58 protein-coding genes (2 of these 58 only partly in view) are annotated in these 55,313 nt (G+C 71.4%); 19 read left to right on the top strand and 39 right to left on the bottom strand.

Annotated features, from left to right (window positions below; all coding sequences use genetic code 11):
* The 3 genes from pstS to zupT form a co-directional block, all read right to left on the bottom strand.
* Positions 1-493, bottom strand: partial view of a phosphate ABC transporter substrate-binding protein PstS gene (gene pstS / locus FY030_RS01285; RefSeq protein ID WP_158059936.1) — the 5' end (the start) only. Its footprint begins 740 nt before the window's first position; 493 of the gene's 1,233 nt are visible here — the first part of the coding sequence; the start codon lies at positions 491-493; its stop codon lies beyond the left edge, outside the window.
* Between the two features lie 303 nt (positions 494-796).
* The gene (locus FY030_RS01280; protein WP_158059935.1) at positions 797-3,376 is read right to left on the bottom strand and encodes an ATP-dependent Clp protease ATP-binding subunit; all 2,580 of its coding nucleotides are present in this window, start codon (positions 3,374-3,376) and stop codon (positions 797-799) included.
* 113 nt (positions 3,377-3,489) lie between these two features.
* Positions 3,490-4,299: a zinc transporter ZupT gene (zupT, locus tag FY030_RS01275; RefSeq protein ID WP_158059934.1), complete on the bottom strand. Its 810-nt coding sequence runs from the start codon at positions 4,297-4,299 to the stop codon at positions 3,490-3,492.
* A 131-nt stretch (positions 4,300-4,430) separates the two neighbouring features.
* Between zupT and FY030_RS01270 the strand changes: the two genes are divergently transcribed.
* Positions 4,431-4,961 (top strand): O-acetyl-ADP-ribose deacetylase, encoded by a 531-nt coding sequence (locus FY030_RS01270; protein ID WP_158059933.1) that lies wholly within the window; start codon positions 4,431-4,433, stop codon positions 4,959-4,961.
* Positions 4,962-5,015: 54 nt separating this feature from the next.
* On the opposite strand, the gene FY030_RS01265 is transcribed toward FY030_RS01270, so the two are convergent.
* The 7 genes from FY030_RS01265 to FY030_RS01235 all read right to left on the bottom strand — a co-directional run bounded on the left by FY030_RS01265 (position 5,016) and on the right by FY030_RS01235 (position 12,085).
* Positions 5,016-6,638: a CYTH and CHAD domain-containing protein gene (locus FY030_RS01265; RefSeq protein ID WP_158059932.1), complete on the bottom strand. Its 1,623-nt coding sequence runs from the start codon at positions 6,636-6,638 to the stop codon at positions 5,016-5,018.
* Positions 6,639-6,770: 132 nt separating this feature from the next.
* Complete coding sequence (locus tag FY030_RS01260) at positions 6,771-7,073, bottom strand: ribonuclease E inhibitor RraB (protein ID WP_158062567.1); 303 nt, start codon at positions 7,071-7,073, stop codon at positions 6,771-6,773.
* A gap of 217 nt (positions 7,074-7,290) precedes the next feature.
* The gene (locus FY030_RS01255) at positions 7,291-7,476 is read right to left on the bottom strand and encodes a hypothetical protein (protein ID WP_158059931.1); all 186 of its coding nucleotides are present in this window, start codon (positions 7,474-7,476) and stop codon (positions 7,291-7,293) included.
* Positions 7,477-7,913: 437 nt separating this feature from the next.
* Positions 7,914-9,140 (bottom strand): MFS transporter, encoded by a 1,227-nt coding sequence (locus FY030_RS01250; protein WP_158059930.1) that lies wholly within the window; start codon positions 9,138-9,140, stop codon positions 7,914-7,916.
* Positions 9,137-10,246: an ATP-binding protein gene (locus FY030_RS01245; protein WP_158059929.1), complete on the bottom strand. Its 1,110-nt coding sequence runs from the start codon at positions 10,244-10,246 to the stop codon at positions 9,137-9,139. Before FY030_RS01245 ends, FY030_RS01250 begins: the two co-directional genes overlap by 4 nt.
* Before the next feature lie 269 nt (positions 10,247-10,515).
* Positions 10,516-11,142 carry a DUF998 domain-containing protein gene (locus FY030_RS01240; RefSeq protein WP_202879739.1) on the bottom strand — a complete coding sequence of 209 codons (627 nt, stop codon included), beginning with the start codon at positions 11,140-11,142 and terminating at the stop codon, positions 10,516-10,518.
* Positions 11,143-11,305: 163 nt separating this feature from the next.
* Positions 11,306-12,085: an SIR2 family NAD-dependent protein deacylase gene (locus tag FY030_RS01235; RefSeq protein ID WP_158059928.1), complete on the bottom strand. Its 780-nt coding sequence runs from the start codon at positions 12,083-12,085 to the stop codon at positions 11,306-11,308.
* Positions 12,086-12,611: 526 nt separating this feature from the next.
* Between FY030_RS01235 and FY030_RS01230 the strand changes: the two genes are divergently transcribed.
* Together FY030_RS01230 and FY030_RS01225 are read left to right on the top strand one after the other, a co-directional pair.
* Positions 12,612-12,947: a hypothetical protein gene (locus FY030_RS01230; RefSeq protein WP_158059927.1), complete on the top strand. Its 336-nt coding sequence runs from the start codon at positions 12,612-12,614 to the stop codon at positions 12,945-12,947.
* Between the two features lie 53 nt (positions 12,948-13,000).
* Entirely contained in the window at positions 13,001-13,891 is an 891-nt protein-coding gene (locus FY030_RS01225; RefSeq protein ID WP_158059926.1) for a patatin-like phospholipase family protein, read from the top strand.
* Between the two features lie 41 nt (positions 13,892-13,932).
* On the opposite strand, the gene FY030_RS01220 is transcribed toward FY030_RS01225, so the two are convergent.
* Together FY030_RS01220 and FY030_RS01215 are read right to left on the bottom strand one after the other, a co-directional pair.
* Positions 13,933-14,628 carry a response regulator transcription factor gene (locus FY030_RS01220; RefSeq protein ID WP_158059925.1) on the bottom strand — a complete coding sequence of 232 codons (696 nt, stop codon included), beginning with the start codon at positions 14,626-14,628 and terminating at the stop codon, positions 13,933-13,935.
* Between the two features lie 7 nt (positions 14,629-14,635).
* On the bottom strand, positions 14,636-15,958 hold the full coding sequence (locus FY030_RS01215; RefSeq protein WP_158059924.1) for a sensor histidine kinase: 1,323 nt from the start codon (positions 15,956-15,958) through the stop codon (positions 14,636-14,638).
* Between the two features lie 160 nt (positions 15,959-16,118).
* Between FY030_RS01215 and FY030_RS01210 the strand changes: the two genes are divergently transcribed.
* A complete protein-coding gene (locus tag FY030_RS01210; protein ID WP_158059923.1) occupies positions 16,119-17,030 on the top strand; it encodes an ABC transporter ATP-binding protein in 912 nt (303 codons plus the stop codon).
* 166 nt (positions 17,031-17,196) lie between these two features.
* Complete coding sequence (locus tag FY030_RS01205) at positions 17,197-17,934, top strand: ABC transporter permease (protein ID WP_158059922.1); 738 nt, start codon at positions 17,197-17,199, stop codon at positions 17,932-17,934.
* Between the two features lie 114 nt (positions 17,935-18,048).
* Here FY030_RS01205 and FY030_RS01200 read toward each other — a convergent pair whose 3' ends face one another.
* From FY030_RS01200 to FY030_RS01175, 5 genes are all read right to left on the bottom strand, one after another.
* Positions 18,049-18,489 carry a heat shock protein transcriptional repressor HspR gene (locus FY030_RS01200; protein ID WP_158059921.1) on the bottom strand — a complete coding sequence of 147 codons (441 nt, stop codon included), beginning with the start codon at positions 18,487-18,489 and terminating at the stop codon, positions 18,049-18,051.
* A 5-nt stretch (positions 18,490-18,494) separates the two neighbouring features.
* Entirely contained in the window at positions 18,495-19,526 is a 1,032-nt protein-coding gene (locus tag FY030_RS01195; protein ID WP_158059920.1) for a DnaJ C-terminal domain-containing protein, read from the bottom strand.
* 70 nt (positions 19,527-19,596) lie between these two features.
* Positions 19,597-20,268, bottom strand: a complete 672-nt coding sequence (locus FY030_RS16680; RefSeq protein WP_158059919.1) for a nucleotide exchange factor GrpE — start codon at positions 20,266-20,268, stop codon at positions 19,597-19,599.
* Entirely contained in the window at positions 20,265-22,172 is a 1,908-nt protein-coding gene (gene dnaK, locus FY030_RS01185; protein WP_158059918.1) for a molecular chaperone DnaK, read from the bottom strand. The genes FY030_RS16680 and dnaK overlap by 4 nt, the downstream gene beginning before the upstream one ends.
* Before the next feature lie 693 nt (positions 22,173-22,865).
* Complete coding sequence (locus tag FY030_RS01175; protein ID WP_158059917.1) at positions 22,866-23,648, bottom strand: SDR family NAD(P)-dependent oxidoreductase; 783 nt, start codon at positions 23,646-23,648, stop codon at positions 22,866-22,868.
* 492 nt (positions 23,649-24,140) lie between these two features.
* On the opposite strand from FY030_RS01175, the gene FY030_RS01170 reads away from it, so the two are divergent.
* On the top strand, positions 24,141-24,650 hold the full coding sequence (locus FY030_RS01170) for a putative immunity protein (RefSeq protein WP_158059916.1): 510 nt from the start codon (positions 24,141-24,143) through the stop codon (positions 24,648-24,650).
* Between the two features lie 70 nt (positions 24,651-24,720).
* A complete protein-coding gene (locus tag FY030_RS17390; RefSeq protein WP_475475134.1) occupies positions 24,721-24,957 on the top strand; it encodes a DUF5956 family protein in 237 nt (78 codons plus the stop codon).
* A gap of 100 nt (positions 24,958-25,057) precedes the next feature.
* Here the strand turns inward: FY030_RS17390 and FY030_RS01165 are convergent, their stop codons facing one another.
* The gene (locus FY030_RS01165; protein ID WP_158059915.1) at positions 25,058-25,615 is read right to left on the bottom strand and encodes a P-loop NTPase family protein; all 558 of its coding nucleotides are present in this window, start codon (positions 25,613-25,615) and stop codon (positions 25,058-25,060) included.
* Positions 25,616-26,295: 680 nt separating this feature from the next.
* A complete protein-coding gene (locus FY030_RS01160; RefSeq protein ID WP_158059914.1) occupies positions 26,296-26,712 on the bottom strand; it encodes a hypothetical protein in 417 nt (138 codons plus the stop codon).
* Between the two features lie 596 nt (positions 26,713-27,308).
* Between FY030_RS01160 and FY030_RS01155 the strand changes: the two genes are divergently transcribed.
* Together FY030_RS01155 and FY030_RS01150 are read left to right on the top strand one after the other, a co-directional pair.
* A complete protein-coding gene (locus FY030_RS01155) occupies positions 27,309-27,944 on the top strand; it encodes a nucleotidyltransferase domain-containing protein (RefSeq protein WP_202879738.1) in 636 nt (211 codons plus the stop codon).
* A gap of 31 nt (positions 27,945-27,975) precedes the next feature.
* Entirely contained in the window at positions 27,976-28,341 is a 366-nt protein-coding gene (locus FY030_RS01150; RefSeq protein WP_158059913.1) for a nuclear transport factor 2 family protein, read from the top strand.
* Here the strand turns inward: FY030_RS01150 and FY030_RS01145 are convergent.
* Positions 28,310-28,846: a nuclear transport factor 2 family protein gene (locus tag FY030_RS01145; RefSeq protein ID WP_158059912.1), complete on the bottom strand. Its 537-nt coding sequence runs from the start codon at positions 28,844-28,846 to the stop codon at positions 28,310-28,312. The genes FY030_RS01150 and FY030_RS01145 overlap by 32 nt on opposite strands.
* 214 nt (positions 28,847-29,060) lie before the next feature.
* Here FY030_RS01145 and FY030_RS01140 point away from each other — a divergent pair, with 214 nt between their 5' ends.
* The 3 genes from FY030_RS01140 to FY030_RS01130 are packed head-to-tail and all read left to right on the top strand — an operon-like array spanning position 29,061 to position 31,722.
* On the top strand, positions 29,061-29,873 hold the full coding sequence (locus tag FY030_RS01140; protein ID WP_158059911.1) for a class I SAM-dependent methyltransferase: 813 nt from the start codon (positions 29,061-29,063) through the stop codon (positions 29,871-29,873).
* Positions 29,870-31,087: a sensor histidine kinase gene (locus FY030_RS01135; RefSeq protein ID WP_158059910.1), complete on the top strand. Its 1,218-nt coding sequence runs from the start codon at positions 29,870-29,872 to the stop codon at positions 31,085-31,087. The genes FY030_RS01140 and FY030_RS01135 overlap by 4 nt, the downstream gene beginning before the upstream one ends.
* Positions 31,084-31,722 (top strand): response regulator, encoded by a 639-nt coding sequence (locus FY030_RS01130; RefSeq protein ID WP_158059909.1) that lies wholly within the window; start codon positions 31,084-31,086, stop codon positions 31,720-31,722. The genes FY030_RS01135 and FY030_RS01130 overlap by 4 nt, the downstream gene beginning before the upstream one ends.
* Positions 31,723-31,801: 79 nt before the next feature.
* Here FY030_RS01130 and FY030_RS01125 read toward each other — a convergent pair whose 3' ends face one another.
* From FY030_RS01125 to FY030_RS01070, 13 genes are all read right to left on the bottom strand, one after another.
* Positions 31,802-32,224, bottom strand: coding sequence for a hypothetical protein (locus tag FY030_RS01125; protein ID WP_158059908.1), 423 nt, complete (start codon positions 32,222-32,224; stop codon positions 31,802-31,804).
* Between the two features lie 152 nt (positions 32,225-32,376).
* Complete coding sequence (locus FY030_RS01120) at positions 32,377-33,210, bottom strand: SagB/ThcOx family dehydrogenase (protein WP_158059907.1); 834 nt, start codon at positions 33,208-33,210, stop codon at positions 32,377-32,379.
* Positions 33,211-33,252: 42 nt separating this feature from the next.
* Positions 33,253-34,650: a YcaO-like family protein gene (locus FY030_RS01115; RefSeq protein WP_158059906.1), complete on the bottom strand. Its 1,398-nt coding sequence runs from the start codon at positions 34,648-34,650 to the stop codon at positions 33,253-33,255.
* Entirely contained in the window at positions 34,647-35,606 is a 960-nt protein-coding gene (locus FY030_RS01110) for a TOMM precursor leader peptide-binding protein (protein ID WP_192498670.1), read from the bottom strand. Before FY030_RS01110 ends, FY030_RS01115 begins: the two co-directional genes overlap by 4 nt.
* A gap of 2 nt (positions 35,607-35,608) precedes the next feature.
* Positions 35,609-35,806 (bottom strand): hypothetical protein, encoded by a 198-nt coding sequence (locus FY030_RS16220; RefSeq protein ID WP_192498669.1) that lies wholly within the window; start codon positions 35,804-35,806, stop codon positions 35,609-35,611.
* Positions 35,807-35,840: 34 nt separating this feature from the next.
* Positions 35,841-36,632, bottom strand: coding sequence for an SDR family oxidoreductase (locus tag FY030_RS01105; RefSeq protein WP_158059904.1), 792 nt, complete (start codon positions 36,630-36,632; stop codon positions 35,841-35,843).
* Positions 36,633-36,637: 5 nt separating this feature from the next.
* On the bottom strand, positions 36,638-37,483 hold the full coding sequence (locus tag FY030_RS01100; RefSeq protein WP_158059903.1) for an ABC transporter permease: 846 nt from the start codon (positions 37,481-37,483) through the stop codon (positions 36,638-36,640).
* Entirely contained in the window at positions 37,480-38,394 is a 915-nt protein-coding gene (locus FY030_RS01095) for an ABC transporter ATP-binding protein (protein ID WP_158059902.1), read from the bottom strand. The genes FY030_RS01100 and FY030_RS01095 overlap by 4 nt, the downstream gene beginning before the upstream one ends.
* 172 nt (positions 38,395-38,566) lie before the next feature.
* Complete coding sequence (locus FY030_RS01090; RefSeq protein ID WP_158059901.1) at positions 38,567-38,905, bottom strand: hypothetical protein; 339 nt, start codon at positions 38,903-38,905, stop codon at positions 38,567-38,569.
* Between the two features lie 216 nt (positions 38,906-39,121).
* A complete protein-coding gene (locus FY030_RS01085) occupies positions 39,122-40,558 on the bottom strand; it encodes an AAA family ATPase (RefSeq protein ID WP_238348499.1) in 1,437 nt (478 codons plus the stop codon).
* Positions 40,559-40,590: 32 nt separating this feature from the next.
* Positions 40,591-40,809: a helix-turn-helix domain-containing protein gene (locus FY030_RS01080; protein ID WP_158059899.1), complete on the bottom strand. Its 219-nt coding sequence runs from the start codon at positions 40,807-40,809 to the stop codon at positions 40,591-40,593.
* On the bottom strand, positions 40,809-41,288 hold the full coding sequence (locus tag FY030_RS01075) for a DUF2975 domain-containing protein (protein ID WP_158059898.1): 480 nt from the start codon (positions 41,286-41,288) through the stop codon (positions 40,809-40,811). Before FY030_RS01075 ends, FY030_RS01080 begins: the two co-directional genes overlap by 1 nt.
* Before the next feature lie 31 nt (positions 41,289-41,319).
* Positions 41,320-41,742 carry a YqeB family protein gene (locus FY030_RS01070; RefSeq protein ID WP_158059897.1) on the bottom strand — a complete coding sequence of 141 codons (423 nt, stop codon included), beginning with the start codon at positions 41,740-41,742 and terminating at the stop codon, positions 41,320-41,322.
* Between the two features lie 243 nt (positions 41,743-41,985).
* Here FY030_RS01070 and FY030_RS01065 point away from each other — a divergent pair, with 243 nt between their 5' ends.
* Both FY030_RS01065 and FY030_RS01060 read left to right on the top strand, forming a co-directional pair.
* The gene (locus FY030_RS01065; protein WP_158059896.1) at positions 41,986-42,978 is read left to right on the top strand and encodes an NAD-dependent epimerase/dehydratase family protein; all 993 of its coding nucleotides are present in this window, start codon (positions 41,986-41,988) and stop codon (positions 42,976-42,978) included.
* Between the two features lie 68 nt (positions 42,979-43,046).
* Positions 43,047-43,256 carry a hypothetical protein gene (locus FY030_RS01060; RefSeq protein WP_158059895.1) on the top strand — a complete coding sequence of 70 codons (210 nt, stop codon included), beginning with the start codon at positions 43,047-43,049 and terminating at the stop codon, positions 43,254-43,256.
* Between the two features lie 41 nt (positions 43,257-43,297).
* Here the strand turns inward: FY030_RS01060 and FY030_RS01055 are convergent, their stop codons facing one another.
* A complete protein-coding gene (locus FY030_RS01055) occupies positions 43,298-43,951 on the bottom strand; it encodes an alpha/beta fold hydrolase (RefSeq protein WP_158059894.1) in 654 nt (217 codons plus the stop codon).
* 51 nt (positions 43,952-44,002) lie between these two features.
* Here FY030_RS01055 and FY030_RS01050 point away from each other — a divergent pair, with 51 nt between their 5' ends.
* Positions 44,003-45,274, top strand: coding sequence for a glucose-1-phosphate adenylyltransferase family protein (locus FY030_RS01050; RefSeq protein ID WP_202879737.1), 1,272 nt, complete (start codon positions 44,003-44,005; stop codon positions 45,272-45,274).
* 62 nt (positions 45,275-45,336) lie between these two features.
* On the top strand, positions 45,337-46,155 hold the full coding sequence (locus tag FY030_RS01045; protein ID WP_238348498.1) for a crotonase/enoyl-CoA hydratase family protein: 819 nt from the start codon (positions 45,337-45,339) through the stop codon (positions 46,153-46,155).
* Positions 46,156-46,176: 21 nt separating this feature from the next.
* Here the strand turns inward: FY030_RS01045 and FY030_RS01040 are convergent, their stop codons facing one another.
* Complete coding sequence (locus FY030_RS01040) at positions 46,177-46,713, bottom strand: NADPH-dependent FMN reductase (protein WP_158059892.1); 537 nt, start codon at positions 46,711-46,713, stop codon at positions 46,177-46,179.
* Between the two features lie 75 nt (positions 46,714-46,788).
* Here FY030_RS01040 and FY030_RS01035 point away from each other — a divergent pair, with 75 nt between their 5' ends.
* Complete coding sequence (locus FY030_RS01035) at positions 46,789-47,943, top strand: PQQ-dependent sugar dehydrogenase (protein WP_158059891.1); 1,155 nt, start codon at positions 46,789-46,791, stop codon at positions 47,941-47,943.
* On the opposite strand, the gene FY030_RS01030 is transcribed toward FY030_RS01035, so the two are convergent.
* Both FY030_RS01030 and FY030_RS01025 read right to left on the bottom strand, forming a co-directional pair.
* Entirely contained in the window at positions 47,927-49,144 is a 1,218-nt protein-coding gene (locus tag FY030_RS01030; RefSeq protein ID WP_158059890.1) for a phosphotransferase, read from the bottom strand. The genes FY030_RS01035 and FY030_RS01030 overlap by 17 nt on opposite strands.
* Positions 49,141-51,042 (bottom strand): glycosyltransferase family 2 protein, encoded by a 1,902-nt coding sequence (locus tag FY030_RS01025; RefSeq protein WP_158059889.1) that lies wholly within the window; start codon positions 51,040-51,042, stop codon positions 49,141-49,143. The genes FY030_RS01030 and FY030_RS01025 overlap by 4 nt, the downstream gene beginning before the upstream one ends.
* A gap of 125 nt (positions 51,043-51,167) precedes the next feature.
* Here FY030_RS01025 and deoD point away from each other — a divergent pair, with 125 nt between their 5' ends.
* Entirely contained in the window at positions 51,168-51,887 is a 720-nt protein-coding gene (deoD, locus tag FY030_RS01020) for a purine-nucleoside phosphorylase (protein WP_158059888.1), read from the top strand.
* A 13-nt stretch (positions 51,888-51,900) separates the two neighbouring features.
* On the opposite strand, the gene FY030_RS01015 is transcribed toward deoD, so the two are convergent.
* Both FY030_RS01015 and paaN read right to left on the bottom strand, forming a co-directional pair.
* Entirely contained in the window at positions 51,901-52,680 is a 780-nt protein-coding gene (locus tag FY030_RS01015; RefSeq protein WP_238348497.1) for an NUDIX hydrolase, read from the bottom strand.
* Positions 52,677-54,392 carry a phenylacetic acid degradation protein PaaN gene (paaN, locus tag FY030_RS01010; protein WP_158059887.1) on the bottom strand — a complete coding sequence of 572 codons (1,716 nt, stop codon included), beginning with the start codon at positions 54,390-54,392 and terminating at the stop codon, positions 52,677-52,679. Before paaN ends, FY030_RS01015 begins: the two co-directional genes overlap by 4 nt.
* A 139-nt stretch (positions 54,393-54,531) precedes the next feature.
* Between paaN and FY030_RS01005 the strand changes: the two genes are divergently transcribed.
* Positions 54,532-55,313 carry the 5' portion of a 3-hydroxyacyl-CoA dehydrogenase NAD-binding domain-containing protein gene (locus tag FY030_RS01005; protein ID WP_238348496.1) on the top strand. 475 nt of this gene lie beyond the right edge of the window, so the window shows 782 of its 1,257 coding nt (coding positions 1-782); the start codon lies at positions 54,532-54,534; its stop codon lies off the right edge, out of view.

Below are 55,313 nucleotides of genomic sequence, written 5' to 3'. Positions count from 1 at the left end.
TGATCGCGCCCTCATCCCCGCAGTAGTCCTGGACGGCCTCGCGGCGCTCCTCGTCGAGGTAGGAGTCGGAGCCGGCGAAGTCGACCGCGCCCTGGGCCAGGGAGGTCACACCGGCGCCGGAGCCCACCGAGTCGTAGGTCACCTGGACGTCGGGCTGGACCTCGCCGTAGGCGGAGATCCACGAGGTCATCGCCGCGTTCTGGGCAGAGGCCCCGGCCGCGGCCAGGCTGCCGGACAGCTCGGCACCGGCTGCGTCCGTCCCGCCGGCGTCCTGCGTCTCAGCGCCGCTGTCCTGGGTCTCGGTGTCGGTGTCGGTGTCGGCGCCAGCATCGGTGTCGGCGCCAGCATCGGTGTCGGCGTCAGCGTCGGCGTCGTCCGCCGTGTCGGCGGCGGGGGTCTCCTCCGCAGTGGGGTTGTCGTCGCCACAGGCGGCGAGCGTCAACGACGCGGCCATGGCGATGGCCAGCGTCGGAGCAAAGCGGCGAAGCTTCACGGTGAACCTCTTTCGATGATCTTGGTCAGGGGTCGCACGCCCACCAGGGCCAACCGGCAGGGCTGGGCGTGCTGGCGGCGGTGCCGACGAGAGTGACCGTAGGCAGGTGATGTGTCCCGTAGACGCGGCTCAGGTGAATGAACGGTGAACGAGCAACGAATCTCGGTCTTCCGGCCCACCCTTGTGCATCGCTCACCTCGCGCAGCACGAGCCGCGGCGCATAAAGATGTCCCGTGGAAGCGGCCCACTGTGGCCACTTTCACGGGACACCTTCCCCGCGAGGCGCGCCTCGCGATGACGTGCTCAGCGCAAGACGAGCCCGTCGCCTTCTCCGTCGCGGTCGACCACCACGTGCTGACCGTCGCGGACCTCGCCGGCGAGCAAGGCCCGGGCGAGCCGGTCACCGATCTCGGTCTGTACCAGCCGGCGCAGCGGTCGGGCACCGTAGGCGGGGTCATAACCACGCTCGGCCAGCCACGCTCGGGCCGCGTCGGTGACCTCCAGGCCGATCCTGCGGTCGCTGAGCCTGCGCGCCAACAGCTCGACCTGCAGGCCGACGATAGTGGCCAGCTGCTCCGGGCTCAGCGGGTCGAAGATCACGACCTCGTCCAACCGGTTGAGAAACTCCGGCTTGAACGCCCCGCGCACCGTCGCCATGACCTGTTCCCGCTTGGTCTCCTCGGTGACCATCGGGTCGACGAGGACCTGGCTGCCCAGGTTGGAGGTCATCACCAGCAGCACATTGCGGAAGTCGACCGTGCGGCCCTGCCCGTCGGTGAGTCGACCGTCGTCGAGCACCTGCAGCAGGATGTCGAAGGTCTCGGGGTGAGCCTTCTCCACCTCGTCCAGCAGCACCACCGAGTAGGGCCGGCGGCGCACCGCCTCGGTCAGCTGACCGCCCTCCTCGTAGCCGACATACCCGGGCGGTGAGCCGATGAGGCGAGCGACGGCGTGCCGCTCGGAGTACTCGGACATGTCGATCCGCACGATGGCGCGGTCGTCGTCGAAGAGGAAGTCGGCCAATGCCTTGGCCAGCTCGGTCTTGCCGACGCCGGTCGGGCCCAGGAAGAGGAAGGAACCGGTGGGTCGGTCGGGGTCGGAGATGCCTGCCCGGGCCCGGCGGACGGCGTCGCTGACCGCGCGGACCGCCGGCCCCTGGCCGATCAGGCGCTCCCCGATGACCTCCTCCATCCGCAGCAGCTTGTCGGTCTCTCCCTCCAGCAACCGGCCAGCAGGGATGCCGGTCCACGCGGAGATGACCTCGGCGATGTCGTCGGGGCCAACCTCGTCCTTGACCATCGGGCTGCTGGTGGCCTCGGCGCTCGCGGCCCGCTCCTGCTCGTGGGCGGCGGCCAGCTGCTTCTCGGCGTCGGGGATCTCGCCGTAGAGCAGCCGGGAGGCGGTCTCGTAGTCGCCCTCGCGCTGAGCCTTGTCGGCCTGGGTGCGCAGGTCGTCCAGCCGAGCCTTCAGCTCACCGACCTGGTTCAGGCCAGACTTCTCCGCCTCCCAGCGGCCGGTGAGACCAGCCAGCTCCTCCTGCCGGTCGGCCAGCTCGGCGCGCAGGCGGGCCAGCCGCACCTTCGCGGACTCGTCGCCAGAGTCGCCGCTGGCGGCCTTGGCCAGGTGCAGCTCCTCCATCAACAGGCGGTCGACCTGACGCTGCAGCTGGTCGATCTCCACCGGGCTGGAGTCGATCTCCATCCGCAGCCGGGAGGCCGACTCGTCGACGAGGTCGATCGCCTTGTCGGGCAGGCGCCGGCCGCTGATGTAGCGGTCGGACAGGGCGGCGGCGGCGACCAGCGCAGAGTCGGCGATAGCCACCTTGTGGTGCGCCTCATACCTCTCCTTGAGACCGCGCAGGATCGCGATCGAGTCCTCCACCGAGGGCTCCCCCACAAAGACCTGCTGGAAGCGGCGCTCCAGGGCGGGGTCCTTCTCGATGTTCTCGCGGTACTCATCCAAGGTGGTGGCGCCGACCATCCGCAGCTCGCCGCGGGCCAGCAGCGGCTTGAGCATGTTGCCGGCATCCATCGAGGAGTCGCCGGAGGCACCGGCCCCGACGACGGTGTGCAGCTCATCGATGAAGGTGATGACCCGGCCCTCGCTCGCCTTGATCTCACCGAGCACGGCCTTGAGCCGCTCCTCGAACTCGCCGCGGTACTTCGCGCCCGCCACCATCGCGGACAGGTCCAGGGCGATGAGGGTCTTGTCCTGGAGCGAGGCCGGGACATCCCCGGCGACGATCCGCTGGGCCAGGCCCTCGACGACTGCGGTCTTGCCGACCCCCGGCTCGCCGATGAGCACGGGGTTGTTCTTGGTGCGCCGGGAGAGCACCTGCACCACCCGCCGGATCTCGGAGTCTCGGCCGATCACCGGGTCCAGCCGACCCTCGCGGGCGGCTGCGGTGAGGTCGTGGCCGTACTTGCCGAGGGCGTCAAAGGTCGCCTCGGGGTCGGCCGTGTCGACCTTCTGGCCCCCGCGCAGGGTGGGGATGCGCTGCTCGATCGCGGCGGCGTCAAGCAGCGGGAAGCCGCCGGAGCGAGCCAGCCCCAGCAGCAGGTGGTCGGTGGAGATGAAGCTGTCACCCAGCGCAGACATCGCGTCCTGCGCCTCCTTGATCACGCTGTGCATCGCGCGGGAGAACTGGGGGTTGCCCATCGTCTGGCCTGACGCCCGGGGGATGGCGGCCAGCGCGTTCGCCGCAGCCTGCGCGGCGGAGCGGGCCGAGGCCCCGGTCGCGTCCAGCAGAGGGCCGGTGGTGGTGTCGGGCTGGCCGGCCAGCGCCAGGAGCAGGTGCGCCGGCTCGACCTGCGCGTGGCCGGAGGCTGCGGCGTCGCGGATCGCGGCCTGCAGCGCCTCTTGCGCTTTGGTGGTCAAGTCCATGGGTGTGTCGTTCTCCTTCCGGCGCCGGTCGGCGCCAGCTCACGCAGGTGGTGGTCCCACCTGGTGCAACGCCATCGAAGTTGAGTGCATTCCACTCAACTTTAGCGCGCGGGTCAGAGCGTGAGGAGCAGCAGGGAGAGGACCATGACGACGGCGCCGAGGAACAGGCCGGCCAGGGTCTGGGTGTAGTGGGTCTCGTAGCGGCGGGCCGCTGGCAGCAGCTCCATGAAGCTCACCGCGATCATCATCCCGGCCACCAGGGCCAGGGTGAGACTGAGCCACTCCTCCGGGAGCACGGCCGCCAGGATGAGGTAGCCCAACACCCCGCCGACCGGCTCGGCCAGCCCGGAGACGGTCGCCCAGAGCAGCGCCTGCGCCTTGGAACGGGTGGCGGCGTAGATCGGCGCGGCGACGGCCAGACCCTCAGGAACGTTGTGGATCGCGATCGCGATGGCCAGGGTGATGCCCCCGGCGGGCTCTTTGAGGGTGGAGATGAAGGTGGCCAACCCCTCCGGCAGGTTGTGCAGGGCGACGACCGCGGTCAGGAAGATGCCACTGCGCAGCAGCCGGGCGTCGACCTGTCCGGCCTGGATGCGGTCCAGCTGATCTCCGCCGCCGATCTCGGCGGGGTTGACGTGGTGTGGGATGGCCTTGTCGATGAGCACCACCAGCGCCGCGCCGAGGAGCAGTGCACCCCCGACCCACAGCATCGCCGCGGTCCTGCCGACGATCTCGTCCAGCGAGCTCAGCGCGCTCGGGGCGATCTCCACCACCGAGATCGTGATCATGATCCCGGCGGCGAAGGCCAGGGCGGCGGCGAGGATGTCGCGGCGCAGCACCCGGGGTTGGGTGCCCAGCCAGCCCCCGATCACCGTGGACAGCCCCGCGAGCAGCGTGACCACGAAGGCGAGCAGCACGCCCATACCTCCCTCACGCCCGTGGTCGACTGTGCGACCGATTGTGCACCACGTCGATCCGGGTTCCGTCCCGACGCCCGGGCGATCGACCCGCGCAGCGGCCAGCGGGCCCGCCGGGCCTCTGCCACCCTGGGGGTATGCAGCTCACCTGCCACCTGGGCGACCTCACCGTGCAGGCCGTGGACGCGATCGTCAACGCGGCCAACTCCTCGCTTCTGGGCGGGGGCGGCGTCGACGGCGCGATCCACGCCGCGGCCGGACCGCAGCTGTTGCAGGAGTGCCGCGCGGTCCGGGCCGACCGCTTCCCCGACGGGCTCCCGGTCGGGGAGGCCGTGGCCACCGGCGCGGGGCATCTGCCCGCCCGTTGGGTCATCCACACGGTGGGCCCGAACCGGCACCGCGGCCAGACTGAACCGGGCCTGCTGGCCTCCTGCTTCCGCCGCAGCCTCGAGGTCGCCGAGGAGGTGGGCGCCGAGACGGTGGCCTTCCCGGCGGTGAGCGCCGGGATCTACGGCTGGGACCCCGCGACGGTTGCCGACGTGGCGGTGGCGACCGTGCGGGAGTGGGCCAAGGACAGGCCGGAGGCGGCAGTGAAAGAGGTGCGGTTCGTGCTCTTCAGCCCGCCGATCCTGCGCGACTTCGAGCGCGCCCTGGCGACCGAGGGCTGACGCCCCGCGCGACGCCGTCGGTGCCGACCAGGGCGAGCAGGGTGGGCAGTCAGATCACTCTCCGGCGAGATCCTGCTCGCGCTGCAGCGCCGCCTTGACCGCACCCTCCCCCGCCTTCAGCATCGGCCCGCGCACCCCGAGCTGGCGGCCGACGAGGACGCCATAGGTGAAGTCCGGGTCGCCCGCCTCGCGCGCCGCGAGAGTCAGCCGCCGCAGCCGCTCCTCACCGACCACACTGTCCTGGACCACGCCCAGGGCCTCGGTGGCCTTCTCCCACGCCGCCGCAAGGGCTGCGGCGTCCTGGCCGAAGGACGGCGCCACCGCCTCGTGGGCGTAGCGGGCCGCCTTGGCCCGCTTGCGGATCTCGTGCAGCCGGTGCATCCGGTCGTCCAGATCAAGGCCCGCCGTGTCGCCCGAGGCGGCGGCCTCCTCAGCCTCACGCAGGTCCTGCCACTCTGCTTCGACGCGACCGACGGCCTGGGCGACCAGCGGCAGCAGGATTTTCGCCGCGGGTCGCTCGGCGCGGCCGCGCCACGGCGGGTCTGCCAGGAGGTCGACGAGCTGGTCGACCAGCGCGGCATACCGGGGTCCGTCCAGCACCTCGACCAGGGCGGCGTGCGCCCGGGCGTGCTCCCCGTCCAGCTCCTCTCGCACCCGGTCCGCGACCGGGCCCAGCACCAGGCCGGAGGGTAGCTCGGCGAGGTCGGCCAGGACCGCCGCCCGCATCACCTCGGCGTCCCGCGGGGCGCCCAGCACCTCGGCGTACCACTTGACCTCCTGCCGCAGCGGGTCAGTGACCTCCCGGTCCAGGAGCCGACGAAAGGTGCGCAGGGCGCTGCGGAGCCGGCGGGTGGCGACCCTCGTCTTGTGCACCGAGGCCGGCCCGTCCTCCCGCAGGGTCGCCTCCCGCCCTAGGATCACGGCCACCTGCTCGGCAAGGTGGGCCAGGACCACGTCGGCCGCAGGACCTTCCGCGTCCGGCGGCAGACCCTGCTGGGCCCGTTGCGGCCTGTCGCCCAGCGCGCGGCTCAGTTTGGACGGGAAGTTTGCAGGACGTACGCCCTGGACGGCGAGGTGCTCGGCGATCCTGCCCAGCAGGTCGTCCTGGCTGCCGTGGTCGCCCACCAGCTCCACCTCGAGCTCGCGCCATCGGTGCCCCGCCGGCTCGGCCTGCACCACGTCATCGCAGAGCACCGCGGCGACCCGACCCTCGTCGTCGAGCAGGTCGACCTCGGTGCGATGGGTGCGCAGGATGGCGACCGGGACCAGCCCACGTTCCGCATCGGGCCGGTCGGTCCAGACCTCCCCCAGACGTTCGGCGACGGCCTCGACGTGGCCCGGCGGCACCCGCCAGCGTCCGGGCCCGTCGGTTAGCGGGGCGTGCAGCTCCCAACGGACCGACCCTTCCTCGCCCGACCCTTCCTGGCTCGATCCCTCCTGGGCCGGCAGCTTGAGGTGCCAGCCCTCGTCGCCCCCGCCCTCCCTGCGCCGCAGGGTGATCCGCTGCCTGATCAACAGCAGGTCGGGGGTGTCCAGGTAGACGGCGCGCAGCCGGCGGACGCGGCTGGCCCCAGACCTGAGCAGCCCGTCGAGGTCTGGCAGCGGTGCGTCCGGCTCGAGGTCGAACTTCTGCTCCCGCTCCAGTTGGAGGACGGGGTGGTTATGTGGGTCGGCCATGGACCCATCATGTCCACCTCGAGCAGAACCCACCCGCCGGGACGGACGGGGCAAGGTCGGTGAGCCTGGTCGGTGCGTGGGCCAGGCGGCGGTGTCAGGGGCGGCGGTGTCAGAGGCGGCGGCGGCTGAGCGTCAGCCCTGAGGTGGCCGGGGGTCGCCCGGCTCGTCATACCACCCGCCGTGCTCCTGGGCCAGCTCCACGAACCGCTCGCGCAGGCCCTCGTATGCACCCCCGCCCGCAATGTCCGGTAGCCGGGGGTCGAGCACGTAGACCGCCCACTCAACCTCCAGGTCGTCCTCCCCGTGCTCTTGGTTGCGCGCCGCCTCCCGAACGACCCGCACGTGCTCAAAACCCTCCTCGCGCAGCTCCTCCGCGATCGCCTCGGCGATGTCCCGTTCGGGCAGGATGATGAGGTGCTCGCTGCCCGGGTGCATGGTGCTCACGGTCCGAGGGTATGCCGCGCTACTCCCCGGCCGAAGGTGGGCCGCCCCACGTCCTCTGGCGTGCCGATCAGCCCGTCAGAGCGGCCACCTTGTCACGGGCGAGCGCGCCGACCTCGTGACCGGCCGGCCGGAACCAGCAGCAGGGCCGCGGGCGAGAGTCTCGCCCGCGGCCCATGCGTGGTGGGTAGGTGGTGATGGCCGCGTCAGCTCAGTGCGACAACGCCCAGAGATGCGCCAGGCGCGCGCGCAGCGAGTGCTGCCAGGCGACCGCGACGTGTCGGCCGCGCCGACTGCCGACGGTGTCGCCCCGGCGCTGCCTGAGCGCCGACTGCAGCTCACGCTCGCGGTCGTGAGCGATGCTCTGCGCGATGAGCTGGTCCAGGTGACCGTTCATCAGGATGTCCTCCTCTCCCGCGGTCGGGTGGGAAGTGCGAGCCGACGCCCTGACGGACGTCGCAAGCAGTGAATGGCTGGGTCATGCCGGTGCGCGGACATTCCCCGTCGTGGTGGCAGGCGGCCGCCACGTCCGAGACGGACGTGGCAGAGCCAAACCGTGGTAGAGACCGCCGCTCAGGGGGCTACGCGACGGATGCGTCACACAGCTGAGCTACGCGACGGATGTGGCGTCTCCAGGACGCTTAACGCAGAGCCGGTGCCGCCGGCGGCACGGCCGCTCGCGGTGGACGAGCGGGCTACTGCACTCCGCCGACAGGCACGGACCCCATCACCGTGTTCCTTGTCATGCCGACTACCCTCCCGCAAGGGCGTGCCGGAGCGCAACGGGTTTTACTCCTGGCCGGTCGAGCCCCTCGCCAGCCTTGACGAGCCCGGTCAGCCCTCGTCTGGCTGCACCAGCGGCTCCGGCGCCCGCAGCCACGGCAGCATGGCCAGCAGGCAGACCACCCCGGTCGTCGCGAACGCCGCGCCGAAGCCGAGCGTGTCAGCGACCAGGCCCACCAGGATCGGGCCCACGATGGCCCCCACATCCTGGGCCATCTGGAAGGTCGAGAGCACCCGGCCGCCGCTGCGTTCGTGGCCGATGATGTCGGCGACGGTGGCCTGCTGGGAGGGGTTGACCAGGCCAGCACCCACGCCCGAGACCAGCGACAGAGCCAGCAGCAGAGCCAGACCCGCGGAGGCCGGGACCCCGTCGGAGGTGACGACCCCCATCGAGCCCATCGAGACACCGAGCACCAGGAGGCCGACCAGGATCGGGGGGCGCCGGCCCACCCGGTCGGACAGCCGTCCGGAGAACTGCAGGGTGACCGCGGTCCCCACCGCGCCGACTGCGAGCACCACGCCGGCGACCCAAGGCTCGTCGAGGACCGCCGCCGCCAGCAGCGGCAACAGGGCCATCCGCACCCCGAAGTTGCTCCACCCGTTGGCCACGGCAGAGACGAGCACCGCCCGGTAGGCCTGGTGCTCCCAGGCCTCGCCCAACGTCATCGCCGGCCGGTCCGCGGCATTGGGGGCCGGACGCAGCCGGGCCCCGCCCAGCCCGATGGCCACGACGGCAGCGGCGACCAGCAGAAGGACGGCATACAGGACGAAGGGGGCGCGCATCCCCCACTGGGCGACGAGTCCACCGAGCAACGGGCCGGCCATGCCGCCGATGAGGAAGGCCGAGCCGTACGCCGAGGAGACCCGGCCACGGGCGCTCGGCGGCGCCAGCCGGACCAGCAGGGCCATGGCCGAGATGGTGAACATCGTGGACCCGATGCCGCCGAGCCCGCGGAAGGCAAGCAGCTGCCAGTAGGACTGCGCGAACGCTGCGGCCAGCGAGGACAGGGCGACGACGATCAGCCCGGTGAGGTAGACCGGCCGCTCGCCCAGACGCTCGACCAGGGCGCCTCCGACGGGGGCGAAGACCAGGCGGAAGAAGGCAAAGGCCGAGACGATGACGGAGGCCGCGGTGACCCCGACATCGAAGGACCGGGCGAAGGCCGGGAGCACCGGCGAGACGATGCCAAAGCCGATCGCGATGACGAAGGCGGCCCCGACGAGGATCCAGATCTCGCGCGGGATCGGGATGCGCGTGGCGGCGGTGGTCGCGGTCACGTGGACGTTGCCCGCAGGTGCTCACGCAGGTAGGGCAGGGCGAAGTCGACCAGCCCGTGACCAGCGGGGACGATGAGCTCGCGGTCGATCAGCCGGGTGCGCTGCATGTTCTGGTTGCCCTTGGTCACCCCGAGCCGCTCGGCGATCTGGCCGGTCGAGGACGGTCCGTCGTCCTGCGCCATTGCCTGCAGGTAGGCGCGCTGGCCGGGCGGCACCCCGCGCAGCGCCGGTGCGTGCACCAGCCGGCCCATCCGCTCCACCACCACGGGCAGGGTCCCCCGCACGTCGGCGAGGGTGATCACCTCGTCCCTGCCCGCAGCCCGCCAGGCGTGGTAGCCGACCAGCTGCAGCAGATAGGGGTAGCCGTGGGCGATCCGGACCAGCTCCTGGACCGCCTCCGGGCTGATCACCCGGCCCGCGTCACGCACCGTCGCCACTGCGGCCTCGGCGACCTGGTCATCGGAGAGCGGCTCCAGGTGGATCCGCTCCGCGCGCCGCAAGAAGGTGGTGCCCGGCTGCTCGAGCAGGGCGTCGATGCCGATCGGGAGCCCGGCCGCGGCGAGCGCCACCTCCTCGTCGTCGCGGACCAGGTGCTGGTATGCCGAGGCCAGGCGGGCCAGGTCGTCCGGAGGCGCGGCCTGCACCTCGTCCAGGGTAAGCAGCAAGCCAGCCCCCCGGCGGCCGACGATCCCGGCCAGCCGTGCCAGCATCCGGGTCAGCGACTCGGTGATCGGGAACCGCTCGGTGACCTCGGTGGAGACACTGCCCAGTGGGCTGAGCCCTCCGCCTGTCACCCGGCGCTGCACCGCCTCCGGGTCGTGCTCGGTCAGCAGCGAGGGCAGGACGGTCTCCTCCAGCTCGGTGACCAACCGTGGGCCCTCCGGCAGCCGCAGGACCAGCCACCCGTGGCTACGGGCCCGGTCTTCCAGCTCCCCCAGCACCACCGTCTTGCCGATGCCCCTTGCTCCGCTGACCAGCACCGACCGCATCGGCGAGCCCGGGCCCTCGTCGAGGGCCAGGTCGAAGTCGTCGATCAGCCCGCCGCGGCCGGCCAGGACACGCGGGCTCACCCCGAAGCTGGGGCGAAACGGGTTGCGGGTCGGCACAACCCTCCTCTCGTACTGTTATACCTGTTATACCTTAGGAAGTCGTTATACCTGTTATACCGGCGCAGCTCCCGTGCTGGGTCCCCTCCGAGGTCCCTGGAGGGACACCGCCGACCGCCGAAGGCCGGTGGCCGTCCCGGTTGCACACCAGCACCAGGCGAGCATGGCACCGGCCACCGACACACGCACGAGGCAGTGCCGGCTGGGTCGATCCTGTCTGTTCTGACCCGTGCCCCCGCGGTTGGGGATCCGGCGGCGCACGAGCGCCCTCAGGCGAAGGAGGCGAAGACCGCGGCCACCCAGAGCAGGCCCGGCACGAGGACGGCCCGCTGGGCGGTGCCCGTGGTAGGGGAGTCCTGCTCCCACGCCCGCTGGAAAGCGATCAGCGCCACCATGAGCACGATTAGGACCAGGACAGCACCGACGGTCCACGCAGTCCCGGGCAGCGTGAAGGCAGAGACAACCGCGATGACCGGCAGGGCGAAGAACACCGCCGCCCCGGCCACGTCGTGCACCGCGTGGGCGACGGAGAACTCTGTCGGGTCCCGATCCGGAGTGCCCGGCGGATAGCTACGCATCGGGTCCATGGGGACGACAGAGACGACCAGGCCCAGCCCGAAGATGGTCAGCACCAGGCCCAACATCTGGTGGTCGCCGGAGGTGAGCAGCCGCACGGCGCTGCCAGTGATCGCTGCGCCGCACAGCACGAAGTTGGCGCGCTGCAGCCAACCGCGGGGCCCCAGTGCCAGCGCGCTGACCGTGTGCCGGGTTGGCGAGTAGCCCGGCCGGGTCGCCCCGTCGATGAGGAAGACGAGGACAAAGAGCGCGGCGCCGAGCGCGCCGATCCCGTAGGGCATGGGGTCCTCTTCTCCGGTTGCCGATGTGGTCCACCCCACCAGACCACCGTCCCGGTGCTCGCGGCAGTGCCGGAAGTCAGGCGATGGCCGACCTATGAGGCACGAGTCTGTTGACACGCCGATCCACAGGTCGTGACGGTTCCTCGACGAACGCGGGAGCCGCGGTCGGACCGGCAGACGGGTGTGGCGCCCGGCACCGCGGTCAGACGGGTGCTCCGCCCTCCAGTTGGGCGACCAGGGCCGGCAGGGCGGTCGCCGCGGTGGCCCGCCAGGTCACGTCGGCGGCCTCGCTGACCTCGGTCTCGGCGGGATTGATCTCGACGACCGGCACGCCGCGGGCACCGGCGAGGTGCGGGATCGTGGCGGCCGGGTGCACCAGGCCGGAGGTGCCGACCACCAGCACCAGGTCGGCGGTCTGCGCGGCCTCGACGCCGGCGAAGAACTCCTCCTGCGGCAGCGCCTCGCCGAACCAGACGACGCCCGGCCGCACCAGGCCCTCGCACCGCTCGCACACCGGCGGCTCCAGGTGCCCCACGGGCTCGGGCACCGACGGGTAGTCCGCCTCGCTCGGCCGTCCGCAGCTGCTGCAGCGCAGCGCGAACAGGCTGCCGTGCACGTGGGCGAGCATTTCGCTCCCGGCCCGCTCGTGCAGGTCGTCGACGTTCTGCGTCACGACAGAAAGGGAGACATCGGGACGCTGCTGCCAGTCGGTGAGGGCCCGGTGCCCGGCGTTGGGCTCGGAACGGCGGACCAGGTCGGCCCGCCAGGCGTACCACGCCCACACGTGCCCGGGGTCTTCCGCCCATGCCTCAGCGGTGGCCAGCTCCATCGGGTCGTGGGCCTCCCAGAGACCGACCTGGACGTCTCGGAACGTGGGCAGCCCCGACTCGGCTGACATCCCGGCGCCGGTCAGCACACACACCCGGCGGGCATCCCGGGCCAGGTCGAGGACGCGGGGCGGCACCGCGAGGTCGTCAGTCATCCGGGCTCCTTGTCGGTCTGTCGTGCAGCGCGGCAGGTCGTGCAGCGCGGGCGGGCGAGGGGGCTGATACGAGCACGATCGTCGGACCGCGCTAGCAGCCCTCCGACCCTAACGCGCACGGGCCGATGTCCTGCCCCACCCCAGGGCTGGCTACGGTGCGGGCTGTCCCGACGCCGCGCCGCCACGTGCCGCGCTCGCCCGGGGCTCCGACACGTCGCCGACCGGTCCCACAACCCCCTCGGTCACCGCGGCCCCCGCTCCCGCGGAACCCACTCCCGAGACCTCCTCCCCCGAGCCGGTCCAGCCCACGGACGAACCCTCAGACACGGACCCGGGGCCCGGGAGTCCGGCCGAACCAGACCCGGGCGAGAACCCCGGCGAGGACCCTGGTGAGGACCCCGGTGCGAGCGGCTCTCCGGGCGGCGACCCGACTACTGACCCGCCGGCCGACGGCCTGGCCGTCCCCGAGGGTTCTGGGTGCACCCCCGGGGAAGGGCCGCTGCCGGGCGGGCAGTGGTACGGCGAGGTGAAGGGCGCCGACGCGGCCGGCGTGCAGTTCGACCTCATGTGCTTCTTCCTGGGCGAGGAGGCGGACAAGGCCGCACTGGAGGACGGCGAGGCGATGGTCCCCGTACCTAACGGCTACTACGTGCGCAACGACGACCCGGCGATGCGGACCTTCGATGTCGCCGGTGGCACCCAGGTGCTGCACTACCCCACGGGCGACCCCGGGACGGCGCGGGTGCTCGACTACGCCGAGTGGGCCGGGCTGGTCGCGGACGGCCAGGTCCTCCTGCTCGGGGTCTGGCTGACCGTCGACGACGGCGCGGTCGTGGCGGTCGAGGAGCAGTGGACGCCCTGACTTCGCCGGCGACGCCCCCACCGCCGGACGATGCCACGTCATACCCTGAGTCGATGACCGACCTGAAGCCCACCGTGAGCGGCACGGCGCTGCTCTTCGAGGGCGGGGGGATGCGGGCGTCCTACACCTCGGGGATGGCGGTGGCGCTGCTGGAGGCCGGGTTGCACCTGCCCTGGGTGGGCGGGATCTCGGCGGGCTCGAGCAACACCGCCAACTACGTCTCCCGCGACCCTTGGCGGGCCCGGCACAGCTTCACCGACTTCGCTGCCGACCCGCGCTTCGGCGACTGGCGGACGTTCGTCCGGGGAGAAGGGCTCTTCAACGCGCGCTACATCTACGAGGAGACCTCGCTGCCTGGTCAGGCACTGCCCTTCGACTGGGAGACCTTTACTGGCTCCGGCGCGGCCGTGCGGATCGGCGCCTTCAACGCCACCCGGGGGGAGCAGGTGCACTGGGGCCGGGAGGACCTGCGCACCCTGCGCGACCTCATGGTCCGGGTCCGGGCCTCCTCGACGATGCCGATGGTCATGCCGCCGGTGACGATCGACGGTGAGGTCTTCGTGGACGGGGCCCTCGGCCCGGCAGGCGGCATCCCCCTGGACGCGGCCCGGGCGGACGGCTACGAGAGGTTCTTCGTGGTGCTCACCCAGGAGCGCGGTTACGTCAAACCCGCCCGGCAACGGGGTGACGCCCTCGTCCGGCGCTGGTTCCGCACGATGCCAGCGGTCGCAGAGGCACTGCGGGCACGCCCGGCCCGCTACAACTCCACCCGCGAGGAGCTGTGGGAGCTCGAGCGGGACGGGAAGGCCTACCTCTTCGTGCCCCAACGCATGCCCGTCGGCAACGGCGAGCGCTCCGTGGCCGCGCTTCGGACCAGCCACGAGGCCGGCCTGGCCCAGGCCCGGCAGGAGATCCCGGCGATCCGGGAGTTCCTGCAGGGCTGACCCGGCCGGGACCGCCCCACCCCCGCCGGTCCAGACCTGAGCTACTCCAGCTCCTCCGCGTCGTGCACCAGCAGCGCCACCTGCACCCGGTTGGCCAGCCCCAGCTTGGCCAGGATGCTGGAGACGTGTGCCTTGACCGTCGGCACCCCCATGTAGAGGTCGCGGGCGATCTGGGCGTTGGCCCCGCCGCGGGCCACGGCCCGGGCGACCTCGAGCTCGCGCTCGGTGAGCCGGGCCAGCCTGTCCCGGGCCAGCTGGGCCCGGCGGTCGCGGGCCGACCCGGCGAGCTGGCCCGCCCGTTGCTCGGAGGCCACATGCCGCACCAGCAGGGCCGCCACGGACGGGGATAGGGCGTGGTCCCCGCCGGCCACCTCGTGCACCGCCGCGACGAGCCGGTCCGGCGGGGTGTCCTTGAGGACGAACCCACGGGCGCCGGCGCGCAGAGCCTCCATGACGTAGTCGTCGACGTCGAACGTCGTCAGGATGAGCACCTTGGCCTCTGGGTGGGCCGCGAGCAGGTCCCGTGTCGCGGTGAGCCCGTCCGTGCGCGCCATCCGGATGTCCATGAGGACCACGTCGGGCCGGTGGACCTCGACCAGCCCGAGGACCTGCTCACCGTCCTCGCCCTCGCCGACCACGTCGACCCCGTCGGGGCCCCCGAGCATCATCCGCAGCCCGGCCCGGACCAGCGGATCGTCGTCGACCAGCACCACGCGTGGCCGTGCGCCGCCCGTCATCCTGCCGTCATCCTGTCCTCTTTCCGCTGCCCGACCAGGGCAGCCAGGCCCGCACCACGAAGTCGCTGATCTCGACACCGGCCGAGAAGCGTCCGCCCGCGAGCTCCACCCGCTCGGCCATCCCGGTCAGGCCGCGGCCGCCGGACGGCAGCGTACCCTCCGCCGTGGGCGGCGTCGGGTTGCTCACCTCGATCGTCAGGCCGTCACCGACACGCCCGTCGATACGCACGGTCACCGTCCTACCCGGAGCGTGCCTTCGGGCGTTGGTCAGCGCCTCCTGCACGACGCGGTAGGCGTGCCGGCCGGTGCTGGCCGGGAGCGAGACCGACCGGGGCCACAGGTCCTCGTCCGCGCGGAGCCGCACCTCCTGACCGCTGCTGGTCACCTCCGCCACCAGCGCGGGTATGCCGCTCAGCCCCGGTTGCGGTGCCTCGACCGGGCGCGCCTGCTCGGGCTCCCTCGCGTCGTCCCGCAGCACACCCAGCACCTCGCGCAGCTCCTCCAGCGCCTGGTGCGCTCCGGCCCGGACGACCTCGGCGGCCTCGGTGCGCTCCTGCTGGGACAGGTCGGGACGGTGGGCCAGGACGCCGGCGTGCACGGCCACCAGCGAGAGCCGGTGGGCGAGCACGTCGTGCATCTCGCGGGCGATCCGCGCCCGCTCGGCCAGCTGGGCCTGGGCCACCCGCGCCGCCTGCTCACTCCCCGCCGTCTCGGCCTGCCTGCGCCAGCTGTCGAGCAGCTCGCGGCGGGAGCCGGCGTTCCACCCGATGAGCACCGCCACGCCGTAGATCAGGACGATGAAGGCGACGTAGACGAGACTGTCGAGCAGCCAGCCCTGGCCGGTGAGGCTCGTCCGCAACTGTGGCGGGACGGTCCACGGGGCGATGGTCTCCTCGTGGGCGATCCCGGCCAGGACGTGCACCACCCCGATCCAGATGGTCGGCAGCGGGCGTCGCTGGGTGGCTAGCGAAGCGGCGGCCAGGAAGGCGGCCGGGGCCCCAAAGGCCGAGAAGCCCGAGAGTGCCCCGGTGATCAGGGCGATCGCCACGGGTGCCCTGCGCCGGTAGGCCGCCACCCCCAAGATGACATGGCCGAGCACGAGGTCAAGCAGCAGCAGGGCGAGAGCCGGGCCTACGGCGACGTCGAGCTCATCGGTCTCGGCGGGAAGCACCAGCGGGGCGATGTAGACGAGGTAGACCCCCATCCCCAGCAGCCAGGCCACGAACAGCCGCCAGGCGTTCTTCCACAGCGGGAGCCGTTCGAAGGAGGCAGGGGCCGGCGTCGCGTCAGGAGCCCCCGGCAGGGGGGAGCTGGCGGACGCGGGCGGCATACCCCGATGCTAGGTCGCGCCCGCACCCCCACCCACCGCCCTTCGGCGGCGCCGCCCCCTACTTCGGTATGCACTCGCGGCCTCAATTGCCGACCAAGGTGACCGTGGCGCCGACCCCTGACCGATGTGGAGGACCCCCGGCAGCGGGCAGGCTGGGTCCATGATCCAGATCGAGAACCTCACCAAGCGCTACGGCTCGTTTACCGCCGTGAACGACATCAGCTTCACCGCCCGCTCCGGCCGGGTCACGGGCTTCCTCGGGCCCAACGGCGCGGGCAAGTCCACCGCGATGCGGATGATGGTCGGCCTGACCACCCCCACCTCCGGCACCGCCCGGGTCTTGGGCCGCGACTACCGCTCGCTACCCACCCCCACCCGCCACGTCGGTGTCATGCTCGACGCGACCGCCCAGCACCCTGGCCGCTCCGGCCGCGAGACGCTCGCGCTGGCATCCGCGATGGCGGGGATGCCGCGCGGCAGCGTGGAAGCCGCGCTGGAGCGGGTCGGTCTCACGCCCCGCGAGGCGGACCGCCGGGTGGGCAACTACTCCCTGGGTATGCGGCAGCGCCTCGGCCTGGCCGGCGCCCTCGTCGGTGACCCGCAGGTGCTCATCCTCGACGAGCCGGCCAATGGCCTGGACCCGGCCGGCATCCGCTGGATGCGTGGGCTGCTGCGCGACTACGCCGCCGACGGCGGCACGGTCCTGCTCAGCTCACACCTGCTGCACGAGGTCGAGCAGATCGCCCAGGACCTGGTGATGATCGGCCGGGGCCGGATCGTCGCCCAGGGCACGAAGGAGGAGCTGTTGCGCGGGGGCGGCACCATCGTCGGCTCGCCCGACCGCGTCCGCCTCACGGAGGCGCTGCAGCGCGCCGAGCACCAGGTCACCGCCCGTCCGCAGGGCGACCTGGTCACCTCGGCGACCGCGGAGGAGGTCGCCCGGCTTGCGCTGGCCGAGCAGGTGCTGGTCACCGAGCTGCGCAGCGCCTCCGATGGCGGGCTGGAGGACATCTTCCTGCAGCTGACCGCCGACGACGCGCGCGAGGGCGTCACCGAGGGGGCGGCGGCGTGAGTCTTCCCCGCCCGAGCCCGACGAATACCCACACCGCCACGACCGACCAGGAGAAGCCGATGGCCACCACCGACACCCACCCCGGATCCTCTGCTCCCACGACGACCGCGACAGCGACCACGCGGGGGAGGACGGGGCATACCCGCAGCTCACGGCGGTCAAGAGAGTGGGGTTCACCACTCTGCTGACGGTCGAGCTGCGCAAGCTGGTCGACACCCGCGCAGGGCGCTGGCTGCTGCTCTCCATTCTGATCATCACCGCCCTGGTGATGGGCATCACGCTGTGGAGCAACCGCAATAGCGGCACCGGGCTGGTCCCGCTGCTCGCCGCCGCCAACATTCCCCAGGCCATCCTGATCCCGATCCTGGGCATCATGACCGCGGCTAACGAGTGGGGCCAGCGGACGGCGCTCATCACCTTCACCCAGGAGCCCAGGCGGATGCGGGTCATGCTGGCCAAGACGGTCGCGGCTGTCGTGCTCGGACTGCTCGTGCTGGCGTTGTCGATCGGGCTGGCCATGGCCGCGCACGCCGTCTCGATGCTGGCCGTCGACGGCGGCGAGATCGACCTCGCGATGGGCTGGACCCTGCTCGGCCACCTGGTCGTCATGCAGGTCCTCGGCGTGCTCATGGGCGTCGCCTTCGGCGCGCTGCTGCTCAACGTGCCGCTGGGCATCGTCGCCTACGTGCTGGTGCCGGCCCTGTCGCCCCTCGTCTTCATGGCCACCGCGTGGCTGCGGGAGAACGCCGCCTGGTTCGACCTGAGCATGGCCCAGGGCGGCCTGCTGGGCGACGAGGCGCTGACCGGTGAGCAGTGGGCGCAGATCGGCACCTCGTCCGCCCTGTGGATCTTGCTCCCGCTGGCTGTCGGCTGCTGGCGGGTGGCTCGCAAGGAGGCCAAGTAACCCCCGGTCGAACGTGAGCTCGGCCCACGGTCGGACCCGGTCACACACGGACGCGCGTTGTGCACCTGCAGGGTGGTGCACAACGCGCGTCCGGTGGGTCGTGCTCGTTCAGAGTCAGTCGTCGAAAGGCCAGCCCTGGGGGCGCCACAGGGTCAGTGCGGTGCCGGCAGAGGTGCCCCTCGGGCGGGTGCCGGCGCGCAGCGCCACCACCTCGCCGGTGCGACCGGCAGCGAAGACCCGCTGGGAGCGGCCCACGGCCTCGCGCAGCGCGTGGTTCTCGGCGGTGAGCTCGGCTAGCCGGGTGCGCATCGCCTCGACCTGGGTCTCCAGGTCGAGGATGCGCTGGATGCCGGTCAGGCTCACACCCTCGCTGGACAGGCGCTGCACCTCGCGAAGGCGGTCGACGTCGCGGGCGGAGTAGCGCCGGCCGCCGCCCCGCGTGCGCGAGGGGGTGACCAGGCCGAGCCGGTCATACTGGCGCAGCGTCTGCGCGTGCATCCCGGCCAGCTCCGCCGCCACCGAAATCACGTAGACGGGGGTGTCGCGGTCGATCATCGCCCTCACGTCCCCGCCCGCCGCAGCAGCTCGGCCCGGGGGTCCGCGCCGCCGTCCTCGGCCTGGAGTGCCTCCACGGCTTCCCGTGCCTTGTCGGACAACCGCTGCGGGACCACGACCTGCACCTTGGCGAGCAGGTCGCCGGTGGTGCTCTTGGCGGCGATGCCGCGGCCCTTGACCCGCAGCACGCGCCCAGAGGGGGTGCCCGGCGCGACTCTGACCTTGACGGGCGGGCCGTCGAGCGTGGGCACCTGGACGGTCGCGCCCAGGGCGGCCTCGGCGAAGGTGACCGGCACGTCGACGGTGAGGTTGAGCCCGTCCCGCCCGAAGACCGGGTGGGGAGCCACCGTGACATGCAGGTACATGTCGCCCGGCTCGCCGCCCTGCACGGGCGAGGGCAGGCCCTTGCCGCGCAACCGGATCTTCTGGCCGTCCTTGACGCCGGCGGGGATCCGCGTGCTGACCGTGCCGCCGTCGGGCTTGCTCAGCGTGACGGTGTCGCCGTTGACGGCAGCCTTGAAGTCGATGGTCGTGCGGGCCTCGACGTCCTGGCCCCGCGGCGTACCGCGTCTCCCGTAGCCGCCCTGGCTCCCGCCGGGAAAGCCCCCGGGGAAGCCCTGCTGACCGCCGAACCCGCCGCCGCCGAAGGCGCCGAGCAGGTCCTCGAGGTCTATGCCGCCGCCGCCGGTCTCGAAGCGGACGTTCTGGGCACCGCCACCGCCGCCGAACATTTGGGCGAAGACGTCCTCGAAACCCCCGGCACCGCCGGCGCTGCCGGCGCCGGCGGTGAAGCGGGCACCGCCGCCCATGGCGCGGACGGCGTCGTACTGCTTGCGCTTCTCGGGGTCGGAGAGGACCGCATAGGCCTCACCGATGTCCTTGAAACGTTGCTCCGCCGCCTTGTCACCCGGACGGGAGTCCGGGTGCCACTCCCGCGCAAGCTTGCGGTAGGTCTTCTTCAACGTCTTGTCGTCGACATCCTTCTCGACGCCGAGGATGGCGTAGAAGTCCTTGTCCATCCAGTCCTGGCTCACCATGCGGTCCTCACCTCCCTGTCATCCTCTCCCACTTCGTCAGCGGGTATGTCGTGCCTGCCCCGCATCGGGGTCAGCTGGGGTCGGCGACCGCCACCCGGGCGGCCCGCACGACCTGGTCGCCGATCTTGAAACCGGGCTGCATGACCTGGACGACCGTCATCTCCGTCGCACCCTCGGGGAGCTCGACGCCGGGGCCGTCGGCCGGCAGGTGCATGAGGGCCTCGTGCACCGTCGGGTCGAAGGGCTCACCGACGAATCCGGTGCGCTCGACGCCGAAGCGGCCAAGCGTCGCCTCCAGCTTGTCGGCTATGGCTGCGAACGGCGTGCCCTCCTCCAGGTCGCCGTGCTCCCGGGCGGAGTGGATGTCGTCCAGCAGGGGCAACATCGCCTCCACCACGGCGCCGGTGGCGCGAGTCCGGTCCGTCTCCCGCTCCCGCTGGGTGCGGTTGCGGAAGTTGACGAACTCGGCCTGCATCCGCCGCATCTCCTCCAGCCGCTCAGCGGCCAGTTGGGCGTCGGGGTGCGGGTCGTCCTGGCCGCCGGCCTCACCGGCGTCGCCGGGGCCGGACTGCTCGCCAGGGACCGCGCCGGCGTCCTCCGGCACGGTCGGCTGCGGGTCCGCAGCCTGCCGGGGCTGACCGGTCTCAGGGTCGATGCGGCGCTTGTCGCGGATCACCGGACCCTTCCCGGCAGTCTCCTCCTCGGAGGGACCGCCGGTCGGGGTCCTGTCCGTGTCGCTCACTTGGTGTCCTCGTCGTCGACGACCTCAGCGTCGACCACGTCACCGTCGTCGCCGGAGCCGCCGGCAGCGTTGGGGTCGACGTCGGCCGCGCCGGTCGCGTCCTGGAATCCGGCGCCACCGCCGGCCGCACCGTCCTGCTGCTGCGCGGCGTACATGGCCGAACCCATCTTCTGGGACTCGGTGGACAAGGTCTCCATCTTGGTCTTGATGTCGTCCAGGGAGGCGCCGCTGTCGGCCTTCAGGGCGTCCTTGAGGTCGGTCAGCGCAGTGTCGACCGGACCCCGGGTGTCGGCGGGGACCTGGTCGCCGGAGTCGGCCAGGAACTTCTCGGTCGAGTAGACCAACTGCTCGGCGGTGTTGCGCAGCTCGGTCTCCTCCTTGCGCGCCTTGTCCTCCTCGGCGTGCGCCTCGGCGTCCTTGATCATCCGCTCGATCTCGTCCTTGGGCAGGGCCGAGCCGCCGGAGATGGTCATCGACTGCTCCTTGCCCGTGCCGCGGTCCTTGGCGGAGACGTGCACGATGCCGTTGGCGTCGATGTCAAAGGTGACCTCGATCTGCGGCACGCCACGAGGGGCCGGGGCGATGCCGGTGAGCTCGAAGTTGCCGAGCAGCTTGTTGTGCGCGGCGATCTGGCGCTCACCCTGGTAGACCTGGATGCCCACCGACGGCTGGTTGTCGCTGGCGGTGGTGAACACTTCCGAGCGCTTGGTCGGGATGGCTGTGTTGCGCTCAATGAGCGTGGTCATGATGCCGCCCTGGGTCTCGATGCCCAGGCTCAGCGGGGTCACGTCGATGAGCAGCACGTCCTTGCGGTCGCCCTTGAGGACGCCGGCCTGCAGGGCGGCGCCCACGGCGACGACCTCGTCCGGGTTGACCCCCTTGTTGGGCTCCTTCCCGCCGGTCAGCTTCTTGATCAGCTCGACGACGGCCGGCATCCGGGTGGAGCCACCGACCAGGACGACGTGGTCGATCTCGTTGACCGAGATGCCGGCGTCCTTGATGACCTGCTCGAACGGAGCCTTGGTGCGCTCCAGCAGGTCGGAGGTCATCTGCTCGAACTGGGCGCGGGACAGCGTCTCGTCCAGGTGGATGGGGCCGTTCTCGCCCATCGACAGGTACTGCAGGTTGAGGTTGCTGCTGGTCGAGGAGGACAGCTCCTTCTTGGCCTGCTCAGCAGCGTCCTTGAGGCGCTGAAGGGCGATCTTGTCCTTGGACAGGTCGACGCCGGACTGGTTCTTCACCGTGGTGACCAGGTGGTCGATCACGCGCTGGTCCCAGTCGTCACCGCCGAGCTTGTTGTCACCGTGGGTGGCGCGGACCTGGATGGTCGCGAAGCCGTCCTCGGCGTCCTTGCCCACCTCAAGCAGGGACACGTCGAAGGTGCCACCACCGAGGTCGAAGACGAGGATCAGCTCGTCTTCCTTGCCCTTGTCCAGGCCGTACGCCAGGGCCGCGGCGGTGGGCTCGTTGACAATGCGCAACACGTTGAGCCCGGCGATCTCACCGGCGTCCTTGGTGGCCTGGCGCTCGGCGTCGTCGAAGTAGGCGGGGACGGTGACGACCGCGTCGGTCACCGGCTCACCCAGGTAGGCCTCGGCGTCGCGCTTGAGCTTCATCAGGATGCGGGCGCTGATCTCCTGGGCCGTGTACTTCTTCCCGTCGATGTCCTGGCCCCAGTCGGTGCCCATGTGGCGCTTGACCGACCGGATAGTGCGGTCGACGTTGGTGACGGCCTGCCGCTTGGCGACCTCGCCAACGAGGACCTCGCCGTTCTTGGCGAAGCTGACGACGGACGGGGTGGTGCGGCCGCCCTCTGCGTTCGCGATAATCTCCGGCTCACCGCCGGTGAGCACGGCGACGGCCGAGTTGGTGGTGCCCAGGTCGATGCCGACTGCACGTCCCATGTGATGTTCTCCTTGGTCTGCGGGGCGCCGCACCCGGGCGGGCGCAACGCGGGGTTGACACGTCTGCACTCAACCTACGAGGTGGTGCCCCTGGGTTGTCAAACCCAGGCTCATCGAAGTTGAGTTCACTAGGCTCAACTCTTCGGTTGACTGGATCATTCCCGCAGCGCGCCACGTCACCTGGCCCCGGACAGCGGGCAGAGAGTCCCAATGAGCGTGTGTCCGATCGACCGCGGTTCACGCGTCACCAGGGCTGAACCGACCACCCACCCCAGACCGGCGAGCAGGCTGACGAGCCAGGCTTTCGGAGCCCCCATGGCACCACGGGGCGAACCAGTCGCAGTGCTGCGCGGTCAGACGCACGGATCTGCCGCGGGTCGTTCTGCGTCCGCGGCAGATCGGACAGTCGGTCGGCTTCGGGCTCATCGGTTAGCAGCAGTAGCCGGGCAGCCATTGAACGTCGCCACTGACGGCGAAGGCACCAGGTAGCCGACTGAGAAAGGTCGGATTCTGGCCGCGCAGTGCCGATCCGACACGGTCGGTCCGCCAATCAGTCATATCCCGCACCCTTGCATACCCACAAGACCGTTAACGCGCGCGGCTGACCGCGTCGACGTGGAACGGCATTCCCACAGGCCTTGGACTGTCTCCCCGGGTTTCAGTTGTCTCGCCGCATCCGCCGGCAGCCCCCCGTCACTCGTCCCTTTTCTTCGTCATCTGGGAGTGGACGCGGGCCTTAACCGGCTCGGGCAGCAAGTTGCTGGCCAAGGCCTGGAGCCGGTTCTTGAACGAGCCGCCGACGACCGAGTCCTCGCCCTTGAGCATGGCCTCGACACCGTCTCTGGCCACCTGTGCCGGGTCGTCCTTCTTCGCTTCGTAGACCTCAGTGTCCTGCATGCCGCCCCGGTCGAAGAACTCAGTCTCGGTGGGTCCGGGCAGGAGCGAGGTCACGGTGACGCCCGTCTCCCGCAGTTCAAAGCGCAGCCCCTCTGCGAAGGAATGCAGGAACGCCTTAGACGCAGCGTAGGTGGCATACCACGGCCCCGGCATGGTGCCCGCGATCGAGGAAGTGATCAGCACGCGGCCGCTGCCGCGCTGCACCATGTCGGGCAGCAGGTCCTTGGCGACGGCCAGGACGTGGTTGATATTGAGCGCTACCAGCCGGGCGTCGTCGCGCCACGGCACCTCCAGGAAAGGTCCACCCGTGGCCACGCCGGCGTTGAGGGCGAGCACGTCGACCGGCCGACCGAGGCCGCGCACCCGGTCGATGAGCTGCTGGACGCCCTCCTCGGTCGCCAGGTCGGCCTGGACCGCCATGGTGGTGGTCCCGTCGGCGACCTCGGCGGCTGCATAGTCGATCTGCGGCTCATCGGCACAGATGACGAGGTCGTAGCCGCGTGAGGCGAGCTCGCGCGCCAACTCCAGACCGATGCCCGTCGAGGCGCCGGTGATCACGGCGAGTGGGGTGGTGCTCATGTTGTTCCTCCTTGGGGTGCGGGCTGTATCTCTTCCATCCTCACCTAGGCACCCTGGCACGACGGTTGCCTGTGCGGCGCCTCCAGCTGTCTGGCAGCCGTGGCCAGCGGCCGGTCAGTCGCCGCAGCCGCGCGCGGGCTAGGTCGGCTCAGCACGATCACCATCTCCCGGCGAACGTCGCTGGCAGTTATCGCCCCACGAGGAGCCGCGGAGGCCGGTGATGCCCAGCATCGTGCTGGTCCTGCTGTTCAGGCTGGACCATCGCGCCGAAACGATCGCATATCCACCGGTGCCGCGACTGGTGATAACCATCGCGCTGCGGTCGTCGGAAACCCAGGTACTCGAGCGTGCGGTCCCAGTACTTACCCATGGTCGAACCTACCGTTGGCCAAGTCGACCAACGTCCGTCTCTACCGCGTAGATACCCTTTCGCGTGCACCACGGACCTGACAGCCCGTCCGCGCCGGAGAGGACAGGTGCCAGGATGGGTTAGTGATCCTTGCGAAGGTGCGAGACCCCCGTCTGATCACGGTCAGACGCGGTGGGCTCCTGACCGAGGAGGATCACGCGCTCCTGGCCCTATGGGCCGCTGACTGTGCCAGCCATGTGCTGCACCTCTTCGAGCAGGAGGTCCCTGGCGATACCCGCCCTCGCGACGCGATCCTTGCCGCGCGTTCGTGGGCGACAGGAGACATAGGCACGATGCAGGCCAGGGCGGCCGGGGGGCATGCCATGGGTGCCGCCCGGACGTTGCAGGGAGCATCCCGGTTCGCCGCCTACGCCGCTGGACAGGCAGCCTGCGTGGGACACGTCCCCGAGCACGACCTCGGCGCCGCCGCCTACGCGATCAAAGCCGTCCAGGCTGCAGAGCCCAACGACCCCCATGCTCGCCGCGCCGAACGCGACTGGCAACGCGCGCAGGTCCCTGAGCACCTTTCCGCCCTGATGGTCGAGGATCAAGCCCGGCGAAACGACATCTGCTGGTCAGTGTTCGGCGACTGAGCCAGACGCACGCTTCCTGCCGCGTGTTCGGTGGGCAATCACGAGTGGCCGACGGGATCAGGCTCGCTTGGTGGGTTGGGTATCAGACTGTGCCCATGAGCGACGGCGATTGGGGATCTCTGAATGCGGTTTCCCGCCGCGGCCCCCCGGCAGAATTTGGCTCTTGCGGCCTCCGCCTGGGTTCGCGTCCTTGGCCCGGCCTTGCAGCATCTCGCGCAGTCGGCTGAGAAGGACGGACTTTTCATCGGCTTGCTTGCGGGTAGCGCAGCAGCAAGCGCGATTGGGCTCGTCTGCCGTGGACGGCTAATCGCATGTCTGCTTCACGACGACGTCAGTAGGTGCCAAGGCGACGCGCACGCGCATGCCGCGGGCCATTCGGTCGCCTGCGGAACCGCGCCCATGTGCGGTTATCGACTGTCGACCAGTGGGAGGCCCTGACGCTCGACGTCGGCCATCCATCGCCGAGTCTGTTCAGGTGATGACAGGCGGATCACCCTGGGACCGTCAGGATCGGCATACATCTCCGCTATTCGCCTCCTCTTGCGTTCGAAGCTGCGGAAATGCCAAAGGAGGATGGAGTCCCGGGACAGCGCTTGGCGGAACGATTCGACGTTGCCGTTACAGACAGCCTCACGAGTCAGGATCCGTGACACGGTCCGCTGGAGGAGCCGCCGCAACGACACACGTCGCGGATAGTCGAGAGCCACGACAAGCTGCGCACGCGGAACCACGACGTCCTTCCACTTCCCGTAGGCCGTGTCCAGGATCCACGCGGGCTGGTCCGAGATCGCCTTGGCCAGGGCTCGCTGTTCATCGGTGGGCCGCTCGCACCAAGAGGGCAACCACCCGATCTCGTCGTCCGCCGAGTACCACGGCAACCCCGTCGCCACCCCCAGCGTCCGGGCTAGCGTGGTCTTGCCGGACCCCGTTACCCCGTAAAGCAGCACGCGCTGCGCCCTGAACATCCAGCAAGGATATCTTAACGGGAGGTGAAGTGCTCCGGGTCTAAGAACTGCAAATTGGTCGCTAATCACCGGTACGTCTGCGACTGCTCCCCCAACTTCCGAGTCCTACGAGAGACAGAATCGAGAACGCGACCAGGGCTTGGATCGTTGGCCAATCGGTCTGGTTAGCGCTAGGAACATAATCAGAGTAGGCAGCTGGCCAGTCAGGAAGGATCGTCCCAACGCAGGCCGTCGCGGTGCCAGCCAAGATGATCCACAGGTCCCTACGCATAAGACCGACCAGGAGAACACCGCATCCGAGCGCTGCCCACAGTCCCATAAGCTGCGTGATCGGTAAGAGCACCAAGACAGCGACAAGTGCTGCAGCACCGAACCAGTGCAGCCAAGCCCCCACCAAGACCCGGCTGACTGCTGCGCACCCCAAACAAGCGATGACCACGCCCCACGGGATCGCGAAGTAAGTGAGCGCATTGGCCCCGGTGAATAGCGAGGGAAGCAGCGGCAAAAAGGCGCCCAGGCCTGCCGCAACCAGCGTCAACATCCGTTCCCGCTCAGCCGTCTTCCGACTGCCTGACGCGACCCGCGCGCGGTGTGTGCTAGTGACCATAGCCATGCTGTGACCATAGCGCTCAACCTAACGACGCAGCATGGCCCCCATCTACCACTACTGCCACCTAGTGTCAGGCGGGCTCAGACACCTCTCGCAGCGACCGAACGAGATAGTTCACCTGGACAATGCTCTCCGGTAGATCCTCCAGCTTGGCCAAGATTTCTGCGGTGGGGTACAGGAGCTCGACGACCAAACGCACATCAGACCGATCCTCATTCAAACCCATTCCCAAAGAGGCCTTCTGGTGGTCGGGCAGGTCGACAAGTGCTGCTTGGGCGTCCTCCAGCTCCTGCCAGGTATGACGGCTCTCGTGCACCGTGACCGGAACGCCGAGACGCTCTTGGGCGTAGACCTGAACGAGTTCGTCGACACGCTCCCGGTCGCTGCCGCGCTGCCTGATCACCGCACCGCCATCCTGGGGGCCGGCGCCGAGAAAGCGCCAGAGAACATCACCAGAGTGGAACAGCGGATCCTCGGCAGCGGCCATGCGCTCGCTGCGCTTCCGGGCATGCCGGGTCCCAATCCCTGCTCGGGGAGCGACAGGGCCGCTAGGGCGCGAACCTCGAACGGGTGCCACCCGGTCCACATGGATCCGCCCCTCCGCCCCCCACCGGCCCCGCACCTCGACGTTACTGCCTCGAAGTGGGCTGAGATTCAGCGCAGGGCTGGCCACGACAAGCTGCACCGCCGGGTACTCACGTGGGGCCACGACTCCATCGGGCCACGGCTCACTCCCGCCACCCCAGAACCCCAGAGAAGCACCGTAATCCTCCCGCTCCACCAGGCGCCCACAGGCCACCACGTTCTCGCCGATGGTGATCATCGCTCAGCCTCCACATCGCCCGGGGGCCGCAGTTCACCCCCCGGAGTAAGCACAAGGGTGGCCCGGCGCCGCCCTTCACCCCCGTCCAGATCGTGGAACCAGACGAGGACCTGACACGAGCGCGCATGCTGTTGCTGCCTGCCATCCTATGGTCGAGATGCGAGGGCAACACGAGTTCTTGAAACCCAGGACCGGGTTCTGACCACGCGCGCGCTCGTGCCGCATTCCCGACGGTGGGGACACCGTGCCAGGCTGTCGTGATGGGAGCCGAACCAGATGTCACTGCACCCTGGTCGCGCCTGTCCCCGGCAGAGGTCAAGGTCGTGCTGGGAGGCGCGGATCGCCCATGGCTCGTGGCAGGCGGTTGGGCCATCGACCTGTTCGTGGGTCGACAGACCCGCACACACGCCGACATCGACGTTCTCGTCCTGCGTGCAGACCAGCACATGATCCAGGAACGCCTGCACGACTGGGAGATTTACGCAGCCCACCCACCTGGAGCGTTGCGCCGCTGGCTGCCCGGCCAAACTCTGCCGACCAGCGTGCACGACATCTGGTGCCGCAAAGACGCCGACGGCCCGTGGCAGGTCCAGTTCATGATCGACGAGTCCGACGGCAGCCACTGGGTGTCTCGGCGAGACCCGCGGATTCGCATGAGCCTTGCGGACACGCGTCGGGTGTCGTCCTCGGGCATCCCCTACCTGGCGCCCGAGGTGCAACTCTTCCACAAGTCCCGATCACCTCACCCCAAGGACGAGCACGACCTCCACGCCACCATCCCGCACCTCGCTCCCGCCCAGCGCACGTGGCTCCACGACGCCATCGCACGAACCTCTCCGACCCACCCCTGGCTGGAACGGTTGACGTCCGGATCTGCCCGTGCCGCAAAGGCTTGAGCTCCCACCGCCTGATAGATGATCCGTTGTCATGAGAACGATCGACGACGACCTGCGCTGCGTACTCGAACTTGAACGCGAGCTCCAATCCCCGTCAACACGTGGCGACGCGGACCGACTCCGAAAACTGCTGTCACCAACCTTCATCGAGATCGGCGCCTCGGGCCGGCGTTGGGACCGGCGGTCCATCCTCGACCTCCTGGTCCAGGAGACCGCTGACCCCAGCACGGCAGGCATACGCATTGACAACTTGACGGGCCGCCAGCTCACCGAGGACATGATTCAAGTGTTCTGGGACTCGACTCGCAAGGATCGTCGCGCTCGTCGAACCTCACTGTGGCAGCGACGTGACGGCCGCTGGCAGCTCATCTACCACCAGGCGACCGTTCTTCCCTGACATGCACCGGAGGGTGCTCACTTCTGCCGCTGTCGGTACGCCTATCACGCCCCTCCTCTTGAGCTCCTGGCGCCAGCGCCAGGCTGAAGTGCGCCTCGGCCCGGCGTTCAACGAATCCCCAGTGACCATCCCTGAGTTCGAGCACGTCATGGTAGGTGCCCGCCGACTGAAGCCAGTCCCCGGAGGTCAGTTGAGTCAGGGTGTCCGTATCGACTAGCGCGTGGGCTCGCGTGCTCCCAAGTGCAAGGTCGACCGAGATGTTCGCCGCCCAATGCGTCATCACAGGTTGCGCGGCCCACTGCCGCTGGATCGCCATCGCGATCTCCTCTATCCCCGTGAATCTGGCCACGCCAACGTCCCAGACGGCGTCCTCATGCCAGACGGCGAGAAACCGCTGCAGCTCTCGCTTGTCAGCGCCGTGGCTGTACTCGGCGATGAGCCGGTGTACCTCTTGCAGGCCCTCGAGCCTGAGCAGCCGGTCCTCGAGCATCTGTGCGTCGTCCATCGACACATCGTGTAGGAGGGCGCCGACACAGCCGCGCGCGACGTCCCGATCTGCCGCTGGTCGCGCCTTGCCGCTACGCCCGCGGTCCTACTTCATGGCCGAGGAGGCGCCTACACAGCTGGCCTCGATCCTCACCGGTGTCCTCTCGACCTGGCTGGCAGGGGTGCCGTAGCGCACGGCTGAGCGGGTCGCGATGGTGCAGTAAGGTCGCCACATGCGAGGGGATGACGCATCAGGGGCCACCGCACAGAGCTGGTTTGTCAGGGCCGACCGTCGCTCGGTCAGTGGGGGGTTCGACGACCGGGAGACCGCCGGCTCGCGGCGCCTCACGGGCGCGCTGGGCCTGGCGCTCCGGCCGTCTCCGGCGGCGGTGCTGGACCTCGGCTGCGGTGGGGGCGAGCTGATCAGCGACCTACGGGCGCTGGACCGCGACGCGGTCCTGGTCGGCCTCGACCCGGCCCCGGAGGCGGTGTCGGCCGCCAGCACCCGGCACGCGGCCGACCCCGCGGTCCATATCCTGGCGGGCACGGCCGAGGAGCTCCCGGAGGCGCTAGCCGCGCCCGGATATGACGGGCCGCGACGCTTCGACCTCGTGCTGTGCCACCTCAACCTTGGGCTGTGGAGCGACCCTCAGGAGGGGTTGCGCCAGGCCGTTGCTCACCTCGGCGAGGGCGGGACGCTCTACCTGGTGGACGTGGCTGCCCCGGAGGACGCCGCCGAGCGAGACCGTTTCCTGGCCCTGGCGCGCACCCCGCAGGAGCGTGCCTACCTCAGTGACCAGCTCGCGGCGTCCTACGACGTGACAGCTCTCGACCGGCTGCTGCGACGGGCCGCGGCCGAAGCGGGGGCGCCGACCACGGTGCACGTCGCCCGGGGCGGACTGGCCGGTCATCCCTACGACTCCGCGGCGGCGGCCGAGCTGTGGTCGGCGCCAGGGGTGGCCCAGGCCGTGGCCGCCTTCGACCACGACGAGGCGGCGGCCGCCAAGGCCGACACCGTTCTCTACGCCCAGCTGCGCCGGCCATGACGGTGGACGACCCGGACTGGGAGGGGACGGGACCCGGCTGGCATGCCTACTTCGGGCTGACGCTCGGCGTAGCCGTCCTGCTCGCGGTCGCCGCGGCGGGATGGCCGGGCGCGGTCCTCGTGGTCCTCGGCACCGTGGTGATCGTCGTGGGCCATTTCACGAACGCCCGGGGGAAGGGGCGCTCCGCACACCACGACCTGCTGCTCATCGGCTCCTCCCTGCTGGGGTCCACCGTCGTCGCCGCGGCGACCCCGGCCGCGGCATTGTTCCTGCCGGCGCTTGTCCCGCAGCTGTTCTGGTTCCTGCCGCTGCCCCGGGCCCTTCCGAGCGTGGCGGCGCTGTTCGCGCTGTGCGCCGGGGCGCTGCTTGCCCACCAGGAAGGTTCGGGCCAGCCTGCCCTGGTGGCCCTCGGGATCGGCTTCGTCTTCAGCGTGGTCGCCGGCACCTGGATCTCCCAGATCGTCGCCCTCAGCGAGTCGCGCGCGCGGGCGCTGCGCCACCTCGCCGCGACGCAGGCCGACCTGGCGGAGGCCAGCCGGCAGCAGGGCGCGGCCGCTGAGCGGGCCCGGATGGCTCAGGACGTCCACGACGGCGTGATGCAGCGACTCACGGTGACCCGAATGCTGCTGGAGGCAGCCCGCCAGCGACAGATCGACACCGGCGCGGTTGCCGTGGCCGACGACAGCCACACCACGATGGCGTACGAGCAGGTGGTCAGCGCGCTGGGCGACCTGCGAGACCTCCTGGCGCGCACGGCCGAGGACAACCTGGAGGAGGCCGACTTCGAGCGCTCGGTCAGGACCGCCGTGCAGGCGGTGACGACGGCCACCGGTCTGCGCTCCCAGGTCGCGGTCGAGCTCGACGGCTTCTGCCCGTCACCGGTGGCGCGCGGCGTCATCCTGCGGGTGCTGCGGGAGGCGCTCTCCAACACCGCTGCCCACGCCCGGGCCGGCCGCGTCGAGGTGGGTGTGCGTGCCGATGGCGAGATGCTCCTGCTGGAGGTGACCGACGACGGCGCGGGGTTCGACCCCGACGCCGTCGCTCCCAGCCGCGGCGCCGGCCATGGTTTCGGCCTCGGTGGCATGCGCGCCCGGGTCCGGGGGGCCGGCGGGGTGCTGCTTCTAGACACCGAGCCGGGGCGAGGCACCACCGTGTCGGCCATGGTGCCGCTCGAGGCGATCGGCCCGGCGGCACCGGCGGAGGCGGGCCGATGACCGCGCTGCGGGTGCTCGTCGTCGACGACCACGAGATCGTCACCACCGGCCTGTCGCTGCTGTTGGGTCAGACCGGTGAGATCGAGGTGGTCGCCACCATCACCGACCCCCGGGCGACCCTCGACGCCGTCGCCCGCACCAGCCCGGACGTGGTGCTCACCGACCTGTCCATGCCGGGGGTGTCCGGCACGGACCTCATCGCCGAGCTCCGGAGCGCCCACCCGGACCTGCCGGTCCTCATCCTGTCTGCCACGTCCAACCCGGTCGAGATCGCCAACGGGATCCGGGCCGGTGCCGTCGGCTTCGTGCCCAAGCACGCCGCGCTAGCCGACATCAGGGGCGCCCTGGCCCAAGCCGCCCGCGGCGAGATGGTCGTCTCCCCCGAGGTCGGCGCCGCGCTGGCCCGGCACCTGCGGGAGCCGCAGGAGAAGGCGCCCTTGAGCGAGCGGGAGCGCGAGATCCTCACGCTGGTGTCGCTGGGCATGACCAACGGGCAGATCTGTCGGCGGCTCTACCTCTCCGAGGCCACCGTGAAGACTTACCTGGCCAGGTGCTACACCAAGCTGGGGGTCAACGACCGGGCGGCTGCGGTGCGTGCCGCGATCGCCCAGGGCCTCATCGACCCGGCGGGCTAACGCGCAGCGGGGTCGGGACTCAGGGGACCGCCACGGCGGGTATGCCGGAGGCCGGCCGAGATCGGGACGTCCGACCCGGCTACCAGGCGACGGCCGAGTCGAGGGCGGGTGCGGCGCCGGAGTCGACGGTCCGCCCGCCGACAGCCCGGGTCGCCGGCGCGGCCCGGCGCTCCAGGGCCAGGTTGTGGGCGGCATGCAGCAGGGCGGACGCGGTCACCCCCAGAGAGCTGGCGACGCCGTGCAGCACCGCCCCGGTGAGCAGGTGGTAGGGCCAGCGGCGGGGATGCGCGGGGGCGTGCAGCAGCGCGAACAGCGCCACCGACCACGCCGGCGCCTGCGCCCCACGCCAGATCACCTCCTCGGCGGCCGCGACCGAGCAGGTCAGGGCCGGCGCGGCGGAGGCCGGAGGGGCAGCCAGCCAGGCGCCCGCGGCGAGGGCAGCCAGGACCGCTCCCCGGTGACCGCGCGCTGCCGCGAGCCCCGCGAGCACAAGGGTCGCCATGTCATACGTCTGCTGCGGGCGGCTGGTGCAGGTGGCGACCCAGGCCGCGGGCCCGCGACCCCGGGCCCCCGCCGTGATCGCCCACGGGAGCAACCCGTGGACGAGCGCGACCGGCGGCGCGGGACCGCCCGGCCAAGTGGGGCGAGCAGCGCTCAGCACGGCCGTCCGACCGGCACCAGGTACAGCGGCACCTGGTCCACGCCACAGAAGCCCAGCAGCTCGTTGACCTCGTCGTCGCAAAAACCGCCCAGCGGCCGGGTCGCCAGCCCCATGGCCGCACAGGTGAGCAGCAGCGTCTGGCAGGTGTGGCCGGCCTCCATCAGGGCGAACCGAACCGCCCGCGGGCCGTACTTGAACCGCGACCGCCACGGCATCATCGTGACGACCAGGGTCACCGGTGCAGCCAGGACCATGTCCTCCTGCAGGGCGGCGCGGGCGAGCGCCGGCACGTCCACGTCACGCACCCGGGTCAGCAGCGCCGTGCCGGAGCTGGGCATCTCGACGTGGTACAGCCCAGGCGCCAACGCCCTCACGTTCCGGACCACCACCCACAGCTCCAGCGGATTCAGCGCCCCGGCCGACGGTGAGGGACGGCGTGGGGGCCCGCCGTGGGCCGGGCCGGTACCGGGCTGCGGCTCCCAGGCGTGGCGCAGCAGCGTCGACAGCTCCTCCGCCGTCAGCGGGTCGGCGGTGAGCCTCTCCGCGCTCACCCGCCGGCGCAGCACGTCGTCGAAGGCTGTGGGCAACGGCTCTGGCTCAGGCAGCTCGATCGTGGCGTGAGACAGGTGGCGCTGGCCGGCGCGGGCGACGACCGGGTGCATCTCCGGCGTGGTCTCCAGGATGCGCACTCCGGGCGCGTCCCAGCCCATGGCGTCCCTGTGGATCTTGGTCGCCTCGATGAAGTCCTCGGCAACGTCACCGGGCGCCGGCACCTCGCCGTACACGATGTCGACCAGGTTGGCGCCGTGGATGGAGTCGGTGATCATCTTTGTCTTGTCTCCCAAGGGTGCGGAACGGTGGGGGCGGGTTCACGGGAAGGGGTGCGGCCACGGGTTGAGGTCGGTGACGTCGAGCGGGCGGTCCAGGATCCCGACCTCGTGGGCTCGCTCCCGCAGGCGCCGGCTGCCCAGCAGCCGGGTGCGGTAGCCGCTGTCGAGTGGGCTGAGCTGCGGGGAGAAGACCTTCGCGACGACCAGGCCGCCCTCGGCGACGTCCGGGCTGGTGACGTCACAGGCCACGGCCCGCACGCCCTGGGGTGTGAGTCGGGCTATGACGTTGCGCACCAACTCACCGGGGGTGCCGCCGTCCACGGCCGGCAGGGCCGACAACGGCACCGTGACCGTCGAGGCGTCGATGAACGAGGCGGCGTCGATGGTCGCAGGGTGCAGCGAGAGCCGCACGTGGTCGTCGAAGTCGTGGACCTGGTCCAGACCCCTCGACGGGTCGATGACCGCACCCTCGCGTTGCTCGGCCTTGGCCCAGGTACGCGTCTGGAAGGCCTCGATGACCGCCTTGCGGACCGCGGTGGCCGGGTCGGCGGAGGCTGCGGCGCCGAGCGCGAGCGGGGCGATGCCACTGCCGGCGTTGCGGACCACCGCCAGCACGGCGGGCACATCCACCAGCACCGACATGTCGACCAGGGCCACGTCGAGCCCTGCAGGGTCGACGTGGTCGGCGAAGAACCGGCGCAGCTCGGGGGAGGACGAGACGTCGATGCGGGGCAGCGACAGCCGGCCGTACCAGGTGGCCATGAAGGCGTCGCGCTCGACGACCTCCAGCAGGCCCGACAGGACGGCCTCCTCCCAGGTGCACGCGCACGCCATACCGTTGCTGGTGGCGTAACCGATCGGGGGGTCACCCAGGGCGCTGCCGATGAGGTGGACGAGCTGGGCGGGCACCGCGACCCGGTGGCCGCCCACCAGGTCGACACCGGTCACCCACTGCAGCCGGGTGTGGTCGGTGAACGGGACGAACGGGCACCCCGGGTCGGCGAGCTGTTCGGGCGCCAGGAGCGTCAGCTCGTCGGGCCGGACGTGGTCAAGGCCTTGCACCGCGAGCTCGGCCGGCGTGGCGAGGGTCAGGGCCAGCGGGTCGACGTAGGCGCCGCTGTAGCGCTCGACCGTCTCGCCGATGGCCGCGGCCCGCGCCTGGCGGGGGTCACCCGCGCCGCCGCCGTTGAGCTCGTTGCAGGGGGCACCCAGCAGCCAGGTCGACTCGCACGCCTGCGCACCGACACCGGTCATCCGGATGTCGTCGACGTCGTGGAGCTGCTCGAAGAGCCGGTGCACGACCCCGACCATGGGAGAGGCAAAGGTGGCCAGCCGGCCCCAGCCGACCTGGGGTTCGGTCCAGGGGGTCTCGGTGGACAGGGCGGGTATGGCGCGGGTCGGCGCCCCGGCCCCCACCCTCTCGGTCGTCGCCGTCACGGCCGTTCACCACCGTGGAACCACACCTGGGGCAGGCCGTGCCCGGCGGCCGGCGAGCAGGTCGGGCAGCGCGGCACCCGCAGCACCCGGTGCTCGGAGACCTCGACGCCGGGCCGGGCGGGCTCAATGCTGGCCAGGGAGCCGGGCGCGCTCATCGAGGAGTGGTCACCGAGCGCCACCCGTTCCAGCACCTTCTCGGCGGCCAAAGCGGCGGTGAACCACCCCATGCCCAGCAGCTGGACCCGGGGGGTGTTCGTGGGCACGGGCTCGGCGGTGCTCAGCTCGCCGATGATGCGCCGGTCCGGGAAGTTGGCGGTCCGGCGGAGCAGGTAGCAGCGGAAGCAGGCTGAGGAGCCGGGGACGACATACGGTCCGACGACCGAGCGCCCGGCGTCATCAGGGACGACCGCCAGCCACGGCGCCCGGTGCTCCAACGCCCACGCGTTGTGATCCAGCAGCGCCGGGTCGGTGAGCGACTCCCCCACCACCACGGTGACCGCGACGGCGCCGGGGACATCGGCCCCGCACGCGCCGGCGGCCCGGTCTGCGACGACCCGCGGCCCGGCCTCCTGGACGATCTGGCGGATGCGGTCGGCCACCGTGCCGCTGCCCACCACGGGGACCGTCGACCGGCGCAGCGCGCTGTCGATGTCCTGGATGGGCAGCGCCTGCCCGCAGCGGTCCCACAGCAGGCGGGCCTGACCGCTGGCCCGCGCGACGGCCGGGTCGGTCGTGACCAGCCCCGCCTCGGTGAGCAGGGCGAGGAAGGCGTGCCACTCCGGGCCGGCGTCGCTAGGGACCGGCAGCCGCGGCCCGTTGGCGGAGCGGACCAGGGTGTCGACGAGGTCCACCGCGGCCGCGCCGGAGATCGTGCGGACCTCGGAGTCCTTGGCGACCAAGAGCTTGTCGCCAGAGCGGAGCAACCGGGTGCGGGGGGCGAGAGTGGGGGAGGTCATGGTCATTGCCTTTCGTTCTTGCGGGCGTTGCCCACGGAGAGCAGATAGATGGCTGCGCCGATGAGCAGGCCGATGGCCGCGGAGGTCAGCGCGTGGCCGGCCGACTGGGTGATCAGCCAGACCACCAGGCCGCCGAAGGCGCTCAGGCCCAGGGCCAGCAGGATCGGCATGAGGACGAGATCGTCGCGGGCGGGTGACATGGGTCTTGTTGTCCATTTCCTTCTGTCGTGTCGGTCAGGGCGTGCCGGGGGCGGGAGGGAGGGGTGCGGTCAGGCCGGCTACCGCGGTGGCCCAGCCGGTGGGCTCCCGACCCAGGGCCCGCCGCACCGTCTCGGCCCCACGGCCGGTACGCCCGGCGACGGAGCCCACCCACTGCTGGTGGCCGACGACGGCGGCGGCGCTATCCGCCCCGAAGACCTGCTCGAGCTGGGCCAGCAGCTGCTCGGCCGGGACGGGGATGAGCCCGGGGGAGGCCGCGCCGAGCCGGCGGGCGTAGTCCTCCAGGAGCCTGGTCACCGTGACCTCCTGACCGCCGGCCACCTCGAGCACCGAGGCTGTGCGGCCGTTCCGCAGGGCAGCCGCAGCCACGCCGACCGCGTCACGCGCCGCGAGCCAGGCGACCGGCTCCGCCGGGTACGCGTGGTGGATGGGCACCCCGGCACGCAGCGCCCCCTCGTAGACGGCCAAGTCCTCGACGACCGGCGCGAGCCGAAGCACCAGCGCGCCTGGGACCGCCTGGCGAGCGTGCCGCTCACGGTCCGCGAGGACCTGGGTGTAGGGGTCGCGGTGCCTGGGACCGTCGATGCCCAGACTGGACAGAAGCACCACCGGCCCTCCGGTCGCGAGGGCCCGATGCAGGTGCTCCCGCCAGGACTCGTCGGTGCTCCACAGGTCGGCGACCACGGCGCCGTGGGGGAGGTCGCCGGTGGCGGTCCCGGCGGCCTGTCGAGCGGCGCGGGTCATGCTCTCGCGCTGGGACAGGAGGGTCAGCCCGTTCGCGGCCAGCGTGGGGGTCGACAGCGGCACCGCCCTCACCGCCTCTTGCGTGGCGCCCAGCTGAAGAACCGGACGGCCAGCACAATCGCCCCGAGGGTCCACAGGCCACCGGTGAGCAGCGCCTGCTGCACGAGCTCGCCGGTGACGGTCCCCTCGTATGAGGCCACCGCCAGCTCCACGGACCGGGTGAACGGGAGCAGCTCGGCGACCCGGGTGAACCAGTCGGGGGCGTTGGACAGCGGGAAGAAGACGCCGGAGGCCAGCATGACCGGCAGGCCGATGGCGTTGGCGACCGGCGCCGCGGCGGTCTCGCTGCGGATGATCGTCGTGGTGAGCACACCGACCGCGCTGCCGGCCGTGACGATGACGACCAGGGCCAGCAGCAGCGCCCAGAGCTGCTCGGGCATCACGTCATACGCTGCCGCGCCGACGACGCCGAGCACCGCGCAGGTCAGCAGCGAGACGATCCCGGCGGCCGCGATCCGTCCGGCGAGGAAGGAACTGCGCGGCAGCGGCGTCACCAGAATGCGCTTGAGCTGGCCGTACTCGCGCAGGTAGGTCAGCGTGACGGCGAGGTTGGTCAGCGTGCCCGAGGCGGCGGCCAGCCCCATCATGGTGGGGACGTAGTAGCCGGCCGCGGCCTCGGTGTCGGGGCTGGTGATCGCGAACGCGAGCAGGAAGAGCACCGGCAGCGCCAGGGTGAAGAAGATTGCCGAGGGATTGCGCATCTGCTGCAGCCAGTCCCAGCGCAGCTGGCGCACGGCGCTCCCGAGCGCACCCGGTGGGTCGGGGCGGTGGGGCCGGGCCTGGCCGTCGGCGGGGGTCGTGGGTGGGGTCATGAGCGGTGCGGTGTCGTCGTGGACGGAGCCGACGGTCATCATGAGTGGGCCTCCTTTCGGCCGAGCAGTGTGAGGTAGACGTCCTCGAAGGTGGGCGTCCGCAGCTGGACGTCCATCACGTCCTCGCCCAGTGCGGCGGTGACCCGTCGCAGCGTGTCGGTGGTGTCGTCAGTGCGGAGCTGCCAACGCCCCGTGCGCTCGTCACGCTCGGCCCCCAGCGGGGTGATGCGTGCGGGGTCGGCGCTGCTGACGAAGGACACCGTCGCGGGCAGCCCGGACTGCTCCCGCATCTGTGCGACCGTGCCCTCCGCCCGGATCCGTCCGCCGATGAGCACGGCGACCTGGTCCGCGAGCGCTTCGACCTCGTGCATGTCGTGGCTGGTCAGCAGGATGGTGTGGCCCTGGCTGCGCAGCCCCGACAACAGCTCCCACAGCTCGCGCCGCGCGTTGGGGTCCAGCCCCGTGGTCGGCTCGTCGAGGAAGAGCAGGTCCGGGCGTCCGGCCAGCGCCAGCCCCAGGTCGAGGCGGCGCCGTTCACCGCCGGACAGCTTGTGCACCCGCCGGTCCGCCAAACCGGTGAGGCCCACGGCGGAGAGGATCTCGTCCGCCCTGAGCGGGTCGGCATACCAACCTCGGGTCATGGCGACGAACTCGGCGACCGTGAGGTCGGCATCCATCCGGGTGTCCTGCAGGACGACTCCGATGCGGTCACGCCAACGGGTGCCGGCGCGCCACGGGTCGATGCCCAGGACGCGGACCGTGCCCGAGGTCGGTCGCCGGAAGCCCTCCAGGCAGTCGACCAGGGTGGTCTTGCCGGCCCCGTTGGGACCGAGCAGGGCCGTCACCTGGCCCGGCTCGACCTGCAGGTCGACGCCGTCCAGAGCCGTCACGTCGCCGTAGCGGACGACGGCGTCCTGCACATCGATCGCGTGGCTGAGGTATGTGGTGTCCATGGCGTCACTGTGGCCGGCGAGGGCCGCCGCCCGCGACGCCCACTCGGCTGCTTGCGATGTCATCCGTTCGGAGGACACGGCAACCGTCCGGGGCCAAGGGTGGGCGGACAGCAGAGGACCCGGGGCCCGCGCAGCAGGTGCGGGGCTCCGGGTCCTCAGGGGCGGCCTGGCGTCAGGACACCTTGACGCAGAGGACGCAGCAGGTTGAGGAGGACGACGAACAGCGGGCGGCGGTCGGCTCGAACAGCACGGCCGTCTCGCCGAAGGTCTGGACCTGCGCGCTGTCGACGGCGCCTCGCAGTGCATCCGGCGTGAGGGTGAGAGTCATGGCGGTCGTTTCCTTTCTGATGAGTGATGGTGATCGAGGTGCATGTCCCGCGAGAAGCGGTGGCGCACACCAGTGTTCGGTCTGCCGCGGCGGCTCGGCAACATCTGGGTGAGGACTCTCGCCGATCGGATGGCGACGTGTCCGCCGATCGGGTGACAAACTGACGTGCAAGGTGCTGCCCATCGTCATCATCCTGACGGGGCTGACCCACCACCACCCGGAGAAGGCTTGACCCGGCAACAATGGTGGTCAGGTCCTCGGTCGCCGTCCTTGCCCTCATGACCTGGGCCTTGTCAGCGGTCCTGCTGGGGGTCCCTTCGGAGCCCATGCGAGATGCGGGTATCGCGCCAGGGTCCCGAGGCTGGGTCATGAGCGATAGCACGGAGTCTGACTCCGGTGTTAGGCAAAGGGGTTGCAGGTCTGTCCGCCGCTCTGTTCCCACGGGGACGGGCCGCGCTGCGTCGCTTCGGGACCGGTCCCGCCGAGGAGCACCCGGGTGAGCTCTTCGTGTCCGGACAGCAACCCGTCGAGGGCCCGGGCCAGGTGCTCATCCCCCGGTTCCTGCCCAGCGACAGCGGCTTCGAGGACGGAACGACGCATCAACTCCTTCGTGAACGAGGCGGTCATGCCGCCGGTCCGGGCGGCAGCCTCCTCCAGCGCACCGGCTGAGTAGCTGACGTGACCCCGGTAGAGGTCAAGGAGGCGTCGCCGCCCGTCCTGGTCCGGCAGCGGCACCTCCACGGCCAGGTCGACCCGCCCGGGTCGCTGGACCAGGGCCCGCTCCAGCGCCTCGACACGGTTGGTAGTCAGCAGGAAGGTCACGTCGGCGTCGGCGTCGAGCCCGTCCATGGCGTCCAGCACCTCGAACAGCAGCGGCCGGCCGGAGGGTCCCTGGCCGCGGTCCTCGGCCACCAGGTCGCAGTCCTCTAGGACCACGATGGCCGGTTGCAGGGCGCGGGCGAGGTTGGCCGCCAACGAGATGAACCTGAGCGTCTCGCCGGCCAGGACCACCACGGTATGCCCGGGGTTGCGGCTGATGAGGTGGCGCACAGTGTGGGTCTTGCCGGTGCCGGGAGGGCCGTACAGCAGCAGCCCGCGCTTGAGGTGCTGACCGTGCCGGCGCAGCACGTCGGCGTGCTCGGCCACCCCCGTCACGTGGGCCACGATCCGCTCCAACGATGACATCGGCAGGATGACGTGGTCCGCAGGGATCTCCGGACGCTCCAGGAACGCGATGCCCTCGGACTCCGGGCCGTAGCCGGACATCTCCAGCGTGATGACCTGGCCACGCAGCACGCTGTGCTGCACCGCGAGCTCTCGAGCCTCTCCCAGCAATGCGGCGGCGACGTCGGGGTCGGGGCACATGAGCTCGAAGCTGCCCTTCGGCTGGCCGTAGCGAGGGTGTGCCCGCCGCTGCATCACCCCCACCGGCACGTCCTGATAACGGAACAACCGCATGCCGAAACCGATCGCGCGCCGGTACTCCTTCGGACCCACCGGGATCGAGACGTAGTCCACCTGACCCAGCGGGGTGCGCCCGTGCGCCTCCGCAGCGAAGTCGGTCAATGTCTGGTGGTAGCGCATGTCCCCTCCCCCGACGCCGACCTCGTGCGCCGCAGGGTCGCGCCCGGACAGCACCTCCAGTGCGGTGTCCCAGTCGGCGTAGCGGTGGTTCAGCACTTCCTCGGTCAGCACAGCGATGACCGAGGGGGTTTGCCCGAAATGTCGCTCCAGCACCTCCCCGAAACGCTCCCCGGCCCCGCCTGCAAGCCGGTGCGACATCTCGACCAGCTCCCGGAACCCGCGCAGGAACCCCTGTACCTCTTCGTCCGCCATAGACATGACCGTAGCCGCACCCGGGGACGGGGTCAGGGCGCGTCGTCCGCCGGGACCCACTCCAGCAGGTCCCCCGGCTGACAGCCCAGAACCTCGCACATGCGCTCGAGCGTGGCCAAGCGCACCGCCTTGGCGCGCCCGTTCTTCAGGACCGCGACATTGGCGGGGGTGATACCCACCCGCTCGGCGAACTCCCCCACCGACATCTTGCGTGTGGCCAGCTGCACGTCGAGGCGCACGACAATGGGCATCAGATCACCATCTCCAGCTCGGTGCGCAGCGTGGTCGCCTGCACGAGCAGGGAGCGCATGACCCAGACCAGCGAGGCCAGACCCACGCCGGTAGCCACCCCTGCCCACAGGACCATCATCCACAGCGGAGGGCCAGCGATGGTCGCCGACTGGTAGCCGATGGTGGCCAGGCAGACGAGCCCACCACCGACGAAGGCCCCGATGATGCCGTCCACCCAGCGCAGCGCGTCGTGGGTGAAGACGCCACCGCTGGCGATGAAGCCGAGCAGCCGGAAGGTGCATGCCAGCGCCACCTGGACGCACAGCAGACCGAGGACGGCCAGGGTCAGGATGGGCCAGCGCATGTGCGCCTCGGCGGGCAGGTCGCGGGCCATGTCGCCGGACAGCCAGGGCAGGAAGACCGCCTGCAGCACGAGAATGGCCAGGACCGCGACGACGATCAGGATACGGAGGAGAGGGACGGCGACTCGAGTGCTCATAACCCGAGTATCGATGTATTTCTATCGAAAGTCAATAGATAGATGCAGGCGAGCTGGGTAGGCGCGCTGCGCCGAACCGCTTACTCCCGGGGTCCTTCCCACGGGTACCCGTGCTTGATACCTCGCCACGCCTCCGCACCTTGACGCGGTCCCTGTCGATCTCCAGCACGGGCGAGTCGTGGATCACCCAGACCGCGAAGGCCAGGCCGAGCAGGAGGCCGAGGGCCGGGCGACCCCAGACCAGCCACTGCTGGTCGAAGGAACCAAGCAGCCGCAACGGGCCCTGGAAGGGCACCCACGGCAGCTCTGCCGCCCACCGCACGAGGAGCGGGAGGACAGCGCCGAGGCCGGCACCGCCGAGACCGAACAGGGCAAGCACCCACGTGCGTCCGGCCTGGTCGAAACCCCCGACGGTCCGAGCAGGCGAGCCTGCGTCAGGGTCGTGGTCCGTCATGGGCGTCCACGATAGACCGCGAGCGCTGGGGAAGACCATCTCCACTGACGCGGCAAACTCCCTGCGCTGGGTCCTTGCTGCCGGGATCGCACTCTGCCTGTCCGCCAGCATCCTCGTGCTGGCCCGCGGCCGCTGGTCGAGACGCACCGCGGTGGCCAACCTCCTCGGTGGCCTGGTCTTCCTGCTCCCGGTCCTCCTGACGGCTACCCCCCACGCCCCTTCCCTTCGTGCCACAGTACGGGCATGACACACATCCTCGTCCTCGGCGGCACCGCCTTCCTCGGTCGGGAGGTCGCCCGGCAGGCGGTGGGCGCCGGGTATGACGTCACCTGCCTCGCCCGTGGATCGGCCCCTCCACCCGAGGGCGTGGACTTCGTCGTCGCCGACCGTGACGAGGACGACGGTCTTGCGACCGTCGCTGGTCGGCGCTGGGACGCCGTCGTCGACGTCACCCTGCACCCGGTCCACGTGCACCGGGCGGTGCGAGACCTGCGGACCGAGCACTGGGTGTTCGTCTCCACCGCCAACGTCTACGAGGCGGGGGCTGGCCTGGACGAGGGCGCGCCCTTGGTGGAGCCGTTCGCCGGGGAGCGGATGAGCGGCATGGAGGAGTACGGCCCAGCCAAGGTCGCCTGCGAGGAGGCGTACCGCCACAGTAGGACGACATCGACGCTCGCGCGGGCTGGGCTCATCGGCGGCCCCGGTGACGAGTCGGGACGCAGCGGCTACTGGCCCTGGCGGTTCGCCCACCCCGTCGATGCGCCAGAAGGTGCGGACCGCGGCCTCCCCGAGGTGGTGACCCCCGACGACCCCGACTACCCCACGGCGCTCATCGACGTGCGGGACCTGGCCCATTGGCTGCTGCGGGCGGCGACACAGAGGCTGGACGGCGCCTACAACGTCACCGGGCCAAGCACCCCGCTGGCCCAGGTGCTGGCCGCGGCCGCTGAGGCCGCCGGCGGTCGCGCCCGACCTCGCCCGGTCCCACCGGCGCGACTGGCCGAGCTGGGCGTCTCGGGCTGGATGGGACCAGCCTCCCTGCCCCTGTGGATCGACGACCCCGCGCTCCGCGGCTTCGGCACGTTAGACACCAGCCGCGCAGTGGCGGCAGGCCTGGTGACCCGGCCGCTCGTCGAGACCTTCCGCGACGTCCTGCCCCACGAGGAGGCCCGGATCGGGGGCCGCCGGTGCGGCCTCGACGACGCTGACGAGGCGCGAGTGCTGCAAGCGACGTGAGCCCGCTCGACCTGCGGCGCGGACCGGGCTTTGTGAGGATGGACGCGTCCGACAACCAAGGAGGAACCATGTCCCGTCCTGTCGACAACCGCCTGAACCGTAGCGGCCTGGGCGACCTCAGCGAGACCGACCAGAAGCCGCTGGATGGCCAGGATGACCCGACGGAGTCCGGCGGACTCGGTCAGGAGCCCGCCGAGCAGGCTCCTGGGCACGACCACGACGACCCGGACACCCCCGACCACGTGCACCCAGCCCTCAAGGTCGACGACCCCGGCTGAATCAGCCGGGCCGCTGGCTGCCCATCAGTGGCCGCTGACCGTCAAGGGGCGTCCAGGAAGTCCCGCAGGATCTGCACGAGCTCACCAGGGGCGTCCTCGTTGAGTGCGTGACCTGCGCCCTGCACGACGCGCAGCCGGGCGTGCGGGATTCCCTCGGCCAGCGTGCGGGCGGCGGGCTGGTTGGGCTTGTCCCTGGCCCCTACCAGCACCAGGGTGCTGGCCTGGATCCGCGGCAGAGCGTCGGAGAGGTCGGTCGACCGAGCAGCCTCCAGCGCCTGCAGGAGCCGCTCCTTGGACACACCCGAGTCGGCCAGCCTCGAGGCGGGCACCAGCTTCAGGGCGGTCGCCTGGGCACGCATCAGCAGCCGGGGCGGACGCACTTGGCCGGCGATGAGGACCAGCCGTCGCACCCGCTCGGGGAAGTCGGCTGCCAACCGGGTGGCCACCATGGCGCCGTAGGACAACCCGCACAGGTCTACCTGCTGCATACCCTCCAGCATCAGTTGCTGGTCCAGCGCGGCAGCGCCCTCGGACAGGGGCAGCACCTGCCTCTCCGTTGGCCGCAGCCCCGGCACCCAGGGGGTGAGGAGACGACGGCTGCCGTAGAGCTGGACCACTACGTCTTCCCACGCCATCGGGGCCTGCCCCACGCCGTGCAGGAGGACGAGCGGGGCGGGGGATGCGGGGTCAGTCACCGGCTCAGCCTAGCCCTCGCGGAGGGGCGGTCAGAGGAGTAGCGTCGGTCCGTGACCACCTTGCCCACTGGGCTGCAGGCGCTGGCGATCGTCCAGGCCGGCGGACAGGGCAGCCGGCTGGACGTGCTCACCCGCGAGCGGGCCAAGCCGGCCCTGCCCTTCGCCGCGACGCATGCCCTGATCGACTTCCCGCTCTCCTCGCTGGCCACCTCCGGCATCGCCGACGTGTGGGTCAGCGTGCAGTACCAGTCCAGTTCGCTGGACGCCTATCTCGCCGGCGGCCGCCCCTGGGACCTGGACCGGACCCGGGGCGGCTTCCGCCGGATCACGCCCGAGCAAGGTTCAGGACCGGCGCACGTCGAGGGGTTCAGCCACGGCAACGCCGACAACCTCTACCGTCTGCGCGAGGACGTGCGCGTCTCCGCCCCCGACGTGCTCCTCGTGCTCTCCTCCGACCACGTCTTCAACCTCGACCTGCAGCCGGTCCTCGCCCGGCACCTTGAGCGTGGCGCGGAGTGCACGCTGGTCACCGCCGAGGTCGGGGTGCAGGAGGCCGCGCACAACATGGTCGTGCACGCAGACGCCGACGGGCGGGTGCGGCAGGTCCAGGACAAGCCGGGCCGGACCTCGGTCGGCACCGTCGCGACCGAGATCTTCCTCTACGACCCGGACGTGCTGCTGGGTGAGCTCGAGCAGCTTCACCGTGGGCTAGCGTCCAGCGGCGGCACCGACCAGGGCCGTGAGGGCGGGGCCGACGCCGACGACACCGGTCTCGGCGACTTCGGCAGCCTGCTGGTGCCCGCCCTCGTCGAGCGGGGCAAGGTGTGGGCCGAGCCGATCACCGGTTACTGGAAGGACGTCGGCCGCCCGCAGGCCTACCTGCAGGCGCACCGGGACTTGCTGGCCGGGCGGGTCGATGTCTTTGACCAGCCGGCCCGCCCTGTCTTGGGACCGACGCCGGTCGCACCTCCGGCCCGGGTCCGTGCCGGCGCCGAGGTCGAGGACTCGATGATCGGGCCGGGTGCCGACGTGCGCGGACGGGTCGTCCGCTCCGTGCTGGGTCCCCACGTGCAGGTCGAGGCGGGGGCTGTTGTGGAGGACAGCGTCCTGCTTTCCGACGTCAGGGTCGAGGCCGGGGCCCGGGTGCACACCTCGGTCCTTGACCGGGGGACGGTCGTGGGGCGGGACGCAACCGTCGGGCGGAGACCAGCCGGAACCCGGCTGTCCGACGAGTTGATCGTGCTGGTCGGGCAGGACTGCCGGATCGGGAGGGGCATAGCGGTCGAGGCCGGTGCCCGGCTGGAGCCGGGCACCACGGCCTGAGGTGCGGCGCGCGGGGGTCCGGGAGGAAGCGGGCCTGGTGGGCTGGGTGGCAAGGTGGCGGTATGCCGCCCAGCACGCACCCCTCAGGTCCACCCCGTAGGCCGGCGGACTGGCCCCCTCCGCATCCCGAGGGCACCCTGATGATCGACCGCGTCGGGGAGGTCGTGCACGTGCATCTCGACCGCCCGGACAAGCTCAACGCCCTCACGATGGGGATGCTCGACTCCCTGATCGGCACCGCCCGGATGGTCCGCCGCGACCCGACCGTCCGGGCCGTGATCCTCTCCGGGCAGGGCGAGGCGTTCTGCGCCGGGCTGGACCTGGGGCGTGCGCTTAAGGACCCGGTGGGGATCGCGCGCCGGTTCGTGCCCCGACCCTGGCGCGGGACCAACGTCTTCCAGGAGGCCTGCTGGGCGTGGCGCAGACTGCCCGTCCCTGTCGTCGCGGCCGTGCACGGGCACTGTCTTGGCGCCGGCCTGCAGCTGGCCCTGGGCGCCGACCTGCGGGTGAGCACGCCGGACGCCCGCTGGTCGGTGCGGGAGACCCACTGGGGCCTGACGTCCGACATGAGCGGCACCCGCTCGCTCAGCGAGCTGGTCGGTCTCGACGTCGCGCAGGAGCTGACGCTCAGCGCTCGGGTGCTGCGCGGTGACGAGGCCGCCAGGCTGGGGCTGGTCACCCGCGTCGCCGACGACCCGGTCGCGGGCGCCATGGACCTGCTGGCGCCGATCCTCGCCAACGACCCCAGAGCCGTGGCCGCCGGGAAGCGGCTGCTCACCGCGGCCCGGACCTCCTCCCCGCGACGCGCCTTCGCCCGGGAACGCCGGGCCCAGCTGGCCCTGCTCGCCCGGATGGACCGCCGGGGGCTGCCCGGCCGCTGAGCCGGGCTGGAGGCAGCCGGCTCAGACGAGGGCGGGGGCCTGCGCCCGGACGGCTTCGAAGAGGGCGCGCATCTCGTCGGCGGGTGCGGCCTGCAGGAACTCGCCCTCTGGAGACAGGTGCTGGCCGATGAGCAGCCCCGGGCCCGGCACCCGCACGGCCTTGACCGTGGCCAGCACCGGCTCGAGGGCGGCGACCGCGCGGGCCGCCCCGCCGTAGCCGTAGCCGACCACGCCGATCGGCAGGTCGTTCCACTCGGCGAAGAGGGTGTCGACGGCGTTCTTGAGCTGGGCGGTGTAGCCGCCGTTGTACTCGGCGACCACGAAGATCATCGCGTCGAAGCCGGAGACCATCTCACCCCAGGCCTTGGTGGTCTCGTGGACGTAGTCCCCCATCGCGGGCTTGGCCGGCTCGTCCATGAACGGCAGGTCGACCTCGCGTAGGTCGACCAGCTGCGCCTCCACGCCCTCAGGCGCCTGCTGAGCGACCCAGGCGGCGACCTTGTCACCGATGCGGGTGGAACGGGTGGAGCTGATGACGACACCGATACGCATACTCATCCCGCCATGATAGGTGATGCGTCACTAATCGCCCAATCCGGCGCGCCCTGCGCCCGCCTCTTCTACGGTGGGCACATGCGCCACATCCGCCCGGTTCTGGCTACCTCGTTCGCGGCCCTGCTGGTGGCGTGTGCCCCGGACGCGCCTGGGGCCGGCACCCCCGCGCCGGACCCAGCGGCCGGTGTCTCGGACCAGGCCGCCACCGCGCCGGAGCTCGACGTGGAGGTCGTCGCCGACCGCCTCACCCTGCCCTGGGATGTCGGGCTGCTGCCGGACGGCACAGCGCTGGTGGGCGAGCGCGGGGGCCGGCTGGTCGCCATACCGCAGGACGGTCCGCCCCGGGAGGTGGCGCTGGATCTGCCCGGCTTCTTCACCGGCAGCGAGGCCGGGCTCATGGGCCTGGCGGTCGAGGACGAAGGCTCGCTGCTGGCCTGCTACGCCACCGAGTCGGCCGGCAGGCCGCGGGACGTGCGGGTTGCCCGGGTCGCCCTCGTGGAGGACCTGACCTCGGCGGCGGTGGAGGAGGTGCTGGTGGAGGGCATGCCGATCACCTCCGGCCGGCACAGCGGCTGCCGGCTGCTGCTCGTGGACGGGACCCTCTACGTGGGCACCGGGGACGCTGCCGACGAGAGCACCCCGCAAGCGCTGGACTCCCTCGGCGGCAAGGTCCTCGCCGTGAACCTCGCGGGCGAGCCGCTGCCCGACGCTCCTTTCGTCGAGGGGGCGGACCCTAGGGTCTTCACCTACGGACATCGCAACGTCCAGGGCCTCGCGGCCCGGCCGGGGACCGAACAGGTGTGGTCGGCCGAGCACGGCCCGGACGTCGATGACGAGGTGAACCTGGTGGTGCCAGGCGGGAACTACGGGTGGGACCCGGGGCCGGGTTACGACGAGCGTGTCCCCATGACCGACCTTGACACCTTCCCGGACGCGGTGGAGGCGGTCTGGAGCACGGGCCGGCCCACGCGCGCGCTGGCCGGCGCGGTCTTCCTGCAGGGCTCCGCCTGGGGCGGGTGGGAGGGGGCGCTGGCGGTGGCCGAGCTCAAGGGGTCCGGGATCACCGTGCTGATGCTGGAGGGGGACGCGGTCGTCGGCGAGACCAGGATCGCCGAGCTGGACGGCGACCACGGCCGCCTGCGATCGCTCACGCTGGCCGACGACGGGGCCCTGTGGGTGACCACGAGCAACGGTGAGGACGACCAGCTGCTCCGGGTCACCCCGCGTCCTTGACCTCGGCCAGCCGCTCCACCTGGCGTCGGACCTGCTTGTCGTAGGCCCCCGCTCTTGGGTGGCCCACGAGCTGGGCGCTGCGTCGCGGGTAGTGGCTGATCAGCTGCGCGTGGGCCAGGGCCAGCTCCTCCACCGGGGAGTAGGCGCCGGCCTCGCCGGGCCCTCGCTCGCCGGTGTCGTCGAAGACATCGAGCACCGCACCCAGCAGCTGCGCCGGGTCCGCGACGAACAGGTGCAGCTTGGCCGCGTCGTTCATGATCGGGGCCTGCTGGGAGTGCTCCCAGTCGATGAGCACCAGCCGCTCCCCGGTCCGGATGACGTTGGAGGCGACCAGGTCGCCGTGCACCCAGGAGTGGCGCATGGTCGCGTCCCGGGCGATGAGCCGTTCCACCCATCCGCCGAGGCCGTCGGGGATCAGGCCAATGGTCCGGGTCTGCGCCCACCGGTCCGCCAGCGGCGCCCAGTGCTCGGAGAGCCGCACCCGGGTGAAGCCGTGCCCCCGGTGGACGGCCGAGAGCCCGGCCAAGATCTCCGGGGCGGCGGCGGTCAACTCGGTCGAGGTGCCGAGCGGCTGGCCCTCCAGCCAGCGCTCCACGACGAAGGGCAGGCCGCTGGGCAGCCGGCCGTAGCCCAGGACGTCGGTCATCAGGTGCGGCGCGTGCTGGGAGACCACCTCGTGGGCCCGGACGATCCGGGCGATGCCGTCCACCCCGGTGGGGCTTTTCGGCTGGACGGCGAGGGTCAGGCCCTCCTCGCCATAGGCCGCGCGCAGCTTGGTCCGCTCGTGCACGTCGAACTTCGCCATGACCACCAGGTCCGCCGCGGTCGTGGACCACAGCTCGCGGACCTCCGGGTTGTCTGCCTCCCAGCCCTGACGCTCGGGGCGGGGGATGAGCCCGGCCACCGCCGGGTGCACCTGGGGGCGGCGTGCCACCCGACCCCGCCCCCACAGCCGCACCGGGCCGGACGCCTCCGGCAGCACCTCCGCGCTGGCCTCGATCTGGGCGACGATGTCCAACGCCGCGGCCAGGCGGTCCTCGACCACGGGCGGCCCGGAGCCTGACGAGGCCTGCCCCGGGTCCATCCAGGTCGCGAACCTGGCCGCCACCCCCGAAATGACCCTGCGCGCCGGGGCCAACCGGCGACGTACGGATGGCGGCAGCGCAGGGCCGCGGCGGGCGCGCGGCGCCTGTGAGCTCACGGCCGCAGCTCCGTGGCCAGCAACGGCAACTGCCACCCTTCGCCTGCCCAAGCTCGCTGGTCGGCCGCGTCCCGGGCGACCCAGACCGGAGCCACCCCCCAACGCTCCCGCACGGTGGCGGCGGCGGCCTCGAGGTCGCGCACCGGCTCGGTCGGCCCCGGCGGGACGGCGGCCAGCAGCACCCGGTCGACGCTCAGCGCCGGCAGGGGCAGGGCAGGCAGGGCCAGCAGGGACGGCTCCAGCGCCACCAGAGTGTCCGCGTGCACGACGTCGCCGTCCACCAGGACCTCCACCCGACCCTCCCGCACCGCCGCCAGCAGCAACGGGTCCCACGACGGCCCCTCGACGCCTGCGCGGCTCAGGTCTTCCCGCCCGAGCACCCCCAGCCGGTCCTCGGAGCCCGCGGTGAGCTGCTCCAGGGCCATCCCCACCGGCACTGGGTCGGCCAGGTCGGCCAGCAGCACGACGGGCAGGTGCTCGGACGCGGGCGCCGCGTGCGGCAGGTCCCGGACGAAGGAGCGGGGCACCGGGTAGGGCTCCTGCCCGTCTCGGTGGCCGGCGAGCGCATGCGCGTCACCGTCCTGGGCGAGTCGCCGGTGCCAGTCGCGGAAGGCGCTGCGAAAGAGCACGCGGTCCGGGCTGTGCCGGCCGAAGCTGAAGTCGGCCCGGGACAGGGACCCCGCCGCCAGCCGGGTGACCGCCAGGGGCTCGGCGACGTCGACGACCTCGCCGAGCAGCTTCAGCCGCTCGTACATCTCGGAGTCGGCCCCCTTGCGGATCTGGTCGTAGCCGCCGACCTGGTCCAGCGCCTCCCGCCGGACCATCAGCGCGCTGGCGTTCATCCGCTCGGGGCTGTAGCCGAACCACTGGCGGGTCAGGTCGGGGCGGCACCGGATGGCCGCGCTGCGGCTCGCGGGGGCCTCGGGGTAGTGCGCCATCAGCGCCACCTGCGCCGCGATCCGCTCCGGGTGGCTCCAGTCGTCGGCGTCCTGGGTCGTCACCAGCTCGCCCCGCGCCTGGGTCAGGGCGGCGTTGCGGGCCAGGTAGGAGCCACCGTTTCGCTCCTGCCGGACGAGCCGGACCCGCTCGTCGAGCGACTCCGCGCGGGCGAACAGCTCGTCGTAGGCCGGCCCGGAGCAGTCGTCGACGAGAAGCACCTCGAGGTGCCCGTAGCTCTGGGCCAGGATCGAGCGGACCGAGGTGATCAGTCCCTCGTCGGGTCGGTAGGCCGGGACGACGACGCTGACCAGGGGGCCGTCGACGGACCGGGACGGTGACAGGTGCAGGCCGTCGAAAAGGCAGGCCTGGCCCGGGTCGACCTGCGGGGGCGCCAGCTCGCGCGCCACGAAGCGGGCTCCGAAGAGCTGCTCCCACTCCGGGTGCGCCCGCACGCCGGGCCCGGCGACGACTGGGTTGGCCAAGTCGGCCCGCAGCCCCGAGGCGACAGCGTCGGTGAGTCGGGGGAGCACCCCGAGGGCGTGCTCGACCAGGTCGTGCCGGCCGGCGAGGAAGGCGCCCTGGGCGAGGTGGCGCTGGTCGTGGCTGCTCAACGCCCGTGGCCCGTGCCCGGTCAGCACGGCCTCGAACAGGTCCACCCCGGCCTGCAGCTCGGCCTCGCTGCGCTGCATACCGACCAGGGCTGTCGCGAGCGCCAGGGTCGCCGGCAGGGCGTCCGGAGTGATCAGGGTGGCCGGGACCGGCACGCCGGTGGCGAGCCGAGCCACGAGCGCGGAAGAGGGGACGGGGCTGCCCGCCCGCCGCGCCAACGCGTCGACGACCGTGTCGTGGCGGCTGCGCAGCGCCAGGGCCCGCAGCCGCAGCGCCTCCTCGGCCAGTGGGGCCTCACCTGCGGCGAGCAGTGCGCCGCCGACAGTGCGGACCACGCTGGTCGTGCTCATCTGCTCGCTCCTCCTCGAACGCTGCGGCGGTGACGCCCAGCACAACATCTCACGGAGCAGAGACCATGTCACGAAGGTGAGGATGATGGGAAGCACCGGCATCGGCACGGCATACGCTGTGCTGCGTGAGCACCCACATCGCCGCCCAGCCCGGCCAGATCGCCCCCCGCATCCTCCTGCCCGGCGACCCGCTGCGGGCCCGCTGGATCGCCGAGAACTTCCTCGAGGGCGGCGAGTGCTACTCGCAGGTGCGCGGCATGCTGGGCTACACCGGCACCTACCGCGGCGAGCGGGTCTCGGTCCAGGGCACCGGGATGGGGCAGCCGTCGGCGTCGATCTACGTCAACGAACTGATCCGCGAGTATGACGTGCAGCAGCTGGTCCGCGTCGGCTCCTGCGGGGCGCTCACCGAGCGCCTCAAGGTCCGTGACGTGGTCCTGGCGCAGGCCGCCGCGACCGACAGCTCGATGAACGCGCTGCGCTTCCAGAGCTACCAGTACCCGGCCGTGGCCGACTTCGGGCTGCTGCGCGCCGCCGCCCGGGCCGCCGAGGAGGCTCAGGCCCCGCACCTGGTCGGCACGGTCTTCAGCTCCGACAGTTTCTACCACCCCCGGCCCGAGCTGACCCAGCAGGTGGTTGAGTACGGCGTCGTCGCGGTGGAGATGGAGGCCGCTGAGATCTACACCCTCGCCGCGCGCTACGGCCGGCAGGCGCTGGCGGTGTGCACCGTCTCCGACCACATCGTCACCGGGGAGGAGACCTCGGCGCAGGAACGCGAGCAGACCTTCGCGGACATGGTCACCATCGCCCTGGACGCCGCCCTGGCCACCCCCCTGCCCGAGTAGTCTGGCGACGCCCTCAGCTGCGAAGCAGCCCGTCCTCCAGGAACAGGCAGTGGCCGGGGGGCCGGTCGGCCAGGGCGTCGAGCAGGCGGGCCACGTAGGGGGCGACGTGGTCGGCGGCCTGCTCCGGGCGGGTCCAGTGCACGGCGCGCAGCTCGCTGGGCTGCAACACGGCCCGCTCGACCAGGTCGGGGACACTGCCCAGGTCGAAGACCAGCAGCACCGCGTCCTCCCACTGCCGGTAGGGCGGCAGCCAGTCCACCGCGACCAGCTCGCCGACGGGCAGGTCCAGCCCCAGCTCCTCGCGCAGCTCGCGCTCCAGGCTGGTCACCGGGGACTCTGCCGGCTCCGCGACCCCGCCGGGCAGGTCCCAGTGCGCCTTGTAGGTCAGCTCGCAGAGCAGGAACCGCCCTGCCCCGTCGTCGGCGACGCCCTGCACGATGACCCGCTTGCGGGGCAGGGTGGCGTTGAGCATCCCGAGGAATGCACCCGGCTCCCCCGGCTGGGGATCGTCGCGCAGCCGGCCCATCCGGACCACGTCCACGGGTATGCCGTCCGCGCCCGCCGCTCGTCCGCGTGCCGTCCCCTCCGGACGCAGCCCCACGCGGCGCAGCACCCGCTGCAGCGCCGGGTCGGTCGTGAGGACCTCGGCCTCCACCCGGTGACTACCGGCGGCGAAGGCTCGCTCGACCAGGCCGTCCAGGATCGTGACCGCTGCCCGCTCGTCCGCCGGCAGCAGGTCGAGCCCCACCAGCTGCGCCACGCCGTCGCCCGCCGCAGCCTGGATGCTGGTCACACGTGCCGGCGGCTAGTGATGACCCGGAACCGGTTGGCGACGAAGGCCGCGTCGGAGTATGCGGCGTTGGCTGCCGGGTTGGCACCGGTGCCGTGCAGGTCGGAGAAGGCCGCGGTCTGGTTGACGAAGACCTGCCCCGTGAGGTTCTCGGACAGGGCGACCCCGGCGTCCGCGGCCGCCTCGCGGGCCTGGTCGAGGGTCTCCTCGTCGGTGGAGTAGACCGCCGCGGTCATCCCGCCGTGCTCGCGGACCGTCCCGGCGAAGCGCTGCAGAGAGTCCGCGGTGCCCTCCGTGGTGATCACGAAGGCGACCGGGCCGAAGCACTCCTGGGTGTAGGCCCCGAGATTGTCGGCGTCGACGCTGATGAGCGCGGGGGTACGGATCACGGCGTCGGGGTAGGACGGGTGGATCACCGGACGGGAGTCCAGCGCCACCGCGCCGCCAAGGCTCTGCGCGAGCGCCGGCACGTCGCTGGCCCGGGCGCGAACCTCGTCGTTGACCGTGGCCCCCAGGATCTCCACGGCCCGGGCGTCGTCGGCGTTGAACCGGGAGATCGCCTCACCCAGCCGGGCGGTGAACTCCTCCGCGGACAGGTGGCCCTGGTCGGTGTCCACGCCGTTCGCCGGCACGTAGACGTTCTGCGGGGCGGTGCACATCTGACCCGAGTAGAGGGAGAAGGAGAACGCCAGGTTGCCCAGCATCCCTTGAAGGTCGTCGGTGGAGTCGACCACGACAGTGTTCAGGCCGGCCTTCTCGGTGTAGACCAGCTTGCCCTGGGCGCCCGCCTCGGTCTCCAGCCAGTTGCCGAAACCGGGGCCACCGGTGTAGTCGATGATCCTCACCGCCGGGTGCAGCGCGAGGTCCTTGGCCAGGGTGCCACCGTCACCCTCGGGGGCCAGCTGCACCAGGGCCTGGCCGAAGCCCGCCTCGGCCAGGGTCTCGCGGGCGATCTGGACGGTGAGAGCTAGCGGCAAGATCGCTCGCGGGTGCGGCTTGACGACGACCGGGTTGCCGGTGGCCAGGCTGGCGAAGATGCCCGGGTAGGCGTTCCAGGTGGGGAAAGTGTTGCTGCAGATCACCAGCGCGACACCGCGGGGGACGAGGCGGTAGTCCTTCTGCATCCGGATCGGCTCGCCCTTGGCCGGCTTCTCCCAGGTGACGGAGGAGGGGATGCGGCGCTGCTCCTCCAGGGCGGCCACGACCGCCTCGAGCGCGCGGTCCTGCGCATGCGGTCCGCCGGCCTGGAAGGACATCACGAACGGCTGCCCGCTGGTGTGCATCACCGCGTGCGCCATCTCGTGCGAGCGCTGGTTGATCCGGTCGATGATCTCCACGCAGACCGCCGCGCGCACCTCGGCGCCAGCATCGCGCCAGGCGGGCATCGCGGCGAGGGCAGCCTCCATGGCCGCGTCCACGGCGAGCTGCGGGTAGCGGACGCCCAGGGTCGGGCCGTACGGCGACTTCTCGTCGCCGACACTCTCACCGGTCCCGGGCTGGTCCTGCAGCGCGGTGTAGTCCTTGTTGAGGGTGGTCTCGTGCGCGGCCTGCCCGTCCTGGGGTGCGTTCTCCCCGTAGACCCGAGGGCTGGGCGACTCCGGGTAGCGGCTGTAGTAGCTCCGCTTCCGCAGCGCCTGCGCCGCCTCCTCCAGAGTCGCGCGGTGGGTCTCCAGCAGGGGGTGCGTCGTCGGCTGCGCCGTTGCGGTGTCGAGCATGCACCCAGCGTAATCCGGTGCCCGGACCCTCGCGAGACGCCGGGGGCGCACCTGCGTGTGGAAGGGGCTACGCGTCTGCAGCTGTGCACACAGATGCTGCCTCCTCGGGGCGCTCGTCGGCCCTGGCAGGATGACGGTCATGACAGCGCAGTCCGGCACGCCGCTCGACCATGTACTCCTGCAGCACCCCGGCGACGTCCCGGTCGCCGTGATCGGGGCCGGGGCGATGGGCAGCGGCATCGCCCAGGTTGCGGCACAGGCCGGGCACCCGGTGGTCCTCGTCGACGCTCAGCCCGACGCGGCCGACCGGGCCGTCGAGCGGCTGGGTGCGACCCTCGACCGGTTGGTCGCCAAGGGTCGGCTCGAAGCCGCCCAGGCGAGGGACGTGCTGGGCCGGGTGAGGCCGCATACCGCCAGCGACATGTCGACCGTGCCTGCAGTGGCACTGGTCGTGGAGGCGGTCGTGGAGCACCTGGACGTCAAGCGGGCGATCTTCCGGCAGCTGGAGAGCGCCCAGCCGGCCACGACGGTGCTGGCCACCAACACCTCCAGTCTGTCCATCGACGCGATGGTGCAGGAGGCGCACACCGGTCACGACGCCGCGTCCTACGGCGGGACCTCCCCCGCGCTGGCCCGGCCAGGGCAGGTGCTGGGGCTGCACTTCTTCAACCCGCCGCCGTTGATGCGCCTGGTCGAGGTGATCTCCGGCTCGGCCACGGACGGGCAGGTGCTGGACGCGGCCGGCGAGTTGATGCGGCGTTGGGGCAAGACCCCTGTGCGGTGCACCTCGACGCCCGGCTTCATCGTCAACCGGGTGGCCCGACCTTTCTACGGCGAGGCGCAGCGCATGGTCGAGGAGGGGATCGCCGACCCGGCCACGCTCGACCTGGCCCTGCGGAGGGCGGGCTTCCGGATGGGCCC

It is taken from the genome of Ornithinimicrobium pratense, from assembly GCF_008843165.1.
GTDB classification, from domain to species: Bacteria; Actinomycetota; Actinomycetes; order Actinomycetales; family Dermatophilaceae; genus Ornithinicoccus; species Ornithinicoccus pratensis.
Note: the sequence above shows the minus strand (reverse complement) of the source record. Positions and strands in the feature narration are given on the sequence as shown.

Bases quoted from the DNA above. Each gene is read 5' to 3' on its own strand.
- paaN (WP_158059887.1), bottom strand. From the start codon at position 54,392: ATGCTCGACACCGCAACGGCGCAGCCGACGACGCACCCCCTGCTGGAG.
- zupT (WP_158059934.1), bottom strand. From the start codon at position 4,299: ATGGGCGTGCTGCTCGCCTTCGTGGTCACGCTGCTCGCGGGGCTGTCC.
- FY030_RS01165 (WP_158059915.1), bottom strand. From the start codon at position 25,615: ATGTTCAGGGCGCAGCGCGTGCTGCTTTACGGGGTAACGGGGTCCGGC.
- FY030_RS01045 (WP_238348498.1), top strand. From the start codon at position 45,337: ATGCCGCCCAGCACGCACCCCTCAGGTCCACCCCGTAGGCCGGCGGAC.
- FY030_RS01220 (WP_158059925.1), bottom strand. From the start codon at position 14,628: ATGACGGGCGGCGCACGGCCACGCGTGGTGCTGGTCGACGACGATCCG.
- FY030_RS01025 (WP_158059889.1), bottom strand. From the start codon at position 51,042: ATGAGCACGACCAGCGTGGTCCGCACTGTCGGCGGCGCACTGCTCGCC.
- FY030_RS01195 (WP_158059920.1), bottom strand. From the start codon at position 19,526: ATGGTGAGCCAGGACTGGATGGACAAGGACTTCTACGCCATCCTCGGC.
- FY030_RS01260 (WP_158062567.1), bottom strand. From the start codon at position 7,073: ATGCACCCGGGCAGCGAGCACCTCATCATCCTGCCCGAACGGGACATC.
- FY030_RS01070 (WP_158059897.1), bottom strand. From the start codon at position 41,742: ATGACGGACCACGACCCTGACGCAGGCTCGCCTGCTCGGACCGTCGGG.
- FY030_RS01210 (WP_158059923.1), top strand. From the start codon at position 16,119: ATGATCCAGATCGAGAACCTCACCAAGCGCTACGGCTCGTTTACCGCC.
- FY030_RS01140 (WP_158059911.1), top strand. From the start codon at position 29,061: ATGCGAGGGGATGACGCATCAGGGGCCACCGCACAGAGCTGGTTTGTC.
- FY030_RS01085 (WP_238348499.1), bottom strand. From the start codon at position 40,558: ATGGCGGACGAAGAGGTACAGGGGTTCCTGCGCGGGTTCCGGGAGCTG.
- FY030_RS01225 (WP_158059926.1), top strand. From the start codon at position 13,001: ATGACCGACCTGAAGCCCACCGTGAGCGGCACGGCGCTGCTCTTCGAG.
- FY030_RS01120 (WP_158059907.1), bottom strand. From the start codon at position 33,210: ATGATCACCGACTCCATCCACGGCGCCAACCTGGTCGACATCGTGTAC.
- FY030_RS01080 (WP_158059899.1), bottom strand. From the start codon at position 40,809: ATGCCCATTGTCGTGCGCCTCGACGTGCAGCTGGCCACACGCAAGATG.
- FY030_RS01110 (WP_192498670.1), bottom strand. From the start codon at position 35,606: ATGACCTCCCCCACTCTCGCCCCCCGCACCCGGTTGCTCCGCTCTGGC.
- FY030_RS01090 (WP_158059901.1), bottom strand. From the start codon at position 38,905: ATGGGCAGCACCTTGCACGTCAGTTTGTCACCCGATCGGCGGACACGT.
- FY030_RS01255 (WP_158059931.1), bottom strand. From the start codon at position 7,476: ATGAACGGTCACCTGGACCAGCTCATCGCGCAGAGCATCGCTCACGAC.
- FY030_RS16220 (WP_192498669.1), bottom strand. From the start codon at position 35,806: ATGTCACCCGCCCGCGACGATCTCGTCCTCATGCCGATCCTGCTGGCC.
- FY030_RS01075 (WP_158059898.1), bottom strand. From the start codon at position 41,288: ATGAGCACTCGAGTCGCCGTCCCTCTCCTCCGTATCCTGATCGTCGTC.
- FY030_RS01130 (WP_158059909.1), top strand. From the start codon at position 31,084: ATGACCGCGCTGCGGGTGCTCGTCGTCGACGACCACGAGATCGTCACC.
- FY030_RS01270 (WP_158059933.1), top strand. From the start codon at position 4,431: ATGCAGCTCACCTGCCACCTGGGCGACCTCACCGTGCAGGCCGTGGAC.
- FY030_RS01060 (WP_158059895.1), top strand. From the start codon at position 43,047: ATGTCCCGTCCTGTCGACAACCGCCTGAACCGTAGCGGCCTGGGCGAC.
- FY030_RS01100 (WP_158059903.1), bottom strand. From the start codon at position 37,483: ATGATGACCGTCGGCTCCGTCCACGACGACACCGCACCGCTCATGACC.
- FY030_RS01215 (WP_158059924.1), bottom strand. From the start codon at position 15,958: ATGCCGCCCGCGTCCGCCAGCTCCCCCCTGCCGGGGGCTCCTGACGCG.
- FY030_RS01160 (WP_158059914.1), bottom strand. From the start codon at position 26,712: ATGGCCGCTGCCGAGGATCCGCTGTTCCACTCTGGTGATGTTCTCTGG.
- FY030_RS01150 (WP_158059913.1), top strand. From the start codon at position 27,976: ATGAGAACGATCGACGACGACCTGCGCTGCGTACTCGAACTTGAACGC.
- FY030_RS01095 (WP_158059902.1), bottom strand. From the start codon at position 38,394: ATGGACACCACATACCTCAGCCACGCGATCGATGTGCAGGACGCCGTC.
- FY030_RS01145 (WP_158059912.1), bottom strand. From the start codon at position 28,846: ATGGACGACGCACAGATGCTCGAGGACCGGCTGCTCAGGCTCGAGGGC.
- FY030_RS01155 (WP_202879738.1), top strand. From the start codon at position 27,309: ATGGGAGCCGAACCAGATGTCACTGCACCCTGGTCGCGCCTGTCCCCG.
- FY030_RS01175 (WP_158059917.1), bottom strand. From the start codon at position 23,648: ATGAGCACCACCCCACTCGCCGTGATCACCGGCGCCTCGACGGGCATC.
- FY030_RS01065 (WP_158059896.1), top strand. From the start codon at position 41,986: ATGACACACATCCTCGTCCTCGGCGGCACCGCCTTCCTCGGTCGGGAG.
- FY030_RS01280 (WP_158059935.1), bottom strand. From the start codon at position 3,376: ATGGACTTGACCACCAAAGCGCAAGAGGCGCTGCAGGCCGCGATCCGC.
- dnaK (WP_158059918.1), bottom strand. From the start codon at position 22,172: ATGGGACGTGCAGTCGGCATCGACCTGGGCACCACCAACTCGGCCGTC.
- FY030_RS01235 (WP_158059928.1), bottom strand. From the start codon at position 12,085: ATGACTGACGACCTCGCGGTGCCGCCCCGCGTCCTCGACCTGGCCCGG.
- FY030_RS01035 (WP_158059891.1), top strand. From the start codon at position 46,789: ATGCGCCACATCCGCCCGGTTCTGGCTACCTCGTTCGCGGCCCTGCTG.
- FY030_RS01125 (WP_158059908.1), bottom strand. From the start codon at position 32,224: ATGGCGACCCTTGTGCTCGCGGGGCTCGCGGCAGCGCGCGGTCACCGG.
- FY030_RS01265 (WP_158059932.1), bottom strand. From the start codon at position 6,638: ATGGCCGACCCACATAACCACCCCGTCCTCCAACTGGAGCGGGAGCAG.
- FY030_RS01040 (WP_158059892.1), bottom strand. From the start codon at position 46,713: ATGAGTATGCGTATCGGTGTCGTCATCAGCTCCACCCGTTCCACCCGC.
- FY030_RS01200 (WP_158059921.1), bottom strand. From the start codon at position 18,489: ATGATCGACCGCGACACCCCCGTCTACGTGATTTCGGTGGCGGCGGAG.
- FY030_RS01135 (WP_158059910.1), top strand. From the start codon at position 29,870: ATGACGGTGGACGACCCGGACTGGGAGGGGACGGGACCCGGCTGGCAT.